The organism is Acinetobacter sp. Q186-3 (assembly GCF_013420655.1).
Lineage (GTDB): Bacteria > Pseudomonadota > Gammaproteobacteria > Pseudomonadales > Moraxellaceae > Acinetobacter > Acinetobacter indicus.
The window spans coordinates 1-57,671 of sequence record NZ_VOXS01000002.1 but is presented as its reverse complement, the minus strand read 5'-3'; the positions used below and the strand labels follow the sequence as shown (position 1 = coordinate 57,671).

Below are 57,671 nucleotides of genomic sequence, written 5' to 3'. Positions count from 1 at the left end.
TAGCGCCACCGCAATTGAAATACCATGCCGCAGTACATAATGGAAGGCATTTTCATGCATACGCTCGGCATAGGGCATTGAGGCAGATGCCACCATAATCGAGCCGATACAGAGCAAGGCCAATACGCTAAAAATGAGCACATTGCGCACATTTACTTCGGCCGGTAACCGCGGTAACCAGCGCTCATAGACCTGAGTGATTTTATTGATCGTTGTCTGAGCAAAGCCAGCCATATCCCAAATCCTTATTATTCTTGACCAAGTTCGTTGACATAAGTCACGAACTGACGACCACGTTCCGGATAGCCCGAGAACATATCAAAACTTGCACATGCAGGTGACAATAACACGACATCCTGTGGCTGGGTATGCTGCTGGCACAGCTGTACCGCCTGTTGCAGACTGTCGGCATGGAGCAGCGTAGTGGTGCCCTGTACTGCCGCTTCAATGAGTGCGGCATCTTCACCAATCAACACTGCCAGTTTGGCATATTGACTGAGCGCCTGACGCAGTGCCTTAAAGTCCTGGCCTTTGCCCTGCCCACCTAAAATAATGGCCACCTGACCGCCATGCGGCTGAATTGCTGCACCCAAACCTTCTAGTGCCGCGAGGGTAGCGCCAATATTGGTGCCTTTGGAGTCATTATAATAACGCACGCCTGCGACCTCTTTGACGAATTCACAGCGATGCTCCAGACCTTTAAAGCTTTTTAAGGTGTTCAGCATACTGTCCATCGGCAGGCCAATCGCTTCACCCAGCGCCAGACAGGCCAAGGCATTGGCAATATTATGCGTACCCTGAATATACATGTCGCTGCTTTTCAGCAGACGTTCACGGCCACGCACCAGCCAAATGGTGCCATCTGTTTCTTTTAAAATACCGAACTGGTTGATATCTGGTGCGTTCAGGCCAAAGCTCTGCATAGGGGTGGTATCTGGCACCAGCGGACGGGTCAGTGCATCATCACGGTTATACACCACCTGTTTCACGCCCTGGAAAATACGGTGTTTGGCGGTGTGATAACCGAGCATGTCACCATGACGGTCCAGATGGTCTTCACTCATGTTCAGCACCACCGCCACTTCAGCATTCAGGTTTGACGTGGTTTCTAACTGAAAGCTGGAAAGTTCCAGAATATACAGCTCCGGATCATCTTTGGTTAAATCCAGCGCCGGACGGCCCAGATTGCCTCCAACCGCGACCTTCTTGCCAGCATCGGCAGCCATCAGGCCAATTAGCGTGGTTACAGTACTTTTGGCATTGGAGCCGGTAATGGCCACAATTGGCTTATCGGTAGCACGGCGCAAAATCTGGATTTCACTGACCACCGGAATGCCCTGCGCTATTGCCGTCTGAATTTCTGGCAGTTTTGGATCAAGCCCCGGACTGATGATAATTTCTTCAGCAGACAACAGCAGTTCCTGGTCAAACTGGCCAAAACTGGTCTGAACCTCGGCCGGAATCTGGTCATAACCGGGGGGTGTCGCTCGAGAGTCTGTTACGGCAACGCGGTAGCCCTGATCATGCAAGAAGTTGACTGCTGCAACACCTGAAATGCCAAGACCTGCCACAACTTTTAATCCACCGCGTTGTATTAACATTTGAGCTCCATCAATGATTTGGATTTTAAACTGCGGAAATGTTAGCACTTTGGGGTTTTGAATGCTTTTTCTGTTTGCAGTTTCTGGAAAAAATTTTGTGTCAGTGCGTAAAAAAGCCGTCATAGAGATGACGGCTTTTTTGATGCTCAAGGGCTTACTTCCACTTGACCCCTTGTACTTCAGTTTTCTTGCTGGCCTGCTCCGATACCGGACAATCACAGCCACCACCACAACCGGCAGCCATTTTCGGTCTGAACCATTTGCCCAGCGTGTGCCAGCCTTTTGCCGTACAGGCATCCGACAACTTCAGAAAGACTGAATTTGAAGTCTTCGGGAATACCTTTTTGAAGACCACCAGCGTGCTCCACATCACCAATACCGCCACAATCAATACTTCAATCATTTCAGTCTCCTTTTTTTGTTTCGGCTTAAGCCAACAGGTTGGATGCAATCTGATAGGTCAGGAATGACATCAAATAGGCCAGACCAAACAGATACACGGTCATAAAGCCCACTGTTTTCCACGATGCCGTTTCACGGCGTACCGTGGCCAGCGTCGCCAGACAGTGCGGCGCATAAATAAACCAGACCAGTAGCGATAAACCGGTCGCCAATGACCAGCCCAAGTCACCACCGCTGCTGATGATGCTGGCCAGACCATCGGCCATGGCATCTTCATCCCCTGACAGGGCGTAAATGGTACCCAGTGCTGCCACCACCACTTCACGGGCTGCCATTGCTGGAATCAAGGCAATACAGATCTGCCAGTTAAAGCCCAGTGGGGCAAAAATTGGCTGCATGATATGGCCCAGCATCCCGGCAAAGGTATAATCAATCGCCGGCATGGTCGCGCCTTCTGGCGGCTGCGGGAAGGTACACAGGAACCAGAGCAGAATCGACAGGGCAAAGATGATGCCACCGACCCGTTTCAGGAAGATTCGGGCGCGATCCAGCAAACCAATCCAGACGTTTTTGATGTCCGGGAAACGGTAACTTGGCAGTTCCATCAACAGCATGTGATCGGACTTGTCTTTCTGGAAAAACTTCAGCACAAAAGACACGCCTAGCGCACTTAAAATACCAGCCATATACAGCGCAAACAGCACCAGACCCTGCAGGTTAAACAGGCCCCATACCGTTTGTTCCGGAATAAAGGCGGCAATTAACAGCGCATACACCGGTAAACGCGCGGAACAGGTCATCAGCGGTGCCACAAAAATAGTGGTTAAACGGTCACGCGGGTCGCTGATACTGCGCGTTGCCATAATCCCCGGAATCGCACAGGCAAAGCTGGACAGTAACGGAATAAAGGCACGGCCACTTAAACCGGCTTTAAACATCAGTTTATCCAGCAGGAATGCAGCACGCGGTAAATAACCAGATTCTTCCAGCACCAGAATAAAGAAGAACAGAATCAGAATTTGCGGCAGGAACACCACCACACCACCGGCACCGGCAATAATCCCGTCCACCACCAGACTGTTCAGTAAAGGATGAGCAATACTGCCACCAATCACTTCACCCAGCCAGCCAAAGAAGGTTTCAATCCCGTCCATAAACGGGGCTGCCCAGGCAAAGACCGCCTGGAAAATGATAAACATCATGACTGCCAGACTGACCAGACCCAGCACCGGATGCAGGAACACCTTATCCAGGAAATCGGAACGTTTATCTTCCTGATCGACGTATTGCACCACATCATTCAGCAGGGTTTCGACCTTCTGATGGGCATCGCCTTTCAGACCGGTCAATTCGGTATGTGGCAGCGCATATTTACCCTGATCCAGCGCATTCATCAGGTTTTCAATCCCGGAACGGCGCACGGCCACGGTTTCTACCACCGGCACACCGAGGCGCTCAGACAGTTTCTGGGTGTTGATCTGCATGCCACGACGACGCGCTTCGTCCATCATGTTCAGCACCAGCAACATTGGACGACCCAGTTCAATCATTTCCAGTACCAGACCCAGATGCAGCTTCAGATTGGTGGCATCAACCACACACAGGAAAGCATCCTGCTGGCCTTCTTCTGCCAGTTTGCCCTGTACCACATCACGGGTAATGGCTTCGTCCGGGCTGGCAGCATTCAAGCTATAAGTGCCAGGTAAATCCAGCACCCGTACCGGCTTGCCTGAAGGTAAATTAAAATGACCGACTTTACGTTCGACCGTTACGCCGGCATAGTTGGCAACTTTCTGGTGTGTACCAGTTAAATGGTTGAATAATGAGGTTTTACCGCAGTTAGGATTCCCTACAAGGGCAATACGTAAGGCATCACTCATGTAGTGACTCCATCTTCAATTTCAATTTTCTCTGCTTCATTTTTGCGTAAGGCAAAACGGGTAAAACCGACCTGAATCAGAATCGGGTCCCCGCCAAAAACACCTTTGGTAATGACCTGAACGCGCGTGCCCGGCACAAACCCCAATGTTTCCAGACGGCTGGCCACCAAGTCATTGTGTGACTCGCCTCCCTCATCCTGCCGGATAATCTGGCGGATAATGGCCGTCTGCTTTACCTTTAACTCTGATAAACGCACTGTGAAATTCCTAAGCTCTTTTAAATAGTATACAAACAAATGAGAATAATTAACAAATAAGGATTGATTACGTTTCCGTTCTTATATCACATCGACAGCCCGGAAAAATTACTCTACATTGGAGAATTCCAATGATCTTGATCGAATTCTTAAATTAAAGTGATCCACATGCTCAATAAAAAGCCCCGCATTCCTGCACCTGTCACCATTCCGGAACATTTAAGCTATTTGCAGGGCTTTCGTGATCATCTGGTAGCACAAACCGTCAGTCCACATACCCGCAATGCCTATCTGTCCGACTTAATGTTATGCAGTGCCTGCGTGCCCAGTTCGATGCTGGACTGGAACCATGATGATATTTCCGATGTCCTGATTGAATTGACCAAACAGCAAAAAAGCCCACGTTCGATTGCCCGCTGCCTATCGGCCTTAAGAGCCTTTTATAAATTTCTGCGTGAGCAGAAACTACGCGCCGACAATCCGGTCGCCGCACATAAAACCCCAAAACTGGGCCGGGCCTTGCCCAAAGATCTGTCTGAAGCCGATGTTGAAGCGCTAATTCAGGCACCGGATGTCAATACAGCACTGGGTCTGCGCGACCGGGCCATGTTTGAAGTACTGTATGCCTGTGGTTTACGTGTCTCTGAATTGCTGAATTTGCGTCTGGAGCTGATTAACCTGAAACAGGGTTATTTGCGCATTGTCGGTAAAGGCAATAAAGAACGTCTGGTACCTTTGGGCCAAGTCGCCTGTGAATGGGTAGAACACTATCTGCAAGAGGCGCGGCCGCAGCTGTATAAAACCAGCACCGATTATTTATTTCTGACCCAGCATGGCGGCATCATGAGCCGGCAGAACTTCTGGTATGCGATTAAACGCTATGCACTACAGGCCGGGATTCAGGCCGAATTATCGCCGCATACCTTACGCCATGCTTTTGCCACCCATCTGCTCAATCATGGCGCGGACCTGCGCGTGGTGCAAATGCTGCTGGGACATAGCGACCTGTCGACCACACAAATTTATACCCATGTCGCGCAGATTCGCATGCAGCAGCTGCACGCGACCCATCATCCTCGCGCTTAACCGCACTGCCGAAATACGACCAAGAAGTTTTCGATCGGTCATTTTTTTTTGTTATGCTAGCCTCCTTGTTTTTATATCGATAAGAAAAGGGTTAGCAATGACATTTACCCGCGCGAAAATTGTAATGGCCATGACACTTGCTGCAGGCCTGGGCCTGACGGCGTGCTCGAGCAATAATGATGAGAAAAAACAAACCACGCTTACGGCCAGTGCACCGGCAACCGGGGAAGCCTCTACCCTTTCTGAACGTAATGCCCAGCAGCGTCTGGTCAAAACCCTGGAACAGCATTTTAAAACTGCTGGCATTCAGGCCAAAATTACTGAAGTCAAAACCACGGAAGTCCCGAATCTGTACTGGGTCAGCCTGGAAGGCATGTCTGCGGTCTATGCCACCAGCGATGGCAAATACATTTTCCAAGGCGATGTGATCCGTTTAGGCGACAAACAGCTGCATAATGTCGGTGAGAGCCTGCAAGCCGGCACCAATAAACAGATTTTTGCCAGCCTGAAAGAGCAGGATCTGCTGATCTATAAAGCCAAGGGCGAAACCAAACACGTCATTTATGTGTTTACCGATGTCAGCTGTCCATACTGCCACAAGCTGCATGAACATATGGATGAGCTGAACAGCAAAGGCATTGAAGTGCGCTATATTGCCTGGCCACGTGGTGAACAGTTTATTCCGGCCATGGAAAGCGTCTGGTGTAGCCAAGACCGCCATGCGGCTTTTGATCAGGCCATTGCCGGTGCTGAACTGCCTGCCGCGAGCTGCAAAACGCCAGTACGTGAACACTATCAGCTGGGTCTGAATATTGGGGTGAACGGTACACCGGCAATCTATAGTGCAGACGGGGTTTACCTTGGTGGTTATCTGTCGCCAAGCGAATTGCTGAAGCGTTTAAATAACTAATTTTAATGGGTTAAATTACTGTTTTTTATAGATCAAGAGAAAGTGATTTCTACGCTAGAGTCTTCAGCTTTTTTTAGCTATGATCTAAGCTCGCTTAAAATTGATTAAATATGGAGTGTGACGTGAAACCAGTTCGTCTGGCAATCCTCGGTCTTGGTACTGTGGGTGGTGGTGCCCTTAAACTATTAAAAGAAAATGCTGCTGAGATTAAACGTCGCACCGGTCGTGAAATTGAAATTACCTATGTCGGCACCCGTCGTCCGCGTCCAGACCTGAACCTGCCAGAAACGGTCAAACAAAGCTCGGACCTGCTGGATATCGTGCGTCAACCGGATGTAGATGTCGTGGTAGAAGTCATGGGTGGGATTCATCCTGCATATGAAGTCATTATGGAAGCGATGAAACACGGCAAACATATTGTCACCGCAAACAAGGCCTTGCTGGCTGAACACGGCAACGAACTGTTTAAAGCCGCGGATGATCATGCCGTTCAGATCGCTTATGAAGCTGCGGTAGCTGGTGGTATTCCAATCATCAAGGTGATTCGTGAAGGTCTGGCCGCGAACAAGATTGAATGGCTGGCGGGTATCATTAACGGTACCGGTAACTTCATCTTAAGCGAAATGCGTGAAAAAGGCCGTGCCTTTGCCGATGTGCTGAAAGAAGCGCAAGAGCTGGGTTATGCCGAAGCCGATCCAACCTTCGACGTTGAAGGCATTGATGCAGCGCACAAGCTGACTATCTTGGCCTCATGTGCATTTGGTATTCCGCTGCAATTTGACAAGGTGTACACCGAAGGCATTAGCAAAATTACCGCGCAAGATGTCAAATATGCCGAAGATTTAGGTTTCCGCATCAAGCATTTAGGGATTGCACGCCGTACCGATGCCGGTATTGAATTGCGTGTGCATCCAACCCTGATTCCTGAAGAAGAACTGATTGCCAATGTGAATGGCGTGAAAAATGCGGTGCTGGTGCAGGCCAATGCAGTCGGTCCAACCCTGTATTATGGCGCCGGTGCCGGTGCAGGCCCAACCGCTTCAGCAGTGGTTGCTGACGTGGTCGATATTGTCCGTGACATCTCCTATACCGAAGACGGTGCAGGGACAATTCCGCAACTGGCCTTCGAAGCCTTAACCGACCTGCCAATTTTAAGCCGTGAACAGATGACCACGGGTTACTATATTCGCATTAATGCCGAAGACCAGACCGGTGTACTGGCCGATGTCACCACTATTTTAAGCCGTGCCGGTATCAGTATTGATGCCATCATGCAGCAATCTCGCTTAAAAGACCTTATCCCTATCGTGATTCTAACTGACCCAGTTCAGGAATCAAAAATGGATGAAGCGTTACAACAAATTCAAGCTTTGCCTGTGATTCATGGCGAAATTGTACGAATTCGTTTAGAATCGCTTGATAATTAATCGGGTCAAGGGGAATATTTCCCCTTGCCAAGCTCTACACACAATTGGAACATCATCATGTCGAATGCCAATCGTTATACTGGTTTAGTTGACCGTTATCGTGACCGTTTACCAGTGTCTGCAACTACACGTGCAATCTCTCTCGGTGAAGGGAATACCCCGCTAATCAAGCTTGAGAACATTCCACGTATTATTGGCAAGAACGTTGAAATTTATGTGAAGTATGAAGGCTTAAACCCGACAGGTTCATTTAAAGACCGTGGTATGACCATGGCCGTAACCAAAGCGGTTGAAGAAGGTTCAAAAGCCATTATCTGTGCCTCCACCGGTAACACTTCTGCAGCGGCAGCAGCCTATGCAGCGCGTGCTGGTATCAAAGCGTTTGTCTTAATTCCTGAAGGCAAAATTGCCATGGGTAAAATGGCACAGGCCATGATGTACGGTGCCATCACCATGCAGATTCGCGGTAACTTTGACGATGGTATGCGTCTGGTGAAAGAAGTGGCCGATCAGGCTCCTGTAACCATCGTAAACTCGATCAACCCGTACCGTCTGCAAGGTCAAAAGACCATTGCCTACGAAATCGTGGATGAACTCGGCCGTGCCCCAGACTACCACTGCCTGCCAGTTGGTAACGCGGGCAATATTACTGCACACTGGATGGGTTATACCGAAGCTGTGGCTAACCAGCCTGCAGACCAGTTTGAACAAGTGGTGTATGATGCGGCAACGGATGCCTTTACTGGTCCAAAACCGGAAGGTTTACCAGTTATGGTCGGTTATCAAGCCTCTGGCGCTGCGCCATTCTTACGTGGTGCGCCAGTTGAAAACCCGGAAACTGTAGCCACTGCAATCCGTATTGGTAACCCGCAAAGCTGGAACCATGCCAAAGCTGTAGTTCGTGATTCACAAGGCTGGTTCGATGAACTGACCGATGCGGAAATTCTGGAAGCTCAGCGCATGCTGTCCATGTACGAAGGCGTATTTGTTGAGCCTGCATCTGCAGCATCCATTGGCGGCGCGATGCGTGACATTAAAGCCGGTAAAATTGCAGAAGGTTCAGTAATTGTATGTACTGTTACTGGTAACGGTCTGAAAGACCCAGACACTGCAATGAAACAGTGCCAGGATGCGGTGATGCTGTCGATTGACGCTACCATGGATCAGGTTCGTGATTCTATCCTTTCAAACATGGATCAATAATTCCGGTTTGCAACAAAAAATCCCTGCCCATGCAGGGATTTTTTTATAGCTGAGGTTTTAGTTCTGCACGATTTCGCACAGAACAATTCAGCTTAAATCCGTTTTGGTAACTGGCTGGTCCAGGACATTAAACGAGTAGCATCGTTATTACGCGCCTGGGTATTGCTGGCCCCTAAAATAATCACCACCGCCGGACGTGAATTTAAAGTGGTGTGCATCACCAGACAACGCCCTGCTTCATTAATAAAGCCGGTTTTAGACAGGTTAATATTCCAGCCACCATTACGCACCAGCGAATTGGTATTGTTCGATTTCAGCACCCGATAACCTAGGTTAAAGTCATAGCTTGGCGTGGTCGAAAACTGGCGAATCAGGCCATATTGTGACGCGGTACTGACCAGAATACCTAAATCACGCGCCGATGATACATTGCGTGGGTCCAAACCGGTCGATTCGGTAAAGCGGGTCGAATGCATGCCCAGCTCACGCGCTTTGTTGTTCATGGCAGCCACGAACGCGCTGCGTCCACCTGGATAGGTACGCGCCAGCGCTGCTGCGGCCGGGTTTTCTGATTTCATTAAGGCAAATAATAAGGCTTCAGCACGGTTCATCTTGTCGCCCACACGCAGGGTCGAACTCGAGTTCTTGCCTGCTGCACCGGCAAAATCAATCTGCTGCAAGGTAATTTGCTCAGACATATTTAAACGCGCATCTGCCGTCACTACCGCAGTCATCACTTTGGTAATTGAAGCAATCGGCAACGCGGTATTGGTATTTTTACTGTACAGCACTTCACCGGTATTGGCATCCATCACCAGTGCGGCACGTGCGTTCACAGTGGGCTGGTTGCTATAGGATGCAGTATCCAGAATCGGGCTGGTTCTGCTAACCGTGCTGGCTGGCGCCGGTGTGCTGGAACTGCGTACCGTGGTGGTAATTTTGGTTGAGCCTTGTGGTGACGGTTCCACCACCTGCTCGGTCACAGAAGTCGTGGCGGTGGTCATCACATCGCCATTCAGCAGCTGATTGGCCTCTTCAGATGACCAGCTTAGCGTTGCCTGGGCGTTACTCCCCGAGGAAGGGTTCATGACGATTTCAGCAGTACTGACTGAACTCATGCCGAGCAGAACCGATGCTCCCAGCACATGCATTAATAACTTCTTAGAATTTTTCACTATTGCTTACTCAACTCAGGGAGGTAAGATACATTTGCGTATTACCTCAAATATGCCTTACATTTACAACACAGCACGGAACCAATTTTAGCCTCCGACATTGTGCAGAATTTTTCACTTTAGGTTAAGAATAGGATGGCCAATTTTGTCGGTTGATTGCAAGCTAATTTTGCTATATGTAACAAAAAAGATGATTTTAGTGAGAGGGAGAGTCTAGGTGATCACAGTTTTAGTGGTAGATGATCATGAATTGGTTCGTACCGGCATCTGCCGTATGCTCGAAGACCACACCGATGTTCAGGTCATTGGACAAGCTGAATCTGGGGAAGAAGCCATTAATCTGGTGCGCCAGCATCATCCCAATGTGGTCCTGCTTGACGTGAACATGCCGGGCATTGGCGGGGTAGAAACCACGCGCCGTTTATTACAGACTGCCCCGGAAACCAAGGTATTGGCGGTCAGTGGTCTGGCCGAAGAACCCTATCCTTCTTTATTACTCAAAGCCGGTGCCAAAGGCTATATCACCAAAGGTGCACCTGTCTCGGAAATGGTGCGTGCCATTAAAAAAGTCATGCAGGGCGGTAAATATTTTAGTGCCGATATTGCCGAGCAACTGGCCAGTTCCTACCTGTCAGACACCCAGCAATCACCGTTCGACAGCCTGTCGGAACGTGAAATGCAGGTGGCAATGATGGTGGTGAACTGTATTAGCGCGCAGGAAATTGCTGACAAGCTGTTCGTCAGCGTGAAAACCGTAAACACCTATCGCTACCGTATTTTTGAAAAACTGAATATCGACAGTGATGTCAAACTGACCCATCTGGCCATTCGCTACGGATTAATTAAACCTTAAGCGGTTTATGCCTCATGGATATCCGCCGTACGCAAGCTGAACTGAACCAGTACCATCTCGGGCTATGGTACGGGGCGTATCGGCTGATAATTGCCTTCTGTTTGCTGCTGATTTATTTACTCACCACTCAAACTCTCAATCATGATTATCAGCATCCACGGCTGTATGCCGCCAGTCTGGTGCTGTATTTTATTTTTAGCTGTGCCCAGCTGCTGTATTTTCGCTATGTCCGGCACAGGATTCCGCTACAACTCACGCTGATTTTCAGTGTTGATGTACTGGTGCTCAGCAGCCTGACCTTTGCGCTGGATGGACCGAGCCTGCATTTAAGCCTGCTGTTTGTGATTGCGATTTTCGCCGCGACGTTATTGCTGGAAAAAAGCAAGGCGCTGTTCATTACCCTGGTGGCAATGATTTGTGTCACCTATCAGCATTTTGTTGGCACATTACTGGATTTTTCCTCTCTGGATCGCATCGGGCAAAGTGCCCTGCTCTCGTTCCTGTTTTTTATTATTTACCGTTTTGGCCAGATTGCCGTCCGCCGTTTCCAGATTCTGGAGCACCTGAACTTTTCCCAATCACTGGAACTGAACCGGCTAAAGAATATTAACCGCTATATTCTGGAACAGACCGATATGGGCTATCTGGTGCTGGATGAAAACTGCCATATTATGGTCAGTAATCCGGCCGCCTGCCATTTGCTGGGTATTAATCCGCTGTATGCTTTCGACAAATATCCACTGTATAAAGTACAGCCCGACCTATTTCAATTATTGCAGTTTGACCAGCTCTCTAACGGCGAAAAATTCCAGTTTGAATCGCAGCTCAGTCATTTCCTGATCCAGATTCAGGTACAAAAGCTGGTGGTGCCGCAGCAGACCTTAACCTTGCTGGTGCTGCAGGATGCACGGCAAATCAACCAGCGTGTGCAGCAACTGAAACTGGCAGCACTGGGCCAGCTTTCGGCCAGTATTGCCCATGAAATTCGTAATCCGCTGGCGGCCATTGTCCAGGCCAATCGCCTGCTGGCTGGCAGCGATACCGATCAGCAGCAGATGCTGAGCCAGATGATTGACAAGCAGTCGCAGCGCATTGACAAGATCATTGATGACACCCTGAGCATGGTGAAAAATAAGGAAACCACACCGGTGCAGATTGATCTGGCGCGTTTTATTCCGCAGCTGATCCAGGATGATCTGGCCGATCTGGCCAGCCAGATTCAGGTCAGCCAGCCCGAACCTCTGCAGATTCTGTTTGATGAATCCCAGCTGCGTCAGGTGCTGATTAACCTGATCCGTAATGCCCAGCGCCACAATGCGCCGGATCATCCAATTGAACTGCAACTTTATCGCCAGCAGGACACGGTCTATATGGATGTCAAAGATTATGGCAGCGGCGTGGCTTCACATGATATTCGCTACCTGTTTCAACCATTTTTTAGTACCGAAATTAGTGGAACTGGTTTAGGATTATACTTATCACATAGTTTCTGCGAGGCCAATCGGGCCAAGCTGCGCTATGTAGAACAAAAACAAGGAGCATGTTTCAGGATTGAATGCTCACCTGTTGACGTAAATAAATAGTTTTTTGGGGAAGTTTAGTGGAACAACCACTCGTTCTCTTCGTCGATGACGAGGAAGATTTATGCACGCTCATGCAAATGACATTGGCGCGCATGGGGATTCAAACACACGTGGCACACCGGCTGGAGCAGGCACGGCAGTTGCTGTCCAGTCATCACTATGATGCTTGCATCACCGATCTGAATTTGCCTGATGGAAATGGCCTGCAACTGGTCGAGCTGATTGCCCAGCATTTTCCGCAGCTGCCGGTTGCGGTGCTGACGGCCTATGGCAATATGGAAATTGCCATTGCCGCGCTCAAAGCCGGGGCCTTTGATTTTGTCAGCAAACCGATTAACCAGAAACACCTCGAACAATTGCTGGAAAAAGCACTGAATCAGCCGCTGTTTAAAGCACATAGTCAGGAAGCGGACCAGCTGGAACAGCGGATGCTGATCGGGCAATCTCTACCGATTCAGCAACTGCGCACCACCCTGAAAAAAATTGCCCGCTCGCAGGCACCGGTGTTTATTAGCGGTGAATCAGGCACCGGGAAAGAAGTGGTGGCCAATCTGGTGCATCGCCTCAGCAACCGCAGTGACGGGCCTTTTATTGCCATTAACTGTGGCGCGATTCCGGGCGATTTGATGGAAAGCGAATTCTTCGGCCATAAAAAAGGCAGCTTTACCGGTGCAGCGCAGGACAAACAGGGTCTGATTCAATCGGCACACGGCGGTAGCCTGTTCCTGGATGAAATTGCCGAACTGCCGCTCAATATGCAGGTAAAACTGCTGCGCGCGGTGCAGGAAAAACGGATTCGTCCGGTCGGTTCCGATACGGAAATTGATGTTGATTTCCGGATTATTAGTGCCAGCCATCAGGACCTGGAAGCGTTAGTCCAGCAAGGCCGGTTCCGTCAGGATCTGTTCTTCCGGATTCATGTAATGGATATTGTGCTGCCACCGCTACGTGAGCGCGGTCAGGATATTTTATTGCTGGCCCAGCATTTTATTCAGAAAATTGCCCAGGAATGGGATATACACAGCAAAACCCTGTCAGAACGTGCCCAGCAGTTTTTGCTGGAACAGTATTATCCGGGTAATGTGCGTGAGCTACGCAATATCATTGAACGCGCCATGACCTTGAGTGATGATGATGTGATTGATCTGCCACATCTGCAGACCGCACCCTTACGCAAAATGGCACCGCTGGCCGAGCCAGAAGCTGACCCGGCAACACCGGTTACAGCTGATGCCCTGCCCGCTGCTCCGCGTAAACTGCCGGAAGAAGGACTGGAGCTGTTTCTGGAGAAAATCGAAAAAGAGATTTTGCTGAATGCACTGAATCTGACCCATTGGAACCGGACCCTGGCTGCGAAAAAACTGGGGATGTCGTTTCGTTCCCTGCGTTATCGACTAAAGAAATTCGGACTGGATACCGATGAATAAGGTGCGAACCCTGCGCCTATTTATGACTTAACAGTAGCTCTGCAACATGGTCCAGATAATTGTCTTCTTTCATATCCTGTTGCAGTGCATAGCGCTGGTTCGGTTCAATCCCGACCCCTTCAATCATTTTGCCTTGCGGGGTGTAATAGTGAGAAACCGTCATTTGTAAGGCGGTGCCATCTGACAGCGGAAACAGCTTCTGTACCACCCCTTTGCCATAACTTTTTTCACCAATCACCCAGGCACGGCCATGATCTTTTAAGGCGGCAGTAAACACTTCTGCAGCCGAGGCCGAACGCTGGTTAATCAGCACACCGACCTTTAGATTCTGGAATTCAAAACTCGGTAAAGCCTGAAATTGCTGGTCGCCTTCAGCGCGGCTTTTGGTAGAAACAATTACGCCCTGATTCAAGAACAGATCGGCTGATTCAACCGCCGAGGACAGTAAACCACCCGGATTATTGCGCAGGTCAAACAGTACCGCCTTTAGCCGTGGTGTGCTGTACTGTTCGATCAGTTCCTTGATTTCATTGGCAGTATCTTGCTGGAAGACTTTGACTTTAATCAGTAGTACCTGATTACTCAGCATCTGCGCCTGAATATCGGTTTCGACTTTTCTGTTGCGTACCAGACGAATCGGCTGCGCGCTTGCGGTCAGTTGCAAGGTGATATTGGAGCCAACCGCGCCCATCAACAAGGCATTGACCTGATCCTGATTGAGCTTTTGCAGTTCCTGATTGTCGATTTTAAAGACCGAAATACCATTACGCAGGCCTTGTTTGGCCGAGTCGGCATCGGGTCTTAAATTGTGGATCTGCCATTGATGCTGCTGGGCATCGTAACGTAAATTAAAATCGACCGAGGCCAGATCACCTTCGGTATATTGCACCAAGGCACGGTAATCTTCGGCATTCAGATAACGCGAATACTGGTCCAGTCCGGAAACCAGACCTTGAATGGCTTGAGCAAACAAAGCTTCGTCACTTTTTTCCGTGACATAATTGGCTTTGACCAGCCCATAAATTTTGACAAACTGCTGGATCGATTCGACCGGCACTTCCACATAGTCCTGCTCAGTGGTTTCTTCTAGTGCCAGCGGATCTTGATCTTCTGCCGCCCAGACAGGCAGGTTCACACACATCATCAATGTTGTTGCAACAAGCATGCGTTTCCAGTGTGGAACCATCCTTTCACCTATCTGTTGGCAGTTTATGGAGTCAGGGTAATTAAATTACGCCCTTGCATTTCTGCAGGAATTGGCAGTTGCATCAGACTCAGTAAAGTCGGTGCCACATCGGCCAGAACACCACCCTCTGCAATCACCGCCTGGGTCGGGCCGGCATAAATAAACGGCACCAGCTCGGTAGTATGCTGGGTATGGACCTGACCACTGTCATAGTCCTGCATCTGCTCGACATTACCATGGTCGGCAGTAATCAGCATATGACCCTGCTTGGCCATTACAGCTTCATACACACGGCCCAGACAGGTATCCACTGCTTCTACCGCTTTCACCGCTGCATCAAACACACCGGTATGACCCACCATATCGCCATTGGCATAGTTGACCACCAACAAGTCATATTCACCTGAATTGATCGCTGCCACCAGCTCATCTGTCACTTCATACGCGCTCATTTCTGGCTTGAGATCATAAGTTGCTACATTTGGTGATGGAATCAGAATGCGCTTTTCGCCCGGATATTCATCTTCACGGCCGCCACTAAAGAAGAAGGTCACGTGTGCATATTTTTCGGTTTCGGCAATACGCAGCTGGGTTTTACCCAGGTCTGACAGGTATTCACCGAGCGAGTTTTTTAATGCTTCTGGCATATAAGCCACAGGTGCATCAATGGTGGCCTGGTAACGGGTCAGCATCACAAACTTGGCCAGCTGCGGCACCACTTTACGCTCAAAACCGGCAAAGTCGGTTTCCACAAAGGCTTTGGTCAGTTCACGGGCACGGTCTGCACGGAAGTTCATGAACACCACGCTGTCGCCATCCTGAATTGCCGCAACCTCACCAATACGGGTAGCTTTAACAAATTCATCGCTTTCATCGGCTGCATAAGCTGCGTCCAGACCAGCTACGGCGGTTGCTGCAGTACGGACTGCTTCACCTTCTGTTAACAGACGATAAGCCTGTTCTACACGATCCCAACGATTGTCGCGGTCCATGGCAAAATAACGGCCGATCATGCTGGCAATCCGGCCTTGGCCTGGATATTGGGCAAACAGGGCATCCAGTTTTTGCAAAGAGGGCTGCGCACTTTTTGGCGGAGTATCACGGCCATCCAGAAATGCGTGTAAATAAACAGTTGCACCACGTTTCAGCGCCAGCTCCGCCATTGCCACAATATGGTCTTCATGTGAGTGCACACCACCTTCCGACAGCAGGCCCATTAAGTGCACGGCACCGCCCGCAGCTTTGGCTTTCTCGACTGCATCGACCAGCACTTCATGTTCAAAGAAAGCACCGGTACGGATATCTTTGGTAATGCGGGTAAAGTCCTGATATAGCACACGGCCGGCACCCAGGTTCATATGGCCCACTTCGGAGTTACCCATCTGACCATCTGGCAGGCCCACATCTTCACCTGAACCTGAAATCAACCCATGCGGATGCTTTTCCTGCATAGCGGTCAAATTTGGACGTTGTGCCGCCAGGAACGCATTGTCCTCAACAGCTTCACGATGCCCAATACCATCCATAATGACCAGTACGTGAGGGATTTTGCCTGCAGTTGCATCCGTCATAGTTCACACTCTTTTAGTCTACAAATTAATCGCATATCTTACCGAATTTTCAGTTCGGACACCATGCACGGCTGATGGTTTCAACCGCGCCACACTATCGTTTTGTTCAATTGCCGGCTTATCGGGCACGTTGCAGCAGATAACCACCCACCACAAACATCAGAATAATCGGGATAAACACAAACCAGGCTGGAGATGGCGCATAAATCAGGCTGGCATAACCGAGGAAATCCTGTAAATAGAAAAAGCCTAGGCCGACAAACAAGGCTATCACCAGACGGAAACCCATCGACTGCTGGCGCAGCGGTCCAAAAATAAAGGAACAGGCAATCAGCACCAGCGCAATCAGGGCAAATGGAGAACCAACTTTTTGCCAGAAAGCCAACTGATAGCTTTTCGGCACCTGACTGTACTCATGCATATAGCTCATGAAGCTGACCAGCTGGCTGGGTGATAAATCTTCCGGGTCGATGGTGACCATGTGTACATATTTTGGTTGCAAGGCCAGCGATAAAGGCTGCGTGGCCTGCTGATCAGCAATAGCATTGCCCTCTGGCAGAATGTCCATTTGGCGGCTGTTTTGCAGTGACCAGGCGCCATCTTCGACAAACTGGCCCTGTTCGGCATTTAAGGTACCGCGTAAGCGGAAGTTATCATCGAAGTCGATGACCTGAATATTCTTCAGTGTGCCCTGCGAGTTGGCATAGTCAATATAAATAAAGCGCTGCCCTTCGCGGGTCCAGTAGCCTTTGACTTCACCGAGTTCAGCCACGCTGCGATATTTCTTGACGCTTTCTGCGCGCTCGTTGGTATAGGGAATCACCCATTCACTTAAGGCAAAAGACAGCACCACCAGAATAAGCGCCGAACGCACCACCCAGCCGACAATCCGCCACAGGCTGATACCAGCGGCACGCATCACAATCAACTCACTGTTTGAAGCCAGCGTGCCCAGGCCCAGCACCGCGCCAATTAATGCGGCAATCGGGAGAATTTCATACAGATAACCGGGCGCACCCCAGAGCACATGCCATAAGGCATCCAGCGCGCCATAGCCTTCTTTTAGGGAACCGAGTTCACCCAGATAGGTAAATAATACCTGTAAGCCGGACAACACCGCGGTTGCCCCCAACATCGCCAGTGCGGTCGTTTTGGTCACATGCTTGGCCACTATACGACGTGCGAACATATTAAGACCTCACTCGCTGAATCTGTTTCTTGATTTTGGGTGCCAGTTTCTGTTTACGCGAGAACAGCGCCGCCGCAATGGCATAGACCATCAGCACCAGCGGATAGGCCCAGATACCCATTTCTTCTTTACTGATCCGGGTTTTGACCGCCATTAGCGCCACAATCAGGCTGGCAAAAATCAGCAGGGCCGGAAACAGTTTTAAATAACGTCCCTGACGCGGACTGACTTCTGATAAAGCCACCGCCAGCAGCAGCGCCACCAGAATTGAAAACGGTACGAAGATGCGCCAGCCCAGCTCACTGGCCACCACCGGGTCCTCACGGTTATCCCACAATTGCCCGATTGGCAGGGCTTCCACTTCGGTGCTCTGGAATTTGGCTTCCTGATCACTTTCCAGACGCAAACGATAGCTGGCAAATTCAGCCTGAGAATACTGCGGACGATCCGGATAAATTTCATAACGGCGCCCTTCGACCAGATCGACCACATTGGCCGGATCATTGGACAGTTCAATCCGGGTCGCCTCTTTGGCCAGAATCATGATATCCGGTTTGCCCGGACGGTCAGCACGCTGGTAGAAGAAAATATCTTTCAGATTACGCCGGTCTTCTGACAGGTCGCCGGCATAAATGGTATAGGGCCCCGAAGAAATAAACTCTTTTGGCCGCACCAGATCGAAACCGGTACGGACCGCCTGATTGGTGGTCAATTCTTCAAACTGGCGAATCCCCCACGGTGCTGCCCAAACCATCAGCATGGCCTGCACCGCCAGAAATACCACCGTCATCGGGACTAATAAACGTGCCAGTTGGTTACGACTGACACCGCTGCCATTTAACACTGCCATTTCATGATCGACATAAAGCCGGCCAAACACCAGCATCAGGCCAATAAAAAAGCCCAGTGGCAAAATCAGGGTTAAAAATTCCGGCAGACGGTAGCCAATAATGCTAAACAGAATCCCCGCATCCAGACGCCCCTGCGCGGCGACGCCAAAATACTTGATCAGCCGGCCACCCATCATGATCAAGGTCAATAAGGCAATCACAACCAAGGATGTCGACACAACTTGCTTGACCAGATAACGCCGAATAATCAAATTAATGCTTCCAGAAAACGAGGGAATAAAACTAGCGATAGTTTACCCGAATGTTGAAAATATAAAACCTATACTGTTGTTTCACATTGAAACTCTATTCATGAAAATGTTTCAATGGTTTAATGGTTTTAAAATTTTAAAAGGCCTATATAACGCATATGAAACTGACGATTCATCCGACATACCAAGACAATGTCACCGCAGCTGCTTTATTTATTCTGGTCGATGCCAATACCCTTCGTACAACCGCAGATCACTATAAAATCAAAAATTTAGATAGCATCACCCAGGCCGTACAATTTAAATCCGGCTTTAATGAAAGCTTAAGCCTGACAGCACAGGACAACTTGCCGGCATTCAGCCAGCTGATTGGCCTTGGTTCAAGCAGCGAATTACAGCCGGCTAAACTGGCCAAACTGGCGCAAACCATTGTAAAAACCGCACAGAAAAAATTTAGCAGCATTGCGGTAGATCTATCAGTCCTGCCACAAGAACTGCATTATATTTTTGCCTTGAGCCTGACCCAGGCCGCCTACGGTTTTGATGAATTTAAAACCAAAAAGAATGAATTTGTATTAGAGCAGATTCAATTGATTGCCACACAAAGCCCGTTAACTGCCCATCAGCTGAAATTTATTGAAGCGGTACATACTGGTCAGAATTTTGCCCGCGATTTAGGCAACCGTCCGGGGAACATCTGCTTCCCGGAATATCTGGCTGATCAGGCACTGGCACTGGCAGAAGAATTCCCGGATTTACTCAAAGTAACCGTGCTGAATGAACAGCATATGGCTGACCTGGGCATGGGTGCGTTCCTTGCGGTCAGCAAGGGTTCCGAGCGTCCGGGCCGCATGATTACCCTGGAATACAAGGCCAATCTTGAGCAGGCACCTATTGTACTGGTCGGTAAGGGTATTACCTTTGATACCGGCGGTATTTCCCTGAAACCGGGTGCTGGCATGGACGAAATGAAATTCGATATGTGCGGTGCAGCCTCAGTCTTGGGGACCGTACGTGCGCTGTGTGAATCACGCTTGCCGATTCATGTGGTGGCAGCCATTGCCGCAGCGGAAAATATGCCATCGGGCAAAGCCACCCGTCCGGGCGATATTGTCACCACCATGAGCGGTCAGACTGTCGAAATCCTGAACACCGATGCCGAAGGCCGTCTGGTGCTGTGTGATGCCCTGACCTATATCCAGCGTTTTAACCCGGCACTGGTCATTGACGTGGCGACCTTAACCGGTGCCTGTGTGATTGCGCTCGGTTCGGTGTTAACCGGTCTGTTCACACCAGATGATGAACTGGCACAGGAACTGACCCAGGCCGGCCAGCAGAGTTTTGACCGTGTATGGCGTATGCCGGTGATTGATGACTATCAGGAACAATTAGATTCACCTTTTGCCGATATTGGCAATATTGGTGGTCCAAAAGCCGGTTCTGTGACTGCAGCCTGCTTCCTGCAACGCTTTACTCGTGACTATCGCTGGGCGCATCTGGATATTGCCGGCACTGCCTGGAATTCAGGAACCCATAAAGGTGCAACAGGCCGTCCGGTACCGCTACTGATGCAATTCCTGGCCAACCGTGCAGAGCAGCATGGCTAAAGTCAGCTTTTATCTGTTTGAAAAAAGTCCTGAACGGCAAGTGGACAGCACTTGCCGTTTATGCCGGAAAATCCTGCGTGAACCACAGCGCATCTGGCTGTATAGCGCAGACCCGGCATTGCAACGGGCGCTGGATGAACGGCTGTGGAGCTTTGATGCCGGCAGTTTTATTCCGCATGGTATTGATGAGCCTACGGCACAGGTCTGTATTTCAGCGCAGTTGCCAACTGAAAATGATTGGATTGTGTTTAATTTTAACGAACAGGCTCTTGAACAGTTCGCCAAATTTAGTCACATTATCGAAATCATTGAAAATCATGAAACCGCCAAACAGCTTGGTCGGGAAAAATATAAACAATATCGTCGTTTAGGTATTGAGCCGCAAACCCACAAATTATAGAACCACCCCAAAGGAGATGCAGCGTGGCATTAAATGTTGGTCCAGATTTTAAACAGCGCTGGTTAACTGCGCCTGAAGCTGTGCGTCAGACCTTTATTGATGACCTGCATCGGATTAGCGAGGTGCTGCAACCGGACAGCGACCTCAAACGCTGGGTAGAGTACGATCAGCAGCAACAGCAACAGTCCTTTCAGAAAATTGATCAGGCCTATGCCGAACTGAAAATCCAGTTAATTGAAGAAGCGCGTATTCGCCGCCAGCAGATGCTGGAGCAACGTCTGGCCCAACAACGCGCCGATCAGGCCGCGTATGCGCAGGCTCTGTATCAGGATGAACTGCAACAGTTTGCCGCGCAGACCGAAACCCTGGCCAGTTTACGCACCCAGCTGGATCAGGAGATTCTGGACTACACTGCGCGTTATCAAAAAAATCCGGAAAATGGTAGTTTCAATTTTGCCAAAGGCGTGCGTATTGCCGATGAACAGATTCTGTCGGAACTCGACAGTGTGCGGGTACGTCTGGAACTGGAAGCCGAAACCCGGATTGAAGAAGCAGTACAACAGTTCCGCAGCCAGCTACAAGCCGCTGCCCAGGAAGAAATTGAATATATTTTAAAACATTCCCAATTTTCCAAAGAGGCCTAAATGTCGGCCTTCTGGCGTGAAAAACCCGGTACGGTGTCAGTAAATGCAGATTTAAACCGGCCCATCTGAAAGATCAATCGGGTGTGAGGCAGAATTTCTCGCCCAAGCGTCATGAAAGTGAAATATTTTTGTCACAAGATAGTCATACTTTGAATAGCAGTACTGCTGCCTTTTAAAGTAAAAATTATTTTTATAATTAGGGTTTAAAATGGGTATCTTGACACAAATATCGAGCAAAATTGACCATCTGCATAGTGGTGAACAATGGCATATTACTGCTCAGGATTTATTAATCAGCCGTGCAGATTTCCAGTCGCTTTATATTTACCTGACCAAAGAAGCTGAAAAAGGTACATTTTCTTTAGCACCGGTTGCCGAAGCCAGTCCACGTTTAGGCGGTACCTCTGTCACAGTGATCAAGCACTAAGGTCAGCGAATTTCTCCCCGCAAGATAAAAGTCCACCCCGCGTGGGCTTTTTTGTACGTGCGGTTTTTCAGCACTGTTTATATTAAAAAATATGACCCAGCCACGACAGGATATTGCCCAGACCGTAACCGATGGCCAATAAAGACACAATCCAGATAATGCCACCGGCAATGTTATAGGCCGTAAAGCTGGCGATGGGCATATGTCCGGAACCGGCAGCAAACGGTGCAAAAGAACGGACAAAAGGAATAAACCGTGCAATGAGAATGGTTTTACCGCCATGCTTCATAAAATAGCGGTTGGTTTTGACGATATATTCCGGTTTGAAATAACGCGAATGGTCATTAAAAAACTTCAGCCCCAAGACCTTGCCGGTATAGTAATTCACGCTATAGCCAAGAATAGAGGCCAGGCACAGTAAAATCGCCATATAGTGTAAATGCACCACATCGGTGGTTGAACATAAGGCGCCAATGGCAATCAGCAGACTGTCTCCCGGCAGGAAAAACATAAATACCGAACCGGTTTCCGCAAAGATAATTAAAAATAAAATTGCATAAATCCAGACCCCATAGTTGTTGAGCAACACAGGTAGCCACTGTTCAAAATTTAGCAAAAAATCAATCATCTACACTTAACCAACGTAAGTTACTCTGTTTCGCGCAGCCTGAATTATCGCTAAAAATAAAAAAACAGTCTAATTTTTTCAATCAGACTGTTCTGTACAGCAGCGTCAGGACTTATTTTAAGAAGCCATTTTCGGCCAGAAAGTCCATACTGATTTTCGACTGTGCCGTGGTTTCTGCGGCTTTTTCACCGAGCAGTAAACGCTCGATATAACGCGCCAAAACATCCACTTCCAGATTGACTTTGCTGCCAGTTTTCCAGGTGCCAATATTGGTACGCTCTGCGGTATGCGGAATCAGGTTCAGGCTGATTACACTGCCACGTAAATGGTTAATGGTCAGGCTAATGCCATCTACAGTCACCGAACCTTTTTCGGCCAGATATTTGGCAATTTCAGCCGGTGCAGTGACTTCAAAATATAAGGAACGCGCATCTTCACGCACCAAGGTAATTTCACCGACCGCATCGACATGGCCACTGACAATATGTCCGCCAAAACGGGTGGTCGGCAACATGGCTTTTTCCACATTCACCGGCTGGCCAACTTTCCAGTTTCCCAAGGTAGTCCGGTTTAAACTTTCCCGTGACACATCGGCCGCGTACCAGTTATCGCCCCACTCAATCACGGTCAGGCAGATGCCATTGGTGGCAATCGAATCCCCCAGATGTACATCGGACATATCCAGATCGGTCTGAATACGCAGGCGGACATCACCACCAACACTTTGCAGGCTGTCCACTTTGCCCACGCTTTCAATAATTCCTGTAAACATAGTCTTTTCTCTTATTGTCTCTAGTGCTTACCACAAGGCCAGTTGGGTGCTAACACCGCTGGTATCGACCCCGCCCAGCTCGGCAAAGTGATGCAACTGCCCCAGCAACTGCCGGATTGGCGGGCCAGACTTGGCATGGGTATCGGTAATCACAATAAATTCCAGTACTCGTGCACGTTCAGACTGACGCTGCTTGCTGACCCGGTAACGCGGTACATCCTGGGTTAACAGGCTGACCCGGCCACGTTTTAAATTGGCCTGCAACAAATCCACTGCACTGATATTGCCATCGGTGGAGTAACTGGTCAGGATATAACGTGCATTAATGGTTTCTAACAGTTTCTCATACGCTTCTTTGGCGTGCTTGGACGAGTTATACGGACTCGGACGCTCTTTGCGCCAAGCACGGTCAATGCCGCTCTTAAAGCCTTTGGTATCCGGGGTTGGTAAATCAACCTGATCCCACAAGGTTAAGGCATTTAACACATGATAGTTACTGCTATAAGCATGCTGGTTATATGGCGGATCTAAATACGCCACATCCACTTCAAAACCGCTCATCTGGTTGGCCAGATGCTGGGCATCAACACACCACATTTCGGCAGCCGGACGTTTCGGATCACCAATTTCACAGAAGCGGCTTGGGGTTAACCACAGTAAAGATTCAATCCGTTCCAGTGCAGTCTGGGTTTTACCGCCCCAGCCATGATGGAAACTTTTAAAGACCCCGGAGGTGTTGCTGACAAAACTGGCCGAATACAGCAAAGGCGCCAGCAGCGCGCTCATCTCGACATCATCAATCGCGCCTTGCGCCTGCCAGGTGGCAATCTGCTGGCGGATGGCATCAATACGCATTCCGTTACGGCGTTTAAAGAATAAACGGTCACGGGTCGGATCATAGATTTCATCATTGCGTGGGCACAGGTTATGCGTGACCCAGCCTTTGACTTCCGGCAAACGGTTTAAATAATCAATCGCTTTCTGATAACCGCCCAGCTCTTTAAACGCCGGCGCTTCTACACAGGCCAAAATCGCATGATTCAGCGCATGGCTATACGGTTCCCAGTCATTGGCAATTACCCGATAGCCATTTTGTCGGGCCAGACGTGAAACCACGCCTGAACCGGCAAAAAAGTCAGCGAAGATCGGGGCGCGGCCGCCTTTGTTCAGGGTGCCGGTCTGCTCCAGCGCTTCCAGAATCAGATGTAACAGACGACGTTTATTCCCCAGATAAGGAACCAGCTGATGGAAAAGATATTCATCTGTCGTACGTGCGGCGTGACGACGTTTGTGATAAACCGTAGACTCTGAATTCATAACGTCTCTTGAGAAGGGGTTAACCTTAAGCGCACATCATCACCGAATTGAGTGACGTCGCAAAGTTTAAATCGAAGTTGTTGTGCCATACGCTCAAATTCTGCCTGAAACATGACACGTGCAGACCGGCCTAACAGGGTCGGAGCCACATAACTGATCACTTCGTCGACCAGTTGCTGCTGTAAAAAGGCGGTCGATAGTGTCGCACCGGCTTCAATCAGCACATCATACAGCTGATACTGCTGCACCAAAGTTCGAAGTAGTTGATCCAAAGGCTGAACCTCGAGCTGGATCACGCCCAGCGCCTCAAGCTCGGCCCGATACGGACCCATCACCATCACACTGTCTGGCTGCTCGAGCATTTTGGCGGTTAAGGGCAAGCGTCCCTGACGATCCAGCACCAGCCGTTTCGGCTGGACAATGCTGCTGATGTCCTGATGTGTCGCCAGCTGACGGACATTGAGCTGACAGTCATCGGCCAGTACGGTTTCAATCCCGGTAATCACCACTGCTGAAATTGCGCGCCAGTGCTGTACATCCAGACGAGCCGGATTGCCGGTAATCCATTTCGATTCACCGGAGGCCATGGCAGTACGCCCATCCAGACTCGACGCCACTTTTAAACGGACATAAGGCTGACCCATGGCCATGGCTTTTAAAAAGCCCAGATTCAGCTGATGCGCCTGCTGTTCCAGCACGCCTACCTCCACCTGAATTCCGGCATCGCGCAGAATCTGCACGCCTTTACCAGCCACCAGCGGATTCGGATCAGGACAAGCCACCACCACTCTGGCTACACCGGCTTCGACCAGACCTTTGGCACAAGGCGGGGTACGTCCATAATGCGCACAAGGTTCCAGAGTCACGTAAGCGGTTGCACCGCGGGCGGCATCGCCGGCATCACGTAAGGCAAATACTTCGGCATGTGGCTGTCCGGCACGCGGATGATAGCCCTCTCCCACCAGCTGTCTGTCTTTAACCAGCACACAGCCCACATTCGGATTCGGTTTGGTCGAGTACTGTCCGAGCCGCGCCAGTTCAATGGCACGCTGCATCCAGATTTGGTCTTGAGTTAACTCGGACATGTCACCACTCTTGCGCGTTGAGCTTAGTATTCACGTTGCTGCATTTGTTCAATTTGACGGCGGAAGGCTTCCACATCCTGAAAGTCCTGATACACCGAAGCAAAACGCACATAGGCCACATGATCCAGCGAGAATAAAGACTGCATGACAATTTCCCCGATGGTGCGCGATTTGACATCACGTTCGCCCAGACGGCGGATTTGTAGCTGGATATCACTGAGTACTGTTTCAATCTGTTCCTGGGTCACGGGACGTTTTTGCAAGGCATGCATCAATGAACGGCGCAGTTTGGCTTCATCAAAGGGCTCATTTTTACCGTCCGATTTAATGACGCGTGGCATCACCACTTCATAACTTTCAAAGGTGGTAAAACGTTCACCACAGCTAATACATTCACGACGTCGGCGAATTTGACAGCCTTCAGCTGCCAGCCGTGAATCAATCACTTTACTGTCTGCGGCGTTGCAAAATGGACAATGCATAGTGGTTTAATTGAACAAATCCAGTTGATTTGAGAGTGTAGCAAAAAAACAGGATTTTGTAGAGTTTTACGCAATATATAGAAAAAAAACAGCCCTTTTGGGCTGTTTTACACAATATATTGATTATGCTGCTGAAAGATTATTCAACCCGTTCACCATGCTGGCTTAAATCCAGACCCATGCGTTCATCATCAGATTCAACACGGATACCAATTACCAGATCAATCACTTTCAGGATGATGAAGGTTAATACTGCAGAGTACACAATGGTGGCAATCACACCTTCCACTTGCACCCACAGCTGACCCATCAGGCTGGCAGGTGCCGCATCGCCCATAATGAATTCGCTGGCAAAGAAGGCGGTTAAAATTGCACCTACAATACCACCCACGCCATGCAGGCCAAAGGCATCTAAAGAGTCATCGGCTTTCAGGGCACGTTTCAGTGCAGTAATCCCCCAGAAGCAGACCACGCCACCAATCAGACCCATGGCTAAGGCACCACCGACGGTGACAAAACCTGCTGCCGGGGTAATGACCACCAGACCAGCCACAGCACCTGAAGCACCGCCTAATACAGAGGCTTTACCACGGACCACTTTTTCAGTCACTAACCAGGCCAGTGCGGCTGCAGCTGCGGCAACTTGAGTCACCACTAAAGCATAACCTGCTGAACCATTGGCGCCCAGCGCAGAACCACCGTTGAAACCAAACCAGCCCACCCACAGCAAGCTCGCACCTACTACAGTTAAGGTCAGATTGTGCGGTGCCATAGATTCACGGCCCAAGCCCATACGTTTGCCCAGCATATAGGCAGCCACCAGACCGGCTACACCAGAGTTAATGTGTACCACGGTACCACCAGCGAAATCCAGCGCGCCATCGTTGCCTAACCAGCCGCCACCCCAGACCCAGTGGGTAATAGGTGCATAGACCACCACCACCCAGATGGCAATGAACGCAACAAAGGCCCCAAATTTCATCCGCTCTGCAATCGAACCGCTAATAATCGCCACGGTAATAATCGCAAAGGTCATCTGGAAGATCACGAACAGGATTTCAGGAATGGTACCACTCAAGGCATCGGTGGTAATACCGGCCAGCATGAACTTGTCCAGGCTACCAATAAAGGCATTGCCTTCGCCAAAGGCCAAGGTATAGCCAATAATTACCCAGACCAGACTGACCACTGCGGCCGCAACAAAACTGTGCGCCATAGTGCTGAGGACATTTTTCTTGCGCACCATACCGCCATAGAACAGGGCCAAGCCCGGAATGGTCATAAGTAGGACAAGTGCTGTTGAGACCAGAATCCAGGCGGTATCACCAGTGTCTAACACGGCTTCTTCTTCAGCCGCTGCCACTTCAGGCAAAGCAGTTTCTGTAGTGATGATATCGCTTGATTCAATAAGCGCAGGTTCCACAGTATCATTTACTGTGATTTGTTCTGAAGGAGTTGGCGCTGTTACGGCTTCTTCAGCCCAAGTAACAGAACCACCCAAAAGCGCGCCGGACAAGCCGAGCGCAAGTAGCATTTTTTTCATTCGTATCCCCCAACCTAGTTTTTGTGAGTTATTAGGTACTCAGCAAACTTCGTGCCAATTGCTTAAACAGCATCTGCACCTGTTTCACCTGTACGAATACGGATGACCTGTTCCAGATTCGTCACAAAAATTTTACCGTCACCGATTTTGCCGGTGCTTGCTACACGGGTGATTGATTCAATCACTGAATCCACCATCTCATCACTAATGGCGATTTCGATTTTCACTTTTGGTAGAAAATCAACAACATATTCTGCGCCACGATACAGTTCAGTATGACCTTTCTGACGACCGAAGCCTTTGACTTCAGTGACAGTGATCCCTTGAACACCAATTTCTGACAGTGCTTCACGCACGTCATCTAATTTAAAGGGTTTTACAATTGCAGTTACGAGCTTCATGTGTGTTTTCCTTCGGCTTATTTCACCAGTAAGGTTTTATGTTCAAATTTCATGCCAAAACTCCTAAGGTCGGGGGAAATTAGAAGTTACGGCATGTGATTTATTTATATCTTATTTTATACCTTTCTCATGCACCAATCTTCAAAAAATAAACATTTTTCTGTAGAGATTTACGATCTCCGGCATCGAATAAAACCATATTTCATCTGAAACACTATAGTCTGGGCCAGAGCAATGCTACACTGCGCTTTTCAGTCCACTGGAATGGAATTTATGATGATAGAAACCTTATTACAGACCATCTTAGAACAGGTCGATCAACCGAAAAAAGATTTAGAACATAATCTGCGTGCCCTGCTAAACGAAGCCGTCAGCAAAATGGATCTAGTGTCCAAAGAAGAGCTGGACCGTCAGCGCACTGCACTGAATAATGCCAATCTTCGTTTAAATGAACTGCTACAGCAGGTAGAAGTACTCGAACAAAAGATTTTGAACAAAGAATAAGCACCTTCTTAGTGCAACAAAAGACGCATAACGACCAAAAATAACGCACCAAAACGGAACATAAAAACAATGTCTTTTGCCAAAATTTATACGCGGGGTCTGCTTGGACTGAATGCCCCGTCCATTGAAGTTGAAGTCCATTTAAGTCAGGGTCTGCCCTCCTTAACCATTGTCGGTCTGGCCGAAGCCGCGGTCCGTGAAAGTAAAGACCGAGTTCGCTCGGCCATTATTAACAGTGGTTTTCAGTTTCCCACCAAACGTTTGACCATTAATCTGGCCCCGGCCGACTTACCCAAAGATGGCTCGCGTCTGGATTTACCGATTGCTTTAGGCATTCTGATTGCTTCCGGACAATTGCCCGAACAGGCCGCAGACAACCTGGAATTTATTGGTGAACTGGCGCTGGATGGCCAATTGCGTCCGGTCACCGGGACTTTAAGTATTGCCATTGCCTGTCAGGCGGCTGGTCATCAACTGGTATTACCGGAACCCAATGCGCAGGAAGCTGCACAACTGCCCGACTTTCAGGTGTTTGCGGCCAGTCATCTGAAACAGGTCTGTGAGCATCTGGCGCAGGCTGCGCCGCTGCAGCCTTTTGCAGCAAGCTCGGAAACCCGTTTGGAACGCTATGCTTTTGATCTGGCGGATGTCAAAGGACAGCTGCGACCTCGGCGTGCCCTGGAAATTGCCGCTGCCGGTGGCCATTCCTTGCTCTTTAAAGGTCCACCCGGTACAGGCAAGACTCTCTTGGCCTCACGTCTGGCCAGTATTTTGCCACCCCTGAATATGCAGGAAAATCTTGAAGTTGCCAGTATCTATTCAATTGCCAATACCCTGCATCGCTTTGGACAGCGGCCGTTTCGGGCCCCACATCATACCGCTTCAGCGATTGCACTCGTCGGTGGTGGCTCGCATCCAAAACCGGGCGAAATTACCCTGGCTCATTTAGGTGTGCTGTTTTTAGATGAACTGCCGGAGTTTGACCGTAAAGTGCTGGAAGTATTGCGGCAGCCCTTGGAATCCAAGGAAATTGTAATTTCCCGGGCATCGCGGCAGATTACCTTTCCGGCCAGTTTCCAGCTGATTGCCGCAATGAACCCCTGCCCGTGTGGCTATGCATTTAATCAGGATATTCGCTGCCAATGTTCCGCAGAAAGTATTAAACGCTACCAGAACCGCATTTCTGGCCCACTCCTGGACCGGATTGATTTGCATATTGATGTACCGCCATTACAGGCCCATGAGTTACATGATAAAACTGCGGTGGAAAACTCAGATACGGTTCGCCAGCGGGTGATTCAGGCCTATGAACGGCAAATGCAACGCCAAGGTATGCTGAATATGAACTTAAGTCCAAAACAGCTGGAACAGTTTGCTGCCTTAGCCACACCAGCACAGAACATGATGGATCTGGCCCAGCAGCGCTTAAACCTGTCGGCTCGCGCCTATCATCGGGTCTTAAGAGTGGCGCGCAGTATTGCCGATTTGGCCGAAAGTAGCGAGATTCAAACTGCTCATTTATCGGAAGCTTTATCTTATCGAGGTCAGCAAAGCTAAACGATTGGACAATAAAAATAAAAAAAGGCGACATTTGTCGCCTTTTTTCTATAAGAGATTAGAAGCTATAACCAAGCCCGAATACCACTTTATTCTTTTGTTTTTCATCAAAACGGTCATAACCACCAATGATGTAGTTCATGCTGGCAGTGACACCTGTATCACCCAGTGGTTTACTTAGACCGATGTCAAAATGGCGGAAGCCAAAACTTTCAGTCGTTCCTTCAATAAAGTCACCTGATTTTTCATAAGCATATAAACCCAGAGCGGTATCTAGACTGAAATCATTCGGCAAGGCGTAGCTATAAGTACCTTTAATATAAGTATCCCCCGCATTCCCCCAAGTCGTATCTTCAAGAAGGGTTTGTGCCGTAACACCTAAATCCTTATAGCTCATACCCAATAACAGCTCAAAACCATTGGATTCCACATCAGATTCATAATAATAATAGTAAGTCGTACCGATGGTTAAACCTAAGTCATCATTTACTGCATGGCTATAGCCTAGATAGAAGTTATTTTCAAAAGCATCACGTCCTTCCTCAGCCAAAGAATAATCCAGGGTAGATCCCCACCAGCCTGCATAGAAACCAGAGGCATGGGTATAATCCAGTCCACCTTGCAAGGTTGCTCCGCTATTTTCAGGCACGTTGGTAATACCACGCAGGTTATAGCTCGATAATACACCGATATTGCCAGATACTGAGTGCGGAGATGTAGGCTCATCTGCAAAAGTAAAACTGGATGCTGAAGCTACTGCTGCAACTGCTAAAGCTTTTAAAGTGAATTTCATTGTTAGATTCCCCCAACCGTCCGCAGACGTTTTTAGTTGTGTTTTTAAACTCAACTTAAGCTTTGCAATAGCTATGCCAACACTGGCATCTGTTCAAAAAGAATGATTTCAATTTTTCTTTAATTAGTTTCAACCTATTATTTTATATAAACTTTTAATATCAGATAAAAATTTAAAAACAGCATGATACTTTTTCAATCCTACTGATGTGCGGATCATTTCACTGCGTTGGGAGATAAACCAGATCATTTATATTTGCTTACATCATGCGCTATTTTGAGTCGCTTAATCATTCAAAAGCTTTTTTCTGCTTAAAAAAAGTGCAATCTTGCATTCCACTAAAATGCACTGATTCATGAGATAGTTCTAATCATAGCTTCAACGAAATGCGTAAAAAATTCAGCGAGATAAATCTTGTATGTACGTTTTACTCCCTGTAAAGTGCCAAATTTTCCACATCTTCACACTGTCTAAAACCGCATAATCACAAATTATTTTTTGAATAAAAAGTATAAACACAGTACATTAAAGCGCGAAAATTGCCTTCCTGTTTTGAGAAGCAAATTTTCTGCAATATGACCCAGGAAGGGTGTTTTACAAGAGCAAGGATTGAAACTGTATACGCTAGCGTTTGCATTTTTCTCAAAGAAAAATGGATAAAACGGTATCTTTTTTACAAATTCCCTATAAAATTCTTCCGGTTTCTGGGTTCTTTTTAAACAAATTGAAACATAACATTCTGGATGAGGCTCTCTCCCAATGCTAAACGCGAAAAAATTAACATTAGCAGTACTGGTACAAGCTGCTTTAATTTCTACAGCTGTTGCCAGCGAGCAAAGCGAAGCTAAAGGTTTTGTTGAAGGTGCAGAAGGTTCGGTATTATTCCGTACTGGTTTTATTCACCGTGACAAAACTAACGGTGTAAAAGATCAAAGCTCTTATGCACAAACCGCAATTGTTCAACTTGAATCTGGTTATACCCAAGGCACTGTAGGCGTGGGTGTCGGTGCCGTAGGCGACTGGTCATTTAAACTGGGCAGCAATAACAACGCTGGCAATAACATGATTCCACATGACAACAATGGCGAACCATATGACCAATGGGCTCGTGGTGGTGTCAATGTCAAAGCACGTATTTCCAATACTGAAGTACGTTATGGTACCCAAGTTCTAGACCTGCCGGTATTGGCCAGCAATACGGCGCGTTTAGTTCCAGAATATTTCACTGGTGTTTTAGCCACGAGCCGTGAAATTGATGGCCTGGAATTAACTGCCGGTAAATTTACCAAAAACCAGTTCTCTGACCAGATTGCCACCGATCAAAATGATTTAGATCGTGCCATTGTGTGGGGTGCACGTTATCAGGTGAATGATCAGCTGAATACAGCGTATTTTGGTGTAGACAATAAAGACCGTTTAGAGCGTCACTATGCCAATGTTAACTATAAGCATCCATTGGCAAACCAAAGCAGCTTAACCTTTGACTTTAGCGGTTATCATACTGATTGGGATGCAAAGGCAGACGGCACTGCTCGCACTTACTCGCATACTTCAAATGACTTTAATAACTTAAGCAACAGTATTTGGGCACTTTCAACCACCTATAATACTGGTCCACACAATATTATGGTGGCATACCAGCAAAATACAGGTAATACAGGTTATGACTATAACCTAGGTGTAGGTGTTGCAGATGGTGGCCAAACCATTTATATGCCAAACTCCTACCTGTCTGATTTCATTGGTAACGATGAGAAATCTGTACAACTCCAATACACTTATGACTTTGCTGCAATGAATGTTCCTGGTTTAACTTGGACATCAGCCTTTGTATATGGTTGGGATATTGATGTACCAACAGCTACCGACCGTTCAATGTTATTAACTGATGATGCACAAGAACGTGAATTCTTTAACCAGGTGAAATACACCGTTCAATCTGGTTTTGCTAAAGATGCCAGCTTACGTGTACGTCATTCTTACTACCGTGCGAGTGATGAATACCAAGGAAGCTACATTGGTGACACCAATGAATGGCGTTTATTCCTAGACATCCCAGTGAAATTATTCTAATTTCCTAGCGAAGGTCTAAATCAAAAAAACCTGCACAGTGTGCAGGTTTTTTTATGGCGTCCTCACTAAACAAGACAGATCAGTGAGGGGGGGGAAAAGCCGTATTATTTTGCAGCTTCAATCGCTTTTAATACTTCAGCTTTGGCAACCTCTGCGCCTTCCCAACCGGTCAATTTCACCCATTTGCCTGGCTCTAAATCTTTATAGTGGGCAAAGAAGTGTTCAACCTGTTGAATCAGTAACGGTGGAAGATCGGTATATTCTTTCACGTCTTTGTAAATTGGGGTCAATTTGTCGTGCGGTACCGCGATCAGTTTCGCATCAATACCACCGTCATCTTCCATGTTCAATTTACCGACCGGGCGGCAACGAATTACTGAACCTGGTTCAACCGGATGTGGTGTTACCACCAATACGTCTAATGGGTCACCATCTTCAGACAAAGTATTTGGTACATAACCGTAGTTTGCTGGGTAGAACATTGCAGTACCCATGAAACGGTCTACAAATAACGCATCAGAATCTTTATCAATTTCGTATTTGATTGGCGCTGCATTGGCAGGAATTTCAATGATTACATAGATATCATTTGGCGCATCTTTACCCGCTGGGATATTGCTGTAGCTCATGGCATCACTCTTTCACAAATTAAATTTTTTAAACCGCGTCAATTATAACGGGTTTCGGCTATTAATGACTTCGCGATTATACATTCATGACATAAAAATAGATATTTTGCTGTGCAATCACGCGGTCAGTTTAATCACCAGCAGCAATAAACAGATCGGGCAAAGTAACGATAATAACCAGATAATCGAGCGCAACGTCGCCCAGTTGGCCAGATAACACAGCCCGTACAGCAGACGAAACACCAGATAGGCAATGCCAAAGGTCATAATAATAAACTGCGAAATCACCATATATTCGGCCAGTAAAATGGCGGCAATAAACAGCGGCAGACTTTCAAAGCTGTTTTGCTGGGCAGCATTGGCACGCGCCGCCAGACCGGTAGTATTGGCTAAAAAAGAACGTGGATTTTGATTATCTTCAGATTTAAAGCCGCCAGCCATTTTTGCAATTACTGCAAATAAATAAGGCAACAGGCAGGCGATTAGAATCAGATAGACGATTCCACTAATACTTTGCATCTATTTTTTCTCATCGGAATTCTTCAAAACTTTATCATAGCATGGTGTTTTAAGCATAAATTTTGTTAAATAGGGTGTTTTTATTCATTGTGTAGGATTCATGATGGTCAATCCTGATCAAAAAGAAATGTTCGATGTACTTGAAAAACAGCGCCAGCATCAGCTGCAAGTCGATCGGGCCTTAAAAATTGTGATTCCCATTGTGGCCTTTTTATTAACGGTCATCTGTTCCAACCTGAATATCTGGTCGACCCTGTTTACCTTTGTGGTGCTGTGGGTGGCCCTGTATGCTGTGGGAATTAAACGTCTACCTTTATGGCACTGGGTGACCGTAATTCTGGTGTATTGCCTGATTGATAATATTTTAAGTTATGGCAGCTTCCATTCCTCCGGTTTTAGCCGTCAGTTTGGCTCAATGTTTATTTTCCTCGGGGTGATGGGGGTTGGACGTCCCTACTTCGACCGCTGGCTAATGAAAAAATAAAGCCCGCAAAAGAAATAAAAAAAGCGCCGATCAATCGGCGCTTTTTCATGACAGTCTTAAGCGGTTTTACGTAAATCTTTACGCAAGATTTTACCGACGTTCGACTTCGGCAGTTCATCAATAAACTCCACATAACGTGGGCGTTTATAACCGGTCAGATTTTCTTTGGCAAAGGCCAGAATTTCTTCTGTGGTCAGCGATGGATCTTTCTTCACCACGAACAGTTTCGGCACTTCACCTGATTTCTCGTCTGGCACACCAATTGCCGCCACTTCCAGCACTTTTGGATGCTTCGCTACAACTTCTTCAATTTCAGATGGATAAACGTTAAAGCCAGACACCAGAATCATGTCTTTCTTACGGTCAACAATCTTCACATAACCACGGCTGTCCATCACCCCGATATCACCGGTACGGAAGAAACCATTGAACATGACTTTGTCGGTTTCATCTGGACGGTTCCAGTAACCCTTCATGACCTGTGGACCACGAATTGAAATTTCACCCTGCTCGCCCAGTGCCACTTCATTGCCGGCATCATCCAGAATCGCCACTTCAGTTAATGGCAATGGAATACCAATGGTGCCACTGAAGGCTTCAGACGCTGGCGGGTTCGCAGTTGCGACCGGTGAAGTTTCAGATAAACCATAACCTTCAATGATGTTGGTGCCGGTTACTTTTTTCCAGGCCTCCGCTGTAGATGGTAATACAGCCATACCGCCGCCCATCGCCATCTTCAGTTTGCTGTGATCCAGCTGTTTGAATTCTTCATTATTGACCAGCGCATTAAACAGCGTGTTCACAGCCGGGAAGAACGATGGCTGGTATTTACGTAGTTCTTTGATCACCGCCGGTAAATCACGCGGGTTTGGAATCAGGATGTTGGCCTGACCTTTGTACATGCCGTACAGTGCACACACCATGAAAGCAAAGATGTGATACAGCGGTAAGGCACAGAAAATACGGTCATCTGGCGCGCCATCTTGAGCACCAAATTTACTTTGGAAAATGCCATCACACTGCATCAGGTTGGCCACCAGGTTACGGTGGGTCAGTTCTGCACCTTTAGATACCCCTGTCGTACCACCGGTATATTGCAGTACTGCCGTATCACTTAGGGTCAGGCTTGGACGCTTGTAGTTGCTGATATTGGCTTTCGACATGGCCGCATTGAACTTGACATGCCCCGGAAGATCCCACGCCGGAATCTGTTTACGCACTGAGCGTAAGACAAAGTTCACCAACGTACCTTTTAGGGTGCCCAGCATGTCACCTACAGAGGCAACCACGACGTGCTTGACTGGGGTTTTACCCAGAATCGCCTGATATACAGAAGCGAAGTTTTCAATAATCACCAGCACTTCTGCGCCAGAGTCATTTAACTGATGCTCAAGTTCACGTGAGGTATACAGCGGGTTTACATTCACCAGCACCAGACCGGCACGGAATACACCCAACGCCACCACTGGATATTGAAGAACGTTTGGCATCATCACTGCAACACGTGTGCCTTTGGCCAAGCCCAGACCTTGCAAATAGCTTGCAAATTTACGGCTTGCTTCTTCCAGTTCAGCAAAGGTCAGCACTTTATCCATAAAGATAAAGGCATCACGTGAACCAAACTTCTGGAAATTACGTTCAAAGATATCAACCAGTGACGTATTCTCCGGTGGCAACTCTACAGTTTCTGGAATCCCTGTCTTTCGGTATTCTTCAAACCAAATTTTTTCCATAATGCCAATCTCTCCAATCAGTAATCCTTAGTATTCAACTGTTTTATACACTGCCGCACTTCATTTTTTGGCTTGTTTATGTACAGCAGTGGATCCATTTTCACGAATTCGATTCATATATAACGTATTTTATGTAAACAACGCTAGTCTTATCTCTGAATCAACAGTTTATTTGCTTTTTGATATCCCCGTGGTAAAAGCTGTCCCTTAGTTCCTCTCTTACCGATATACTTCTGCAAGTCATCACCTTTTAATTTTAACTGCTGTTGTCCTGCAAACACTTGAATTATTTCATCTAAATTTAGCATTGTCATGGATACAATCTGATCTTTCGGTTCAAGTTGTATCAATTTATTACCTTTACCTTTGTTCAGCACCGGTAATTCTGCCAGATCAACAATCAGTAAACGGCCGGCAGAACTGAGTAGCGCAACATGACTGAACTGCTCAATAGTTTGCAGATTCATCACGCTGGCGCCTTCAGACAGGCTCAGGAAAGCCTTACCGGCTTTGGCATTGGTATCCAGCTGTTTGGCTTGGGTTTTAAAGCCATAACCTTTGCTGCTCATGACCAGAATTTCAGCCTGATCTTCTGCCACAAACACCTGTTTAAAGCCGACCCCGCTGGCCGGTGATAAACGTGAACTGAGCGGTTCACCCAAACCACGCGCCGATGGCAGGCTGTTAATGGCCACACCATAACTGCGTCCGGTGTCATCCAGCACATAGGCACGCTGGTTGGATTTGCCTTGGGCGTGACTTAAATACTGGTCACCAGCGCGGAAATTCAGGTTTTCGGCATCGACATCATGGCCTTTGGCACAGCGAATCCAGCCAGCTTCAGACAGCACCACGGTTACCGGATCAGCCGGCAGCATGTCCTGTTCATTAATCGCGGTGGCTTCAGCGCGCTGCACAATTGGTGAACGGCGGTCATCACCAAACTTTTTGGCGTCGTCTTTTAACTCCGTAATAATCAGGTTTTTTAATGATTCCGGATTGGCCAACTGTTCACGAATTGTGGCAGCTTTGGCCTCGAGTTCTTCCTGTTCGCGACGGATTTCCATTTCTTCCAGTCGGGCCAGATGGCGCAACTTGAGTTCCAAAATGGCTTCAGCCTGAATCTCATCAATACCAAAGTGCGCCATCAGCTCTGCTTTGGGATGATCTTCTTCGCGGATAATCCGGATCACGGTATCAATGTCTAAATAGGCAATCAGCAAGCCGGCCAGAATATGCAGGCGTTTTTCAATCTTGTTCAGATGATATTGCAGGCGGCGTGTGACGGTATGTTTACGAATCTCGATCCATTCCAATAAAATCTGGCGAATCGATTTCACCTGTGGACGACCATCGGCACCAATCATGTTCATGTTGACCCGATAGCTTGATTCCAGATCGGTGGTTGCAAACAGATGGCTCATCACTGCATCGGCATCAATCCGGTTGGAACGCAGCACAATCACCAGACGGGTCGGATTTTTATGGTCCGACTCATCCCGTACATCGGTCACCAGTGGTAGCTTTTTGGCCTGCATCTGGTCAGCAATCTGGGTGATGACTTTTGAGCCAGAGACCTGATACGGTAAATCACTGATAACAATTTCATTTTTTTCAATGGTATACACCGCACGCATGCGATAACTGCCGCGTCCAGTGGTCTGAATCTTTAACAGTTCATCTGGCGGGGTAATTACTTCAGCCCGGGTCGGTAAATCCGGGCCAGGAATATATTCTGCAACCTTGCTATCGCTTAAATTCGGATTACGGATCAGGGCGATGGTGCCTTTAATGATTTCACGCAAGTTGTGCGGCGGAATATCGGTGGCCATACCCACGGCAATGCCGGTGGTGCCATTGAGCAGGATATTTGGAACCCGTGCCGGCAAGGTCACTGGCTCTTTTAGGGAACCATCAAAGTTGTCCTGCCAGTCGCAGGTGCCCTGACCGAGTTCAGACAGTAACAGGTCACTATATGCGGATAATTTGGCTTCGGTATAACGCATTGCGGCAAAGGATTTTGGATCATCCGGTGAACCCCAGTTGCCCTGCCCTTCAATAAATGGATAACGATAGCTAAACGGCTGCGCCATTAACACCATGGCTTCATAACAGGCCAAGTCACCATGCGGATGGTACTTACCCAGCACATCACCGACCGTACGTGCAGATTTTTTTGGTTTACTGCTTGGCTTGAGACCCAGCTCGCTCATGGCATAGACGATACGGCGCTGTACCGGTTTCAGGCCATCGCTGATATGAGGCAATGCACGGTCCATAATCACGTACATGGCATAGCTGAGATATGCTTGTTCAGTAAATTCTGCTACGGAACGGTTTTCTGTCGCATGATGCGCGAGGCTTGTCATAACAACCTGTAATCCTAAATTAATGCGTTATAGTTTTGACGTTCTTATGCTATGCCGCAGCCGCGGCCAGCACAAGGGTAGCCGATCACACTCTGCGACAATTTATGTCTTATGGCGTAAAAATATCCATTTTAGGCGCGTCAATCAACTGAAAAATACACAAGTCTGACTGCACGTTGAAAAACATATTCCAGAAATAAAAAAGATGCGCCGGCACAATAGCCAGCGCATCTTGCATTGTCTGTATGAGCGGCTGCTTATAAACCAATCGACTCCAGGGTCTTGCCGCGGGTTTCCTCACCCAGCAGCACAATCACCAGTGCCACGGCCAGCAGCACCGCGGTAAACATCATAAATACATAGCTAAAGCCGTTGCGCATCACCATCATCTGGGTCACCACCAAAGGTGCAACAATGCCGCCCATACGGCCCACCGCCGAAGCCCAGCCGGAACCAAAGGCACGGATATTGGTTGGATACTGTTCCGGCGTATAGGTATACAGCACACCCCAGGCGCCTAGGTTAAAGAAGGACATCAGGCAACCCCAGAACACGATCATGCCGACGCTGCTGGCCTGTCCAAAGAAGTAAGCCGATACCGCACACAGCCCAATAAAGCCGGCCAGTGTGGCTTTGCGGCCGAGTTTTTCCACCAGCCAGGCCGCCGCAATATAACCCGGCAACTGCGCCAGAATCATGATCAGCACATATTCAAAGGACTGCACAATGGTATAGCCTTCCTTGACCAGCAGGCTTGGCAGCCAGGTAAAAATGCCATAGTAGGAATAGACAATGCCGAACCAGATCAGCCACAGCATGAGGGTACGGCGTGCAAATGGCCCCGACCACAGCTGGGCAAAGGAAATATTCTGTTTGGCGGCCACCGGTTTCACTTCCAGCTGTTCAATCACCTCGACCCCGCAGCGGCGTTCCAGACTTTGTACCAATTTATGCGCTTCTTCGACCCGGCCACGGTTAATCAAATACGGCACCGATTCCGGTACTTTTTTCCAGATGACCCAGGCATAGAGCGCCGGCAAACCACCAATTAAAAAGGCCATATGCCAATCAAAGGTCGGAATCACAAAATAAGACACCAGCGCCGCACAGAGCCAGCCCAGCCCCCAGAAGCTTTCCAGCAGCACAATAAAGCGGCCCCGCACATGCGCCGGAATATATTCACTGACCAAAGTCACCGCAACCGGCAACTGCCCGCCCAGACCTAAACCGACAATAAAACGGAAAAACAGTAACCAGCTTAAATTCGGGGCAAAGGCACAGGCGGCTGTGGCCAGACTATAAATCACCAGAGTCGTGGCAAATACGGTTTTACGCCCAATCCGGTCGGCCAGCCCGCCGGAGAACACCGCACCAATGGCCATGCCAACAAAACCAATTGACACCACCCAGCCTTTTTCTGCCGGACTCATTTGCCAGTCTTCCGCCATTTTGGCCAGAATAAAGGAAATTAAACCGGTATCCATGGCATCAAACATCCAGCCCAGTCCGATAACCCATAGCAAGGTATAGTGGAACTTACCAATCGGTAAGCGTTGTACACGAGAAACTAGATCCATAATAAACGCTCTGACAGGGTGGAGAGGAAAACGCGGATGGCGCGCCTGGTTATTGTTATGACAACAGCAATCAGCTTTGATTTTAAAGACAATGACCGCTATCTGGATAGCGGTCATGCCGTTTAATTTATAGGAGATTTGTGGCTAGGAGGCATCTTTGGATGAGGCCGACTGCTCATCATCATCCTTATAAATGAATTTTGGCATTTCCAGACCAAAATAGATCGCAATTAAACGTAAGGTAAAACCGAAAATCAGCGTGGCGATAACAGTTAGTTCTAGCGACAGGCCAATTTCAATACAGCCCCAATAGCAGATTACCGACACAAAAGAGATACTGGCATACAGCTCACGGCGGAACACCAGCGGCACATCATTACACAGAATATCACGCAGAATCCCGCCCGAGACGCCGGTCAGCACACCAGCCACTGCCGACACCACAAAACCGTGGCCCATTTCCAGCGCAATCTGGCAGCCAATAATGGTAAAGCCAATCAGGCCCAAAGCATCCAGCACCAGGAAGATGGAACGCAGATGGCGCATCCATTTGGCAATTAAAATGGTGACAAAGGCTGCCGCGCAGGTCAGGACCAGATATTCCGGATGCTTGACCCAGGTTAAAGGATAATGGCCCAGCAATACATCACGTACCGAGCCGCCGCCCAGTGCGGTGACACAGGCAATCAGGGTCACCCCAAACCAGTCCATGCTTCGCCGTCCTGCCGACAATGCACCTGTCATTGCTTCTGCAGTAATGGCAATAATATAAATGACCAACAGCAACATGAACTGCCCTTCTTTCACTAGGGGAATTGATGCGCGTTATCATAAGCGAAAATACGGCAAATGTTATAAAAATTGTGCACAACATTGCTTAAATTTCTTGCCCGAACCGCAGATACAGGGCTGTTTCATGGTGATCTGCTGATCGGTGGTCGGATCAAGAAAATACCACGCGCCTTGATGTTTGACGAAGTGCGACACTTCATGATGTATCTGCGGCTGGTTGCCATCATGATAATAGGCCTTGAATTCGACCTGGGCATGGCTTTTGTCCAGCTTTTCCTGAGCACTTACGATTTCCAGTTTTAACCACTGGTTGGCGCTGCTCCAGTCCCGAATAGCGGCCACATCCAGAGCCTGCTGCTGACCAAGTGCGGTGGTTTTGACAATATAATCAATCTGCTGCAAGGCAAAGGCACTATAGCGTGAACGCATTAGCTGAGCGGCAGTTTGGGCCTGCTGCTGACCTAAATGCAAAGGCTGGCAACAACTGTGATAAAACCCAGCGCCACAAGGACAAGGCTGTTCTGACATAAATATTTTCCAAAAAAATAGCCTGACAATGCAGGCTATTTTAACGGAACTGAATCGGAAAACAGGAATATTCTGAGTGCTACTCGGCTGGCGGCTGTGGCAGCACATGCACCTTCTCGATTTTATGCCCGTCCATGGTGACCACTTCAAAAATATGATCATCAGCCAGCAGGCGTTGGCCATTTTCCGGCAAACGGCCGAGATGGAACAGGATATAACCCGACAGGGTCGAATATTCTTCCAGCTCGTTGACCAGATCACGACCGAGCAATAACGAGACATGGCGGATATCGGTCGAGCCATCCAGCATCAGGCTGCCATCTTCCAGGGTTTCTGCAACCGCGTCGAGGGTATCTTCATCCGGAAATTCACCGGCAATGGCTTCCAGTACATCAATCGGGGTGACCACACCTTCAATCGAGCCATATTCATTCAGTACAATTGCCATTTGCAGCGGCGCCTGACGCAGCTGTTCCATCACCATCAATACCTGCGCATTTTCATGCACAATCACCGGTTCGCGCAGATGTTTTTCAAAATCCAGTACGCCGGTTTCAATAAATTCATTCATGACCTTATGGGTCAGCACCACCCCGGCAATATTGTCCAGCTCGCCATGCACCACAATTAAACGTGAATGCGAGGTATTCATCAGCTGGGCTTGAATGCTGTCCTGGTCTTCATCTAAATCCAGCCATTCCAGTTCCGGTCGCGGGGTCATCACCGATTTTACCGGACGTTCGGCCAGACTGAGTACACCCTGCACCATCACGGTATGGTAAACGCTGTTCTCTTCGGCAAAGACTTCATCAGCAAAAGCACACGTGGCCAGCACTTCTTCCGGACTTGGATGTTCCGGTTCCGGCCCGTTCGGTTTGCCGCCGAGCATCCGCATTACCGCGGAAGCAGTGCGATAACGCAGGTCAGTGGTGGTGACCATTTTTTCCTGATTTTTGCGCATGGCTTGGTTCAGGAACTCGATCATCACCGAGAAACCAATCGCGGCATATAAATAGCCTTTTGGAATGTGATAACCGAAACCTTCCACCACCAGCGAGAAACCGATCATCATCAGGAAACACAGGCACAGAATCACCACGGTTGGATGTTTGTTAACAAAGTCCATCAGCGGTTTAGAGGCCCAGAGCATAATACCAATGGCAATGATCACCGCGATCATCATCACCGACAGCTCTTTGACCATACCCACCGCGGTAATCACACTGTCGAGCGAGAACACCGCATCCAGTACCACAATCTGCACAATCACCATCCAGAAAGTGGCGTGTACCGGATTTTCTTCTTTCAGTTGCGGCTTGCCTTCAATACGCTCACGCAGCTCCATGGTGCCTTTAAACAGCAGAAACACCCCACCAAACAGCAAGATCAGATCACGACCGGAGAAGGGATGATCAAAAATATGGAACAGCGGATTGGTCAGGGTCACCACCCAGGCAATTGACGCCAGCAGAATCAGGCGCATGCCCAAAGCCAGAATCAGCCCGACCACCCGTGCGGCGTTACGCTGTTCCGGTGGTAATTTTTCAGCCAGAATAGCAATAAACACCAGGTTATCAATACCTAGCACAATTTCCAGAATAATCAGGGTCAGCAAACCCACCCATGCGGCTGGATCAGACATCCATTCAAAAATCATGGGCGATGCTCCACGAGTATCGTTTTGGCTGTGCGACAGCCAAGACCGGCTGTTTCAAAACCTGGGGAATGAAAGGGAAAAAGAAAAGAGATTAAAAGCGGCTGTTGTTGTATGGTGCGATAGTGTCCACTACCCATGACGGTTCTATTGTTGTCAAACACAATTTCAGTATAGAAAAGATTGGCGCCAGAATCACTCTTTTTTTGGCCTGGTCACGGTTGTGCTGCATGCTTTAACAATTCTTTGCAATCACACTGCACGGCGCTGGCATTGTTTGTCATATTTTTTGCATAAGCTAGAGCAGACAAAAAGAACATGTTAAGGTGAAACAAGAATCATGAATAGCGTAGTAAAAATGACTGATAATTTAAAACACCCCTCTCCTAAAACAACACAACCTTTAATTGCTTTATATTGCGGCTCACGTTCTGGAAATAAACCAGTGTATCAGGAAAAGGCCGTGGCACTGGCACGCCGTCTGGCGGAAAATGGCTTTGGTCTGGTCTATGGCGGCGCCAGTATCGGTTTAATGGGTCAGGTCGCCGATGCCGTGGTTGATCACGGTGGTGAAACTGTAGGCGTGATTCCGGAATTTATGCTGGATTATGAAATTGCCCATCATCGTCTGACCGAGTTGCATATTGTACACAGCATGCATGAACGTAAAGCCCTCATGGCCGAACGTGCCAGCGCCTTTGTGGCCTTGCCGGGCGGACTGGGCACCTTTGAGGAAATTCTGGAAATTGCCACCTGGGGTCAGTTGAACCAGCATCAAAAACCGATGATGCTGTATAACGTCAATGGCTTCTATGATGCGCTGATTGCCCAGCTTGACCATGCCGTAGCCGAAGGCTTCCTGCCGCCGCAGCACCGCGCCAAGCTGATTGTCTGCAATCATGCCGATGAAATCCTGACTGCCTTGCATAATCTGGATGCCCCACAGCACGTTGCCATTTAAAGCGCTTGAACCCAAAAATCCAGAAAGAAAAAAGCGAGCCGAAGCTCGCTTTTTTTGTACTTGATGTTCAGTCCAGGCTTAGCCTGAAATCAGGTTATAGAACCATGGCAAAGTGGTCGCCAGGAATACCGACATGGCCAGACCAAACATCAGTTTCATCGCATCTTTGCTGACATTGCGTGAGGTACGGTATTTGCTGACCCCGTTCACAATCATTGAGATGGCAAATTCACGACCGGCCAACAGACCCAGGAATACCCAGGTGGTACTCATCGGGATATTGCTCCACTCTTTGAAAATCAGCAGGATCATTGCATAGATAAAGTCCACGATGGTCGCAGCACGTACATCGGTAACATCGGTTTTGGTATCGACAATCTTCTGGATGGCACCACCACGCTGGTACAGAATAACCCCCAGCAAGATCACAAAGACCGTAATGGCAAACATCAGGAATTCAAACGGTACCTGACGCGGCACATACACGAAGATGTTGGCCAGATCCTGAATCAGCCACTGGCTCCACAGGAAACCGGTAGATAACCATTGTAGAATCACCCATTTGGTCGAATGTTCCTGATCTTTGGTCTGGTTGAAGTACACCGTCATTTTGTTGGCCACAAAACGATAGATGATCAGCGCCGCCAGGAAGGCCACGGCATAGCCCATCATGGATTTGACCATCATCGAGCCCAAGCTCGCAGGAGAGAAGATGGTCAACACCAGGAAGGTGGTACTGACCGGAATACCATATTTGGTCAGTAGCAACAGTAAAACCGGCGGCACAATATACAGCCAGGTAATTCCACCTTCAGGGAACGGAATGGTTTCCAGTCGTCCATAAGAGGCATCACCGACGCCTGATGCATACCAGCCATAGACCAAGACCACAACCAGGATACTGCTGATATACACCCACAGTACCCACCAAGGACGATGGGAGTTAGAAGAAATAAAAGTCCCTAAGGTTTGAGGTACATCATTTCCGACAATAGAATAGGCCGCCAAACAGAAGCCGATTACCATTAAAAGTTCAATTGTCATAAGAACAAAGCCTATGTTCAAAAAGGGAACACCACCCCCTATCGGGCTGGCATTAGCTTAAAATGATGACAATACTATTTCAGTTCTATGACATTTTAGTGACAATAAAAATTTAAAATAAAAAAAGAGCACCGTAGTGCCCTTTCTCTTTTTTGCTCACTTATTTCAGATTCAGCTGATATACCGCGGTGCTGCCGCTGACTTCATTACCCACCACCAGTAATGGCTGGCCATTAGGCGAGTCCTTTGCCTCAATAAAGACCAGACCTTCCGGGCCTAAATCACCGGCCTGCCCCAGCTCAATTTGTTCAGTGCTCGCACTCATCTCACGGCTATTCAGATACTGCACAAAACTTGGTGCAGATGGAGTCGATACATCATAGACCATCACCCCGCCAGCACGTTCCAGACCAATAAAGGCAAAGGTTTTGCTGCCAATCTGGCCCAGCGTCACGCCTTCAGGTTCAGGGCCTTTGTTGTCACTGCGGTTATCCATGCCTGCTTCTTCATGGTTGGCATTGAAAATTTCCGGATGATGCTCGGCAATGTACTGCTCAAAATCATCCCCTGAATCCCAGACCCGTTCCAGACCGTTTTGCGCGCTATTTTCTGTCCAGATACTGACCGAGCGTGCACCAAAACTATAAAGATGGTCATATACCAGATTGCCGCGTTCATTCAGCTTTGGTGTACCATCGGCATTTTTCTGGTAGCCTTCAGTCCAGGTAATATTCAGACGACCCAGCAGATGATCTTTACGGCAGTCACCGGCATTGCCTGCCGTGGCACCGCAGTAGCTAAAATTGTCCGGATTCAGCTCGGCACCTTTGGCCAGCTGGCTTAAGTGTGCCGGTAAATCATCGCCTAAACGGCGGGCAAAGCCATCGGCATGTACCAGATGTTTCACTCGCCATTCTTCAACAAAACCTTTGCTGGTGTCGTTATTAAAATATTCTGGCGTGTCTTCACCCCAGGCGCGTGCATCGCCTTCATTGGCGGTCACAATATAGGTTTTGCCGGCCACATCAAAGCTGGCAATCGCATCTGGCATATACAGACCGCGCACATTGGCCCAGGTCTGGATCTTAATACTGCCCGTTCCATCGACACCATCGGCATCGCTGACATCCATGCCATTGCCGTCCAGACCATGGTCTTTAAAGCCCAATGGATACACCGCCAGTACTTTGGCATTAACCACATCAATTTTGGCCAGCGCATTGCTTTCCTGCAATGCGGCCCAAGCCGTTTTGCCATCTTGCGATACCGTAATATATTCCGGTTCAAAATCCTGCGCCGCGGTCGCATTTGGCCCGAAAATACGCACGCCCTGGGCACGCAGCGCCGCTTCCTGACCATTAAAGGCTTTGAAGTCTGCAGTGCGAACCACAGGCGCTGTTAAATTACTCAGCTGAATCACGGAAATTGAACCTTCCGGATCAACCTGATAATCGTCCGATGGCTCACCTTCATTGGCCACCAGCAGGGTTTGACCATCCGGGCTAAAAGTCAGCATATCCGGCAAGGCACCAACCTGCACATGCGCCAGTTTGCTCAGATCTTTGGCCTGATACAGCGCCACATAACCCGGATCGGTTTTGACGGCAGCCTGAATCGCAATTGCCACAATACCGTTATGCACTGCGACACTGTTTACTTCCGCGCCTTCAGCAATATCATGGACCTGAATCTCGGCAATTTTAACCGGCTGATTTGGCTGGCTTAAATCGAGTACATCCAGCACCCCGGCCTGCGCATTGACCACAAACAGGCGTTTGCTGGCGGCATCATAGGCCGGAATTTCTGCGGCACTTTCTGCAAAAATGCCCGACTGATAGGCCCCAATTTTGCTCAGTTCAATGGTATTTGGGGTTGGATCGACCGGTGCGGGACTGACCTGATCATCATCACTGTTACACGCTGCCATCCCCACGGCCAACATGGCCACCCAAAGTGATTTCAATTGTAATTTCATAGGTTTAATTTGATAGTGTTTAGAATATGAACAATTTATAAACATCCGGTTGCAGTGCCATGACGTTTTGATTGCAGTTTTCTGACAGGGTCAAGCCGTCACGCGGCAACGCTTTAGATACGACATCCGCGCCAGATTGTTTTACACTAGGCAAAATTCCACCATGTCCGCTAATTATGACTGCCACGCCAACCCATCAAGCCCTGCAACCCGAATTCAGATTGTTGGTGCTGCTGGTGTCGATTGGCTTTTTTATGCAGGGCCTGGATACCACCATCATCAACACCGCGTTGCCGGCTATTGCCGAGAATTTGCAGGAAGATCCGCTGCGAATGCACAGTGTAGTGGTGGCTTATGTGTTGTCAGTGGCGGCCTGCATTCCCTTGAGTGGCTGGCTGGCCGACCGTTTTGGTGTGCGTAATACCTATTTTTCCGCCATTGTGATTTTTACCCTGGCCTCCATTGGCTGTGCCTATGCCAGCAGCCTGAATGAACTGCTGTTTTACCGGGTACTGCAAGGCATTGGCGGCGCGTTCTTATTGCCAGTTGGTCGTCTGGCGATGCTAAAAATCATTCCCCGCACCCAGTTTTTATCGGCCATGAGCCTGATGAGTCTGGCCGGTCTGATCGGCCCCTTAATTGGACCTACTTTGGGCGGCTGGCTGGTCGAAGTGGCCTCATGGCACTGGATTTTTCTAATCAATCTGCCGATTGGCATTTTAGGCGTCTTGATCACCTTTAAAGCCATGCCAAACATCACCGAACCGAGCGTGCCGCAATTTGATTTCTGGGGATTTATCCTGTTATTGATTGCCATGGTCGGGCTGTCACTGGGCATTGAAAACGTGGCCAGTCCGCTGTACTCGCTGTGGTGGAGCATTGCGCTGGTCCTGCTCGGTCTGCTGAGTGCCGGCCTGTATGCCTATCATGGGCATACCCATCAGAATGCCCTGTTTCGCAGCAAGCTGTTCCGGCACCGGATTTATGCAATCGGGATTCTTGGGAACTCGATTGCCCGGCTGGCCGGCAATTCAATTCCCTTTTTACTGCCGCTGATGCTGCAACTGGCCTTTGGCTTTGAGCCCTTTGTGACCGGCCTGATGATGATTCCGACCGTACTCGGTTCGCTGGCCTCAAAACCGATTATCCGCCAGCTGATTCAGCGCTTTGGTTATCGTCAGGTGCTCATCACCAATACCTTGCTGGTCGGGGCCTGTATCGCCAGTTTTGCCCTGACCACGGCCGATACACCCATCTGGTTACGCGCGCTGCATTTCTTTATTTTCGGTCTGCTCAATTCACTGCAGTTTGTATCCATGAACACCCTGACCTTAAAAGATTTACCGCAGCAAGATGCCAGCAGCGGCAACAGCTTCCTGTCGATGATCATGATGCTGTCCATGAGTATTGGCGTGGCCTTGGCCGGAACACTGGTCAACCTGTTTAGTGCCTATTGGGGACCGGAACAGGTGGTCGCAGCCTTTCATGCCAGCCTGATCTGTCTGGGCAGTATCAACCTGCTGGCTGCAATGATTTTCTGGAAAATTCCGAAAAACACCCCGGTCTAAAGCCGCGTAGAACGCTAGCCGCCGCGCAGGCTTCGCGTTATGATCAAAATTGAATCCTGAAGATCTGCCTTGCCTATGTCTGCACGCCCTGCCCGCCGTTCTGTCCAGCCCCTGACCTATGCTGCGGTTGCCATCTGCGGCATGGTGCTAATGGCAGCCTTGCTGTATTGGGGCGTACTGCATACCCGGCCGGCCACCGCACAGGACTATCCGATTCAGGGCTTTGATGTTTCGCATCATCAGCAGCAGATTGACTGGCACAGGATTTCACCGGAAAAATACCGTTTCGTCTATTTAAAAGCCACCGAAGGCGGCGATTTTAAAGACCGTAAATTTCAGGATAACTGGCTGGCCGCACATGAACAGGGCTTTCTGGTCGGCGCCTATCATTTTTATCGGCTGTGTCGTGATGGTCAGGTGCAGGCACAGAATTTTATTGACAGTGTCCCGAAACAGGCCAACAGCTTGCCGCCGGTGATTGATCTGGAATACGACAGCAACTGCATCAACACCTATACCCGGGAACAGTTACTGCATGAAATTGGGGTGATGCATGACGCGCTGCAACAGCACTATGGCAAACAGCCGATTTTTTACATTTCCAAGAATTTTTATAATATTGTACTGGTCAATCAGTTCCCGCAGGTGCCGCTGTGGGTACGCGAATATCAGGGTAAACCGGCCTTAAGCGGTAATCCCGACTGGCTGTTCTGGCAATATAGCAATCGTGGCCAGATTCCCGGCATTGCCACTCCGGTCGATCTGAATGCCTTTTATGGCGATGAACAGGACTGGCAACAGTTTCTTAAGGCCAACCAGATTGTGGAACCATCTAAAAATAGCGTGGATACAACCCCTTAATACTCATACCAACAAGATAAAAATAAAAGCTGACAGGAATATTGTGCGAATGACACTGAAATACAAGATTTTGTCAGGTCTGCTTGGCCTGATGTTACTGCTGATTGCACTCATCATCTATATACTGCAGCCCTCCGGAAAAGTGCAGGATTTCCAGCCGTGGCTGTATCAGCCGGCAGCAACCGCACCAGCGGGCTACACGGTCAAATTCTTTGGCGTATCGACCTTACTGTTTGATGATGGCCAGCAACAGCTGTTGATTGATGGCTTCTTTAGCCGGCCCAGTCTGAGTCAGCTGATGTTTGGTCAAATTAACAGCCAGCCAATCGTAATTGAACATGCGATTGAGCTCCATCAATTGCAACGAACGCAAGCCATTCTGGTGACACACTCGCATTATGACCATGCGCTGGATGTCCCTCTACTTGGCCAATTGCTGCCGCAGGCTAAAATTATTGGTTCCCGAAGCACGCTGAATATTGCCCGTGGTGCTCACTTGCCCGAAAGCCAGTTACAGCAGCTGGTACCTTTACAACCGATGCAGATTGGCAACTTTACTGTCACCGCTTTCCCGTCCCAGCATACTCCGCCAACTGCAGTGAATAATGATCTGGGTGAGGAAATCCAGCAGCCACTGAGCCTGCCGGCACGGTTTTCGGAGTTTAAAGAAGGCCATAGCTTTGACTATCTGATTGAATATGAAGGTCATAAAAGTCTGGTCAAGGCCAGCACCGGTTTTATTCCCGAACAGCTCAAACAGCTACAGGTCGATCATCTGTTTCTGGGCATTGCCCAGCTGTCCAGGCAACCGGAACAGTATCAGCAGCAGTATCTGGCAGAAACCTTGCAGCACCTAAAACCCAAGGTGCTGATTCCCATCCATTGGGATGATTTTTTCCAGCCGCCAGAACAGCCGCTACAGTTTTTACCACATCTGGCCGATAATACCCCGAAGAGTCTGAATACCGTGATCAAGGCCGCAGCACAACAACAGACCCAAGTGCTGCTGCTCGATCAACCGTATGCTTATCCGCTAATGACAGCCACGGATGTCGCGCGTTAAGATGGTGCCATGAGAAAAATCATTCATATTGATATGGATGCGTTCTATGCCTCGGTCGAGCTAAAAGAGCGTCCAGAGTTACAACATCTGCCGGTGGTGGTGGCATCACATCATCCGCGTGCAGTGATTGTGGCCGCGTCCTACCCGGCGCGGGTGTTTGGGCTGCGCTCGGCCATGTCAATGAGTCAGGGCCGGAAACTGTGCCCGCAGGTGATTGTACTGGAACCGAATTTCCAGAAGTACCGGGAAGTGTCGGCACAAATCCATCAAATTTTTCAAAAATATACTGCAATCATTGAACCGCTGTCGCTCGATGAAGCCTATCTGGATGTTAGCGAAAACCTGCAGCAACTCCCCAGCGCCACAGAAGTGGCAATGCGCATCCGCGAAGATATTTTTCAGACCACCGGCCTGACTGCATCTGCCGGCGTGGCACCCAATAAATTTCTGGCCAAAATTGCCTCGGACTGGCATAAACCGAATGGCCTCTGCGTGATCAAGCCTTCGCAGGTGCAGACCTTTATTCAGGATTTACCCTTAAAGAAAATTCCGGGCGTGGGCAAGGTCATGCAGGAAAAGCTGAAGGCCTTGGGTCTGGAAACCTTGGGCGATCTGCAACAGGTCGAAGAAGGCCTGCTGATTCAACGTTTTGGTAAATATGGCAAACGCCTGTTTTTATATGCACAAGGCATTGATGAGCGCCCCGTTCAGGCCGAACGCAAACGCCAGCAGATTTCCAAAGAAATCACCTTTGATGATGATTATGTCCTCAGCCAATGCACGCCCTACTGGCCACAGCTGCTGCAACAGGTCTGGGCCAGTCTGGAAAAAAAGCAGCTCTGTGCCCGCGGCGTGTCAGTCAAACTGAAACTGAAAAACTTTCAGGTGTTGCAGCACAGCAAAAGCTTTCAGCATATTTTTACTCATCCGCAGCAGCTGGCACAGGCGCTACAACTATTAATTGAGGAAATGCATATTTCGCCTCAGGAACAGTTCCGGCTGATAGGCGTGGGGGTTTATCAACTGTCTTCACCAGCACAGCAGCCGCAGCTCAGTCTACTTTAGGCTTAAAATTGTGCAGGAATTGATCAAAAGAATAAAAATGATACAAAATGCGCTTCACAATGGGCAAAATTAGAGTAATCTATCTGCGCAATACATTTATCCATGTATGTGCTGAGATGCTGAAAATCACCTTTACTTTCAGCATGCTGTCCTGTGATTGGCGTGATGATCTATCCGAATATTACAGGACAACTCTGACGTTCCCATGGATGGCTGTATCGTCTCCCGCCTTGCTGTAACCTGCTTCTTTTTATCTGATTTTCTATCGCATTATCCCGATCTATTCCCTTCAGATCACCGGCTTTTTGCGTCCTAAAATTCCCATTTTTTCAAATCAAAATCGCCACAAGATTGATGGATTTCTGTACCAACTCCGGCAGCGCTGGTGTTCTGTACTGGCGCTTCATGGCAATATAGTCACATTGCCAGAGCAGCCGAGGTGCTGCTTGCCCATCTACAGGATTTTGTTATGACCGTACAACGTTTACATGTCGCACAGCGCTATTCAGAAATTGCCATTTCAGGCCATCTGGTGCATTTGGCCGGCCAGCTGGCAGAAGACACCAGCCTGGATATTCGCGGTCAGACCCGCCAGACCCTTGAGATAATTGACCGTTTACTGGCTGAAGCCGGCACCGATAAAAGTCATATCATGTCAGTCATGATTTTCTTAAAAGATATCGAGCAAGACTATGCAGCCATGAATGAAATCTGGGATGCCTGGGTCGCCGATATTGAAGCGCTGCCCCGTACCTGTGTGGAAGCCAAGCTGTATCAGCCCGAAGTCCTGGTTGAAATGACTGTGGTCGCGGTTAAACCATAAAAATTTGAGATAAAAAGCATCTGTTTAGATGCTTTTTTTCAACCCAACGCGCCCATTCTGCGCGCTGAGGCCGGATAGAACGCCAATTTCTTTTTTGGCAGATCAAGCGCCTCCAGATTTTCAGCGCCCTCCAGTAACCCAAATTCTTCACGCAACTGCTGATATTCCGGCACCTGATCAAAGCTGATTACGGTATAACCGGCCATCCGCAGCAATTCATTCTGATACTGAATATGCTGACGTTTTAAGGCCAGGGTATCGTCCAGGGTAATCACGGCCAGTACCTGATAAGCATCATCCAGCACCACAAAGTCCGCCACCATATTGCGGTATTTATTGCGGGTACGCGGCAGTTTGGTGGTCAGTAGTGCATCAAAAGACACATGGGTCAGCACGGTATGGGTCGGTAAAATTTCTTTTAGCCGGGTATAGGTCAGCTGCTCATTCAAACTGAAAATAGCGCGGCGTTTCAGGGTGCTGTCGGTCTGGCGTTTAGCCTGAATGGCATGCCTGGCTGCCATGATCAGCAACCCTGCCAGAATAAGACTTGCGAGAATAATATAAACGGTCATGAGGTTAATCCTTTAATACTCTATTCTTATAATTTATTCGGTATCTCACCGATTATTTTTCAAATACAAGTATAACGTTTTGCTTATTATAAATAGGTTAAATTTAAGAAACTTAAAGCAATGCTGACGAAAGATGCATAAACACTGACAGTCTGTTGCAGAGCAAGTTTCCAGGAAAAACCATCTCCTTGTTTTTCCTCAAGCTAATGTATACCAACTTTTATGAGCTTCACAATTCTTTTCAAACCGATTGTCTGACAAATCCGACAAAATGTGAACCAGAAAAAGGACGCACTTGGCGTCCTTTCCTGATTTAAGCACGAGATTTTGGCTTAGACTTACCTTTGGCCTTTGCACCGCCAAATGGACGTTTTTCGCCGGTTTCACGTGGAGGCAAACCGGTATGCTGGGTCAACATCTGGCCTTTTTTCGGACGATTCGACTGACCCTGATTTTGCCCTTGGCCACGGTTGCCATGCTGACCGGTACGTTTCTGTGAATCTCCGGCCAGGGTCGAGTTTTTCTTACGCGCTGACTGGTACTGCCCTTCCGTACCTTGCGGCTGATAGGTTGGAATCAGATGCTGCTTGGAATTGCCAATCAAATCGGCACGGCCCATCTCTTTTAAAGCCTCACGTAACAATGGCCAGTTGTTTGGATCATGGTAACGCAAGAAGGCTTTGTGCAGACGACGACGTTTCTCTCCTTTCACAATATCGACATCTTCGGTATAACGCGCCACTTTGGCCAGCGGGTTTTTACCGGTGTAATACATGGTGGTGGCGGTGGCCATTGGCGATGGATAGAAGGTCTGTACCTGATCGGCACGGAAACCATTCTTTTTCAGCCAGATCGCCAGGTTCATCATGTCGTAGTCGGTGGTGCCCGGATGCGCCGCGATGAAATACGGAATCAGATACTGTTCCTTGCCGGCTTCCTTGCTGAAACGATCAAACATTTGCTTGAAGCGGTCATAGGTACCAATACCGGGCTTCATCATCTTCGATAACGGACCTTTTTCGGTATGTTCTGGTGCAATCTTCAGATAACCCCCAACGTGGTGGGTCACCAGTTCACGCACATATTCCGGATTCAGTACCGCCAGGTCATAACGCAGACCGGAACCAATCAAAATCTTTTTAATGCCTTTAATCGCACGTGCTTTACGGTATAGCTGGGTCAGTGGTGCATGATCGGTATGCAGGTTCTGACACACGCCTGGGAATACACAGGACGGCTTACGGCAGTTCTTTTCAATTTCCGGATCTTTACAGTGCAAGCGGTACATGTTAGCGGTTGGACCACCTAAGTCCGAGATAATCCCGGTAAAGCCCGGTGCGGTATCACGGATTTTTTCCACTTCACGCAAAATCGACTCTTCCGAACGGTTCTGGATGATACGGCCTTCGTGTTCGGTAATCGAACAGAACGTACAGCCCCCAAAACAGCCACGCATGATGTTCACCGAGAACTTGATCATGTCGAACGCCGGGAAACGTGCATCGCCATAAGCTGGATGTGGCAGACGTGCATATGGCAGGTCAAACACATAATCCATTTCTTCAGTGGTCAATGGAATTGGTGGTGGATTAATCCAGACATCACGCTCGCCGTGTTTTTGCACCAAAGCACGTGCGTTGCCCGGGTTAGTTTCCAAATGCAGAATACGGTTGGCATGTGCATATAGCACCGGATCATTAGCCACGTCTTCAAAAGATGGCAAACGAATAACCGCCAGTTCACGTGGTGGCAGTTTATGCTTAATGGCTTTTGAGGCCGGTTGCAGCTGAACAATCTGCGTATCGGCATCCAGGTTGTCGCCTTCACGGACAATCGGATTGGCCACCATTTCTTTTTGGAAATTCTGGTACTGGCTTAAGCTGTTACCCTTTTCTTTTTCAACTTCACAGCCATCAATATCTTCGGTCATCACATAGGGGTTGATGATCGGATCGACACGGCCAATGGTATCGACATCATTGGAGGCGATTTCGACAAACTTGGCTTTGGCCGCACGGTTATGTTTATTGATAATAAAGGCAGTACCGCGCACATCGGTGATATCGGTAATTTTTTCGCCTTTGGCCAGACGGTGCATCACTTCAATAATGGAACGCTCGCCATTACCGTACATCAATAAATCGGCTTTTGAATCCATCAGAATTGAACGACGGACTTTATCTGACCAGTAATCATAATGCGCAATACGACGCAGTGAACCTTCGATCCCGCCAAGCAACACCGGCACATCCGGGAAGGCTTCACGACAGCGCTGGCAATACACGGTTGCAGCACGGTCTGGACGTTTGTTCGGGACATTGTCTGGTGAATAGGCATCATCCGAGCGGATTTTGCGGTCCGCGGTATAACGGTTGATCATCGAGTCCATATTGCCGGCGGTGACGCCCCAGGCAATATTCGGTTTACCTAAGGCACGAAAGGCCTCGACATTGGTCCAGTCAGGCTGCGCGATAATTCCGACCCGGAAACCTTGCGCTTCCAGCACACGGCCAATAATACCGGATACAAAAGATGGATGATCAATATAGGCATCGCCGCAGACCAGAATAAAGTCACAGCTATCCCAGCCGAGTTGGTCCATTTCCTCGCGTGACATCGGCAAAAATGGCGCGGGTTCAAAACATGACGCCCAATATTTGTCGTAATCAAACAACGCTTTCGGCGCGGTTTGAGCGGTATAAGCAGTAGACATGGCTAGCAATTCTCGGCTGGCAGATGGAAGATCAGAAAAGATCGAAAGATGAAAGCCGAGTATTTTAGCATGAATTCCAAGTGGCTTGCTTGATTATAATTTATACAAAATCAAGTTTTTAATTTTTAATCTGTGCCGTGGGTGCAGTGCTGCTTAATTTTTTCAGATATAGGGTCAGGATCAGGCCCAACAACAGCAGACTTGCGATAAAGATCAATAAGCCAGGCCAGTCCCAGCGCTCCCAGATCAGACCGCTACCACTGCCGAGCACGCTCGAGCCCAAGTAATAGCAGAACAGATATAAAGATGAACCCACCGCCCGATACTGTAATGATTGCACCGTCACCCAACTGCTACAAAGAGAATGTGCTGCAAAAAAAGCAAAGGTAAAAATCAGCAGCCCGACTAACACGACCGCCAGCTGATTCAGTAACATTAGCGCCAGACTGGCCCACATCACCAGCAGCATCAACGGTAACACTTTTTCCCGGCCAAACTTTTGTCCCCACTGTGCTGCCCGTGGTGAACTGTAAATTCCAGCCAGATAGGCCCCAGAAATCAGCCCGATCCAGGTTTGTGGCAAAGCAAAAGGCGCATCCAGCAGATGATAGCTCATGTAGTTAAATACCGAGACAAAGCATCCCATTAGAATAAAGCCCTGAAGAAACAGAATTCTTAATTTTGGATCGGCCAGATTTTTGGCAAAGGCCTGTTTAAAACGCGACAATTGAATTGGATAGGACTGGAAATTCCGGGAATTGGGCAACAGCCAGTAAAACAGAATCGCAATCGCCAGGTTAATCACACCAATGATTAAAGTTGCATATTGCCAGGAAATAAAATCCACCAGGACTCCGGCAATTAAACGGCCACTCATGCCGCCAATTGCGGTGCCTGAAATATATAAGCCCATGGCAAAGCCAACATCTTTGGCCGCAATTTCTTCGCCAATATAGGTCATTGCCACCGCGGCCACCCCACTGACTGCCATGCCAATCAGGACACGGGTGCTGAGAAAAAATGACCACTGTGGCAATAAGGCACTGGCTATTAACAGTAAGGCCGCAGAGAACAATGCCACGACCATAATCGGTTTACGCCCGACCCGATCTGAAATCAGGCCGGTAAATAATAGAGCGGCGGCCAAAGCAAAGGTCGAAAAAGATAAGGGAAAACTACTTTGGGTCGGACTGACCTGAAAGAACTGGGCCAGAATCGGCATCATCGGTTGAACACAGTACAAGGCAGAAAAGGAGGCAAAACCGGCCAAAAACAAAGAGAGAAGAATGGCCTTAAACTGAGGAGAATCGTGCTCAATTTGCTGAGTCTGGCTTTGGGAATCTGACATATACACTCCAATTATGTTATGAGTATACGCCGGTTCCGGTTAAATGGGAGGCTTCAATTTCAACCGATTAAAAGCTGGTTTAAACGGAGAGAACAGTCCTCGAAAAATTCCACTTTCTTAAGCACACAAATTTCCTGCATAAAAAAATCCCCCTGCTATTTAAGCTAGGGGGATTTTGAATTAATGAGCTGGCGATGACTTACTCTCACATGGGTAACCCCACACTACCATCAGCGCTAAGAGGTTTCACTTCTGAGTTCGGGAAGGGATCAGGTGGTTCACTCTTGCTATTGTCGCCAGCACAACTG

The 57,671-nt window shown here is 48.5% G+C and carries 52 protein-coding genes and 1 rRNA gene (1 of these 53 running past the window's edge); 21 read left to right on the top strand and 32 right to left on the bottom strand.

Annotation, left to right across the window (positions count from 1 at the left end):
* The 5 genes from ftsW to FTT64_RS01995 all read right to left on the bottom strand — a co-directional run.
* Positions 1-234, bottom strand: partial view of a putative lipid II flippase FtsW gene (gene ftsW / locus FTT64_RS02015; protein WP_180088566.1) — the beginning only. It extends 963 nt beyond the left edge of the window; the window shows 234 of its 1,197 coding nt (coding positions 1-234); it begins with the start codon at positions 232-234; the stop codon falls past the left edge of the window.
* Positions 235-248: 14 nt separating this feature from the next.
* The gene (murD, locus tag FTT64_RS02010) at positions 249-1,601 is read right to left on the bottom strand and encodes a UDP-N-acetylmuramoyl-L-alanine--D-glutamate ligase (protein WP_180182007.1); all 1,353 of its coding nucleotides are present in this window, start codon (positions 1,599-1,601) and stop codon (positions 249-251) included.
* A gap of 154 nt (positions 1,602-1,755) precedes the next feature.
* Entirely contained in the window at positions 1,756-2,004 is a 249-nt protein-coding gene (locus tag FTT64_RS02005; RefSeq protein WP_016659699.1) for a DUF6587 family protein, read from the bottom strand.
* 25 nt (positions 2,005-2,029) lie between these two features.
* The gene (locus FTT64_RS02000) at positions 2,030-3,883 is read right to left on the bottom strand and encodes a ferrous iron transporter B (protein ID WP_168396708.1); all 1,854 of its coding nucleotides are present in this window, start codon (positions 3,881-3,883) and stop codon (positions 2,030-2,032) included.
* Positions 3,880-4,140: a FeoA family protein gene (locus tag FTT64_RS01995; protein WP_005181588.1), complete on the bottom strand. Its 261-nt coding sequence runs from the start codon at positions 4,138-4,140 to the stop codon at positions 3,880-3,882. Before FTT64_RS01995 ends, FTT64_RS02000 begins: the two co-directional genes overlap by 4 nt.
* A gap of 168 nt (positions 4,141-4,308) precedes the next feature.
* On the opposite strand from FTT64_RS01995, the gene xerD reads away from it, so the two are divergent.
* The 4 genes from xerD to thrC all read left to right on the top strand — a co-directional run bounded on the left by xerD (position 4,309) and on the right by thrC (position 8,766).
* Positions 4,309-5,226 (top strand): site-specific tyrosine recombinase XerD, encoded by a 918-nt coding sequence (gene xerD, locus FTT64_RS01990; RefSeq protein ID WP_180182008.1) that lies wholly within the window; start codon positions 4,309-4,311, stop codon positions 5,224-5,226.
* Between the two features lie 97 nt (positions 5,227-5,323).
* Positions 5,324-6,136: a DsbC family protein gene (locus tag FTT64_RS01985; protein WP_104473377.1), complete on the top strand. Its 813-nt coding sequence runs from the start codon at positions 5,324-5,326 to the stop codon at positions 6,134-6,136.
* Between the two features lie 122 nt (positions 6,137-6,258).
* Entirely contained in the window at positions 6,259-7,563 is a 1,305-nt protein-coding gene (locus FTT64_RS01980) for a homoserine dehydrogenase (RefSeq protein ID WP_016659702.1), read from the top strand.
* A gap of 57 nt (positions 7,564-7,620) precedes the next feature.
* Positions 7,621-8,766, top strand: coding sequence for a threonine synthase (gene thrC, locus FTT64_RS01975; RefSeq protein WP_005181581.1), 1,146 nt, complete (start codon positions 7,621-7,623; stop codon positions 8,764-8,766).
* Positions 8,767-8,858: 92 nt separating this feature from the next.
* Here the strand turns inward: thrC and FTT64_RS01970 are convergent, their stop codons facing one another.
* Entirely contained in the window at positions 8,859-9,941 is a 1,083-nt protein-coding gene (locus FTT64_RS01970; protein WP_127799456.1) for a serine hydrolase, read from the bottom strand.
* Between the two features lie 217 nt (positions 9,942-10,158).
* Between FTT64_RS01970 and FTT64_RS01965 the strand changes: the two genes are divergently transcribed.
* The 3 genes from FTT64_RS01965 to FTT64_RS01955 all read left to right on the top strand — a co-directional run bounded on the left by FTT64_RS01965 (position 10,159) and on the right by FTT64_RS01955 (position 13,804).
* The gene (locus FTT64_RS01965) at positions 10,159-10,794 is read left to right on the top strand and encodes a response regulator (RefSeq protein ID WP_005181577.1); all 636 of its coding nucleotides are present in this window, start codon (positions 10,159-10,161) and stop codon (positions 10,792-10,794) included.
* Between the two features lie 14 nt (positions 10,795-10,808).
* Positions 10,809-12,377 carry a PAS domain-containing sensor histidine kinase gene (locus FTT64_RS01960; protein ID WP_104489117.1) on the top strand — a complete coding sequence of 523 codons (1,569 nt, stop codon included), beginning with the start codon at positions 10,809-10,811 and terminating at the stop codon, positions 12,375-12,377.
* Between the two features lie 71 nt (positions 12,378-12,448).
* Positions 12,449-13,804 carry a sigma-54 dependent transcriptional regulator gene (locus tag FTT64_RS01955; RefSeq protein WP_171526345.1) on the top strand — a complete coding sequence of 452 codons (1,356 nt, stop codon included), beginning with the start codon at positions 12,449-12,451 and terminating at the stop codon, positions 13,802-13,804.
* Between the two features lie 16 nt (positions 13,805-13,820).
* On the opposite strand, the gene FTT64_RS01950 is transcribed toward FTT64_RS01955, so the two are convergent.
* The 4 genes from FTT64_RS01950 to lptF all read right to left on the bottom strand — a co-directional run bounded on the left by FTT64_RS01950 (position 13,821) and on the right by lptF (position 18,852).
* Entirely contained in the window at positions 13,821-14,990 is a 1,170-nt protein-coding gene (locus tag FTT64_RS01950; protein ID WP_005181572.1) for a S41 family peptidase, read from the bottom strand.
* Between the two features lie 23 nt (positions 14,991-15,013).
* Positions 15,014-16,561 carry a 2,3-bisphosphoglycerate-independent phosphoglycerate mutase gene (gene gpmI, locus FTT64_RS01945; protein ID WP_005181570.1) on the bottom strand — a complete coding sequence of 516 codons (1,548 nt, stop codon included), beginning with the start codon at positions 16,559-16,561 and terminating at the stop codon, positions 15,014-15,016.
* Positions 16,562-16,679: 118 nt separating this feature from the next.
* Positions 16,680-17,750, bottom strand: a complete 1,071-nt coding sequence (gene lptG / locus FTT64_RS01940; RefSeq protein WP_127801557.1) for an LPS export ABC transporter permease LptG — start codon at positions 17,748-17,750, stop codon at positions 16,680-16,682.
* A gap of 1 nt (position 17,751) precedes the next feature.
* The gene (gene lptF, locus FTT64_RS01935) at positions 17,752-18,852 is read right to left on the bottom strand and encodes an LPS export ABC transporter permease LptF (RefSeq protein ID WP_180182009.1); all 1,101 of its coding nucleotides are present in this window, start codon (positions 18,850-18,852) and stop codon (positions 17,752-17,754) included.
* A 158-nt stretch (positions 18,853-19,010) separates the two neighbouring features.
* Between lptF and FTT64_RS01930 the strand changes: the two genes are divergently transcribed.
* From FTT64_RS01930 to FTT64_RS01915, 4 genes are all read left to right on the top strand, one after another.
* On the top strand, positions 19,011-20,459 hold the full coding sequence (locus FTT64_RS01930) for a leucyl aminopeptidase (RefSeq protein WP_005181565.1): 1,449 nt from the start codon (positions 19,011-19,013) through the stop codon (positions 20,457-20,459).
* Positions 20,452-20,859 carry a DNA polymerase III subunit chi gene (locus FTT64_RS01925; RefSeq protein ID WP_005181563.1) on the top strand — a complete coding sequence of 136 codons (408 nt, stop codon included), beginning with the start codon at positions 20,452-20,454 and terminating at the stop codon, positions 20,857-20,859. Before FTT64_RS01930 ends, FTT64_RS01925 begins: the two co-directional genes overlap by 8 nt.
* Positions 20,860-20,882: 23 nt before the next feature.
* Positions 20,883-21,503 (top strand): hypothetical protein, encoded by a 621-nt coding sequence (locus FTT64_RS01920; protein WP_016659708.1) that lies wholly within the window; start codon positions 20,883-20,885, stop codon positions 21,501-21,503.
* Between the two features lie 208 nt (positions 21,504-21,711).
* Entirely contained in the window at positions 21,712-21,930 is a 219-nt protein-coding gene (locus tag FTT64_RS01915) for a hypothetical protein (protein ID WP_005181560.1), read from the top strand.
* Between the two features lie 82 nt (positions 21,931-22,012).
* On the opposite strand, the gene FTT64_RS01910 is transcribed toward FTT64_RS01915, so the two are convergent.
* The 7 genes from FTT64_RS01910 to glnK form a co-directional block, all read right to left on the bottom strand.
* Positions 22,013-22,558, bottom strand: coding sequence for a VTT domain-containing protein (locus tag FTT64_RS01910; protein ID WP_005181559.1), 546 nt, complete (start codon positions 22,556-22,558; stop codon positions 22,013-22,015).
* A 112-nt stretch (positions 22,559-22,670) separates the two neighbouring features.
* Entirely contained in the window at positions 22,671-23,330 is a 660-nt protein-coding gene (locus tag FTT64_RS01905) for a riboflavin synthase (RefSeq protein ID WP_005181557.1), read from the bottom strand.
* A gap of 27 nt (positions 23,331-23,357) precedes the next feature.
* Positions 23,358-24,647 carry a DNA adenine methylase gene (locus FTT64_RS01900; RefSeq protein WP_005181555.1) on the bottom strand — a complete coding sequence of 430 codons (1,290 nt, stop codon included), beginning with the start codon at positions 24,645-24,647 and terminating at the stop codon, positions 23,358-23,360.
* Entirely contained in the window at positions 24,644-25,732 is a 1,089-nt protein-coding gene (gene ribD / locus FTT64_RS01895) for a bifunctional diaminohydroxyphosphoribosylaminopyrimidine deaminase/5-amino-6-(5-phosphoribosylamino)uracil reductase RibD (RefSeq protein ID WP_180182010.1), read from the bottom strand. Before ribD ends, FTT64_RS01900 begins: the two co-directional genes overlap by 4 nt.
* A gap of 23 nt (positions 25,733-25,755) precedes the next feature.
* Entirely contained in the window at positions 25,756-26,214 is a 459-nt protein-coding gene (gene nrdR, locus FTT64_RS01890) for a transcriptional regulator NrdR (RefSeq protein ID WP_005181550.1), read from the bottom strand.
* 139 nt (positions 26,215-26,353) lie between these two features.
* Complete coding sequence (locus FTT64_RS01885) at positions 26,354-27,757, bottom strand: ammonium transporter (RefSeq protein WP_075174920.1); 1,404 nt, start codon at positions 27,755-27,757, stop codon at positions 26,354-26,356.
* Between the two features lie 62 nt (positions 27,758-27,819).
* The gene (glnK, locus tag FTT64_RS01880; RefSeq protein WP_004650081.1) at positions 27,820-28,158 is read right to left on the bottom strand and encodes a P-II family nitrogen regulator; all 339 of its coding nucleotides are present in this window, start codon (positions 28,156-28,158) and stop codon (positions 27,820-27,822) included.
* A 276-nt stretch (positions 28,159-28,434) separates the two neighbouring features.
* Between glnK and FTT64_RS01875 the strand changes: the two genes are divergently transcribed.
* Positions 28,435-28,662, top strand: coding sequence for an accessory factor UbiK family protein (locus FTT64_RS01875; protein ID WP_180182020.1), 228 nt, complete (start codon positions 28,435-28,437; stop codon positions 28,660-28,662).
* A 69-nt stretch (positions 28,663-28,731) separates the two neighbouring features.
* The gene (locus FTT64_RS01870) at positions 28,732-30,219 is read left to right on the top strand and encodes a YifB family Mg chelatase-like AAA ATPase (RefSeq protein ID WP_180182011.1); all 1,488 of its coding nucleotides are present in this window, start codon (positions 28,732-28,734) and stop codon (positions 30,217-30,219) included.
* Between the two features lie 58 nt (positions 30,220-30,277).
* Here the strand turns inward: FTT64_RS01870 and FTT64_RS01865 are convergent, their stop codons facing one another.
* Positions 30,278-31,012 (bottom strand): TorF family putative porin, encoded by a 735-nt coding sequence (locus FTT64_RS01865; protein ID WP_075174922.1) that lies wholly within the window; start codon positions 31,010-31,012, stop codon positions 30,278-30,280.
* Positions 31,013-31,771: 759 nt separating this feature from the next.
* On the opposite strand from FTT64_RS01865, the gene FTT64_RS01860 reads away from it, so the two are divergent.
* Positions 31,772-33,085, top strand: a complete 1,314-nt coding sequence (locus FTT64_RS01860) for an OprD family outer membrane porin (RefSeq protein WP_180182012.1) — start codon at positions 31,772-31,774, stop codon at positions 33,083-33,085.
* Between the two features lie 104 nt (positions 33,086-33,189).
* Here the strand turns inward: FTT64_RS01860 and ppa are convergent, their stop codons facing one another.
* On the bottom strand, positions 33,190-33,714 hold the full coding sequence (ppa, locus tag FTT64_RS01855; protein ID WP_016659718.1) for an inorganic diphosphatase: 525 nt from the start codon (positions 33,712-33,714) through the stop codon (positions 33,190-33,192).
* A 117-nt stretch (positions 33,715-33,831) separates the two neighbouring features.
* Positions 33,832-34,233, bottom strand: coding sequence for an MAPEG family protein (locus tag FTT64_RS01850; protein ID WP_180182013.1), 402 nt, complete (start codon positions 34,231-34,233; stop codon positions 33,832-33,834).
* A gap of 103 nt (positions 34,234-34,336) precedes the next feature.
* On the opposite strand from FTT64_RS01850, the gene FTT64_RS01845 reads away from it, so the two are divergent.
* Entirely contained in the window at positions 34,337-34,717 is a 381-nt protein-coding gene (locus FTT64_RS01845; RefSeq protein ID WP_104470544.1) for a hypothetical protein, read from the top strand.
* Between the two features lie 56 nt (positions 34,718-34,773).
* On the opposite strand, the gene FTT64_RS01840 is transcribed toward FTT64_RS01845, so the two are convergent.
* The 6 genes from FTT64_RS01840 to FTT64_RS01815 form a co-directional block, all read right to left on the bottom strand.
* Complete coding sequence (locus tag FTT64_RS01840; RefSeq protein WP_163146218.1) at positions 34,774-36,450, bottom strand: AMP-binding protein; 1,677 nt, start codon at positions 36,448-36,450, stop codon at positions 34,774-34,776.
* Positions 36,451-36,599: 149 nt separating this feature from the next.
* Positions 36,600-38,819, bottom strand: coding sequence for a DNA topoisomerase IV subunit A (gene parC, locus FTT64_RS01835; RefSeq protein ID WP_075174924.1), 2,220 nt, complete (start codon positions 38,817-38,819; stop codon positions 36,600-36,602).
* A 257-nt stretch (positions 38,820-39,076) separates the two neighbouring features.
* Positions 39,077-40,396: an MFS transporter gene (locus tag FTT64_RS01830; protein ID WP_104505595.1), complete on the bottom strand. Its 1,320-nt coding sequence runs from the start codon at positions 40,394-40,396 to the stop codon at positions 39,077-39,079.
* A 144-nt stretch (positions 40,397-40,540) separates the two neighbouring features.
* Positions 40,541-41,185, bottom strand: a complete 645-nt coding sequence (locus tag FTT64_RS01825) for a trimeric intracellular cation channel family protein (protein WP_104472200.1) — start codon at positions 41,183-41,185, stop codon at positions 40,541-40,543.
* Positions 41,186-41,248: 63 nt separating this feature from the next.
* Entirely contained in the window at positions 41,249-41,716 is a 468-nt protein-coding gene (locus FTT64_RS01820; protein WP_160241715.1) for a YchJ family protein, read from the bottom strand.
* 79 nt (positions 41,717-41,795) lie between these two features.
* The gene (locus FTT64_RS01815) at positions 41,796-43,373 is read right to left on the bottom strand and encodes a TerC family protein (protein WP_180182014.1); all 1,578 of its coding nucleotides are present in this window, start codon (positions 43,371-43,373) and stop codon (positions 41,796-41,798) included.
* A gap of 337 nt (positions 43,374-43,710) precedes the next feature.
* Between FTT64_RS01815 and FTT64_RS01810 the strand changes: the two genes are divergently transcribed.
* On the top strand, positions 43,711-44,331 hold the full coding sequence (locus FTT64_RS01810) for a TIGR00730 family Rossman fold protein (protein WP_104470536.1): 621 nt from the start codon (positions 43,711-43,713) through the stop codon (positions 44,329-44,331).
* A 78-nt stretch (positions 44,332-44,409) separates the two neighbouring features.
* Here the strand turns inward: FTT64_RS01810 and FTT64_RS01805 are convergent, their stop codons facing one another.
* The gene (locus tag FTT64_RS01805) at positions 44,410-45,375 is read right to left on the bottom strand and encodes a hypothetical protein (RefSeq protein WP_016659723.1); all 966 of its coding nucleotides are present in this window, start codon (positions 45,373-45,375) and stop codon (positions 44,410-44,412) included.
* 160 nt (positions 45,376-45,535) lie between these two features.
* A complete protein-coding gene (locus tag FTT64_RS01800) occupies positions 45,536-47,350 on the bottom strand; it encodes a choice-of-anchor I family protein (protein ID WP_180182015.1) in 1,815 nt (604 codons plus the stop codon).
* A 176-nt stretch (positions 47,351-47,526) separates the two neighbouring features.
* Here FTT64_RS01800 and mdtD point away from each other — a divergent pair, with 176 nt between their 5' ends.
* The 5 genes from mdtD (at position 47,527) to FTT64_RS01775 (ending at position 52,730) form a co-directional block, all read left to right on the top strand.
* Positions 47,527-48,918 carry a multidrug transporter subunit MdtD gene (gene mdtD, locus FTT64_RS01795; protein WP_180182016.1) on the top strand — a complete coding sequence of 464 codons (1,392 nt, stop codon included), beginning with the start codon at positions 47,527-47,529 and terminating at the stop codon, positions 48,916-48,918.
* A gap of 75 nt (positions 48,919-48,993) precedes the next feature.
* Complete coding sequence (locus FTT64_RS01790; RefSeq protein ID WP_180182017.1) at positions 48,994-49,779, top strand: GH25 family lysozyme; 786 nt, start codon at positions 48,994-48,996, stop codon at positions 49,777-49,779.
* 49 nt (positions 49,780-49,828) lie between these two features.
* Complete coding sequence (locus tag FTT64_RS01785) at positions 49,829-50,842, top strand: MBL fold metallo-hydrolase (protein ID WP_016659726.1); 1,014 nt, start codon at positions 49,829-49,831, stop codon at positions 50,840-50,842.
* A 9-nt stretch (positions 50,843-50,851) separates the two neighbouring features.
* Positions 50,852-51,907 carry a DNA polymerase IV gene (gene dinB, locus FTT64_RS01780; RefSeq protein WP_104472828.1) on the top strand — a complete coding sequence of 352 codons (1,056 nt, stop codon included), beginning with the start codon at positions 50,852-50,854 and terminating at the stop codon, positions 51,905-51,907.
* A 469-nt stretch (positions 51,908-52,376) separates the two neighbouring features.
* Entirely contained in the window at positions 52,377-52,730 is a 354-nt protein-coding gene (locus FTT64_RS01775; RefSeq protein WP_005181474.1) for a RidA family protein, read from the top strand.
* Positions 52,731-52,768: 38 nt separating this feature from the next.
* Here FTT64_RS01775 and FTT64_RS01770 read toward each other — a convergent pair whose 3' ends face one another.
* The 4 genes from FTT64_RS01770 to rrf form a co-directional block, all read right to left on the bottom strand.
* A complete protein-coding gene (locus FTT64_RS01770; RefSeq protein WP_180182018.1) occupies positions 52,769-53,302 on the bottom strand; it encodes a DUF2726 domain-containing protein in 534 nt (177 codons plus the stop codon).
* A 313-nt stretch (positions 53,303-53,615) separates the two neighbouring features.
* Positions 53,616-56,015: a YgiQ family radical SAM protein gene (locus FTT64_RS01765; RefSeq protein WP_127800462.1), complete on the bottom strand. Its 2,400-nt coding sequence runs from the start codon at positions 56,013-56,015 to the stop codon at positions 53,616-53,618.
* A 118-nt stretch (positions 56,016-56,133) separates the two neighbouring features.
* Positions 56,134-57,363 (bottom strand): MFS transporter, encoded by a 1,230-nt coding sequence (locus FTT64_RS01760; RefSeq protein WP_180182019.1) that lies wholly within the window; start codon positions 57,361-57,363, stop codon positions 56,134-56,136.
* Between the two features lie 186 nt (positions 57,364-57,549).
* Positions 57,550-57,664 (bottom strand): 5S ribosomal RNA (gene rrf, locus FTT64_RS01755).
* Positions 57,665-57,671: the final 7 nt, after the last annotated feature.

Coding starts and splice junctions, on each gene's coding strand:
- murD (WP_180182007.1), bottom strand. CDS start 1,601: ATGTTAATACAACGCGGTGGATTAAAAGTTGTGGCAGGTCTTGGCATT.
- FTT64_RS02005 (WP_016659699.1), bottom strand. CDS start 2,004: ATGATTGAAGTATTGATTGTGGCGGTATTGGTGATGTGGAGCACGCTG.
- FTT64_RS02000 (WP_168396708.1), bottom strand. CDS start 3,883: ATGAGTGATGCCTTACGTATTGCCCTTGTAGGGAATCCTAACTGCGGT.
- xerD (WP_180182008.1), top strand. CDS start 4,309: ATGCTCAATAAAAAGCCCCGCATTCCTGCACCTGTCACCATTCCGGAA.
- FTT64_RS01985 (WP_104473377.1), top strand. CDS start 5,324: ATGACATTTACCCGCGCGAAAATTGTAATGGCCATGACACTTGCTGCA.
- thrC (WP_005181581.1), top strand. CDS start 7,621: ATGTCGAATGCCAATCGTTATACTGGTTTAGTTGACCGTTATCGTGAC.
- FTT64_RS01960 (WP_104489117.1), top strand. CDS start 10,809: ATGGATATCCGCCGTACGCAAGCTGAACTGAACCAGTACCATCTCGGG.
- FTT64_RS01955 (WP_171526345.1), top strand. CDS start 12,449: ATGCAAATGACATTGGCGCGCATGGGGATTCAAACACACGTGGCACAC.
- FTT64_RS01950 (WP_005181572.1), bottom strand. CDS start 14,990: ATGGTTCCACACTGGAAACGCATGCTTGTTGCAACAACATTGATGATG.
- gpmI (WP_005181570.1), bottom strand. CDS start 16,561: ATGACGGATGCAACTGCAGGCAAAATCCCTCACGTACTGGTCATTATG.
- lptG (WP_127801557.1), bottom strand. CDS start 17,750: ATGTTCGCACGTCGTATAGTGGCCAAGCATGTGACCAAAACGACCGCA.
- FTT64_RS01930 (WP_005181565.1), top strand. CDS start 19,011: ATGAAACTGACGATTCATCCGACATACCAAGACAATGTCACCGCAGCT.
- FTT64_RS01925 (WP_005181563.1), top strand. CDS start 20,452: ATGGCTAAAGTCAGCTTTTATCTGTTTGAAAAAAGTCCTGAACGGCAA.
- FTT64_RS01915 (WP_005181560.1), top strand. CDS start 21,712: ATGGGTATCTTGACACAAATATCGAGCAAAATTGACCATCTGCATAGT.
- FTT64_RS01910 (WP_005181559.1), bottom strand. CDS start 22,558: ATGATTGATTTTTTGCTAAATTTTGAACAGTGGCTACCTGTGTTGCTC.
- FTT64_RS01905 (WP_005181557.1), bottom strand. CDS start 23,330: ATGTTTACAGGAATTATTGAAAGCGTGGGCAAAGTGGACAGCCTGCAA.
- FTT64_RS01900 (WP_005181555.1), bottom strand. CDS start 24,647: ATGAATTCAGAGTCTACGGTTTATCACAAACGTCGTCACGCCGCACGT.
- ribD (WP_180182010.1), bottom strand. CDS start 25,732: ATGTCCGAGTTAACTCAAGACCAAATCTGGATGCAGCGTGCCATTGAA.
- nrdR (WP_005181550.1), bottom strand. CDS start 26,214: ATGCATTGTCCATTTTGCAACGCCGCAGACAGTAAAGTGATTGATTCA.
- FTT64_RS01885 (WP_075174920.1), bottom strand. CDS start 27,757: ATGAAAAAAATGCTACTTGCGCTCGGCTTGTCCGGCGCGCTTTTGGGT.
- glnK (WP_004650081.1), bottom strand. CDS start 28,158: ATGAAGCTCGTAACTGCAATTGTAAAACCCTTTAAATTAGATGACGTG.
- FTT64_RS01875 (WP_180182020.1), top strand. CDS start 28,435: ATGATAGAAACCTTATTACAGACCATCTTAGAACAGGTCGATCAACCG.
- FTT64_RS01870 (WP_180182011.1), top strand. CDS start 28,732: ATGTCTTTTGCCAAAATTTATACGCGGGGTCTGCTTGGACTGAATGCC.
- FTT64_RS01865 (WP_075174922.1), bottom strand. CDS start 31,012: ATGAAATTCACTTTAAAAGCTTTAGCAGTTGCAGCAGTAGCTTCAGCA.
- FTT64_RS01860 (WP_180182012.1), top strand. CDS start 31,772: ATGCTAAACGCGAAAAAATTAACATTAGCAGTACTGGTACAAGCTGCT.
- ppa (WP_016659718.1), bottom strand. CDS start 33,714: ATGAGCTACAGCAATATCCCAGCGGGTAAAGATGCGCCAAATGATATC.
- FTT64_RS01850 (WP_180182013.1), bottom strand. CDS start 34,233: ATGCAAAGTATTAGTGGAATCGTCTATCTGATTCTAATCGCCTGCCTG.
- FTT64_RS01845 (WP_104470544.1), top strand. CDS start 34,337: ATGGTCAATCCTGATCAAAAAGAAATGTTCGATGTACTTGAAAAACAG.
- FTT64_RS01840 (WP_163146218.1), bottom strand. CDS start 36,450: ATGGAAAAAATTTGGTTTGAAGAATACCGAAAGACAGGGATTCCAGAA.
- parC (WP_075174924.1), bottom strand. CDS start 38,819: ATGACAAGCCTCGCGCATCATGCGACAGAAAACCGTTCCGTAGCAGAA.
- FTT64_RS01830 (WP_104505595.1), bottom strand. CDS start 40,396: ATGGATCTAGTTTCTCGTGTACAACGCTTACCGATTGGTAAGTTCCAC.
- FTT64_RS01825 (WP_104472200.1), bottom strand. CDS start 41,185: ATGTTGCTGTTGGTCATTTATATTATTGCCATTACTGCAGAAGCAATG.
- FTT64_RS01820 (WP_160241715.1), bottom strand. CDS start 41,716: ATGTCAGAACAGCCTTGTCCTTGTGGCGCTGGGTTTTATCACAGTTGT.
- FTT64_RS01815 (WP_180182014.1), bottom strand. CDS start 43,373: ATGATTTTTGAATGGATGTCTGATCCAGCCGCATGGGTGGGTTTGCTG.
- FTT64_RS01810 (WP_104470536.1), top strand. CDS start 43,711: ATGAATAGCGTAGTAAAAATGACTGATAATTTAAAACACCCCTCTCCT.
- FTT64_RS01805 (WP_016659723.1), bottom strand. CDS start 45,375: ATGACAATTGAACTTTTAATGGTAATCGGCTTCTGTTTGGCGGCCTAT.
- FTT64_RS01800 (WP_180182015.1), bottom strand. CDS start 47,350: ATGAAATTACAATTGAAATCACTTTGGGTGGCCATGTTGGCCGTGGGG.
- mdtD (WP_180182016.1), top strand. CDS start 47,527: ATGACTGCCACGCCAACCCATCAAGCCCTGCAACCCGAATTCAGATTG.
- FTT64_RS01790 (WP_180182017.1), top strand. CDS start 48,994: ATGTCTGCACGCCCTGCCCGCCGTTCTGTCCAGCCCCTGACCTATGCT.
- FTT64_RS01785 (WP_016659726.1), top strand. CDS start 49,829: ATGACACTGAAATACAAGATTTTGTCAGGTCTGCTTGGCCTGATGTTA.
- dinB (WP_104472828.1), top strand. CDS start 50,852: ATGAGAAAAATCATTCATATTGATATGGATGCGTTCTATGCCTCGGTC.
- FTT64_RS01775 (WP_005181474.1), top strand. CDS start 52,377: ATGACCGTACAACGTTTACATGTCGCACAGCGCTATTCAGAAATTGCC.
- FTT64_RS01770 (WP_180182018.1), bottom strand. CDS start 53,302: ATGACCGTTTATATTATTCTCGCAAGTCTTATTCTGGCAGGGTTGCTG.
- FTT64_RS01765 (WP_127800462.1), bottom strand. CDS start 56,015: ATGTCTACTGCTTATACCGCTCAAACCGCGCCGAAAGCGTTGTTTGAT.
- FTT64_RS01760 (WP_180182019.1), bottom strand. CDS start 57,363: ATGTCAGATTCCCAAAGCCAGACTCAGCAAATTGAGCACGATTCTCCT.